This window comes from Thomasclavelia sp., from assembly GCF_047249845.1.
Taxonomy (GTDB): domain Bacteria; phylum Bacillota_I; class Bacilli_A; order Erysipelotrichales; family Coprobacillaceae; genus Thomasclavelia.
Window position 1 is genome coordinate 1 of record NZ_JBKTWO010000021.1, and the last position, 45,196, is coordinate 45,196.

38 protein-coding genes, 1 other RNA gene and 1 riboswitch are annotated in these 45,196 nt (G+C 29.9%); of the genes, 7 read left to right on the forward strand and 32 right to left on the reverse strand.

Translation table 11 applies throughout. The features are described from left to right. Window positions 1-109: 109 nt before the first annotated feature. Window positions 110-559 (reverse strand): D-aminoacyl-tRNA deacylase, encoded by a 450-nt coding sequence (dtd, locus tag ACLR9T_RS07105; RefSeq protein ID WP_413108845.1) that lies wholly within the window; start codon window positions 557-559, stop codon window positions 110-112. A gap of 76 nt (window positions 560-635) precedes the next feature. Between dtd and ACLR9T_RS07110 the strand changes: the two genes are divergently transcribed. Next, window positions 636-1,901 (forward strand): replication-associated recombination protein A, encoded by a 1,266-nt coding sequence (locus ACLR9T_RS07110; RefSeq protein ID WP_413108846.1) that lies wholly within the window; start codon window positions 636-638, stop codon window positions 1,899-1,901. Window positions 1,902-1,939: 38 nt separating this feature from the next. Beyond that, a riboswitch (TPP riboswitch) is annotated at window positions 1,940-2,046 on the forward strand. Window positions 2,047-2,104: 58 nt separating this feature from the next. Next, entirely contained in the window at window positions 2,105-3,412 is a 1,308-nt protein-coding gene (gene thiC, locus ACLR9T_RS07115; protein WP_413108847.1) for a phosphomethylpyrimidine synthase ThiC, read from the forward strand. Between the two features lie 36 nt (window positions 3,413-3,448). Here thiC and ACLR9T_RS07120 read toward each other — a convergent pair whose 3' ends face one another. From ACLR9T_RS07120 to rny, 11 genes are all read right to left on the reverse strand, one after another. Beyond that, the gene (locus ACLR9T_RS07120; RefSeq protein WP_413108848.1) at window positions 3,449-4,180 is read right to left on the reverse strand and encodes a helix-turn-helix domain-containing protein; all 732 of its coding nucleotides are present in this window, start codon (window positions 4,178-4,180) and stop codon (window positions 3,449-3,451) included. A 110-nt stretch (window positions 4,181-4,290) separates the two neighbouring features. Further along, window positions 4,291-5,202: a tRNA (adenosine(37)-N6)-dimethylallyltransferase MiaA gene (gene miaA / locus ACLR9T_RS07125; RefSeq protein ID WP_413108849.1), complete on the reverse strand. Its 912-nt coding sequence runs from the start codon at window positions 5,200-5,202 to the stop codon at window positions 4,291-4,293. After that, window positions 5,202-7,031 carry a DNA mismatch repair endonuclease MutL gene (gene mutL / locus ACLR9T_RS07130; RefSeq protein ID WP_413108850.1) on the reverse strand — a complete coding sequence of 610 codons (1,830 nt, stop codon included), beginning with the start codon at window positions 7,029-7,031 and terminating at the stop codon, window positions 5,202-5,204. The genes miaA and mutL overlap by 1 nt, the downstream gene beginning before the upstream one ends. Window positions 7,032-7,036: 5 nt before the next feature. Continuing rightward, complete coding sequence (gene mutS, locus ACLR9T_RS07135; protein ID WP_413108851.1) at window positions 7,037-9,550, reverse strand: DNA mismatch repair protein MutS; 2,514 nt, start codon at window positions 9,548-9,550, stop codon at window positions 7,037-7,039. A gap of 75 nt (window positions 9,551-9,625) precedes the next feature. Continuing rightward, the gene (gene cotE / locus ACLR9T_RS07140) at window positions 9,626-10,120 is read right to left on the reverse strand and encodes an outer spore coat protein CotE (protein WP_413108852.1); all 495 of its coding nucleotides are present in this window, start codon (window positions 10,118-10,120) and stop codon (window positions 9,626-9,628) included. Window positions 10,121-10,221: 101 nt separating this feature from the next. Continuing rightward, window positions 10,222-11,736 carry an IMP dehydrogenase gene (locus tag ACLR9T_RS07145; protein ID WP_413108853.1) on the reverse strand — a complete coding sequence of 505 codons (1,515 nt, stop codon included), beginning with the start codon at window positions 11,734-11,736 and terminating at the stop codon, window positions 10,222-10,224. Between the two features lie 75 nt (window positions 11,737-11,811). Then, window positions 11,812-12,150 (reverse strand): YlbF family regulator, encoded by a 339-nt coding sequence (locus ACLR9T_RS07150; protein ID WP_413108854.1) that lies wholly within the window; start codon window positions 12,148-12,150, stop codon window positions 11,812-11,814. After that, window positions 12,131-13,576, reverse strand: a complete 1,446-nt coding sequence (gene miaB, locus ACLR9T_RS07155) for a tRNA (N6-isopentenyl adenosine(37)-C2)-methylthiotransferase MiaB (protein WP_413108855.1) — start codon at window positions 13,574-13,576, stop codon at window positions 12,131-12,133. The genes ACLR9T_RS07150 and miaB overlap by 20 nt, the downstream gene beginning before the upstream one ends. Before the next feature lie 242 nt (window positions 13,577-13,818). Then, the gene (locus tag ACLR9T_RS07160) at window positions 13,819-14,079 is read right to left on the reverse strand and encodes a stage V sporulation protein S (protein WP_092354307.1); all 261 of its coding nucleotides are present in this window, start codon (window positions 14,077-14,079) and stop codon (window positions 13,819-13,821) included. A gap of 40 nt (window positions 14,080-14,119) precedes the next feature. Then, window positions 14,120-14,905, reverse strand: a complete 786-nt coding sequence (locus ACLR9T_RS07165; RefSeq protein WP_413108856.1) for a TIGR00282 family metallophosphoesterase — start codon at window positions 14,903-14,905, stop codon at window positions 14,120-14,122. A gap of 46 nt (window positions 14,906-14,951) precedes the next feature. Next, on the reverse strand, window positions 14,952-16,508 hold the full coding sequence (rny, locus tag ACLR9T_RS07170; protein ID WP_413108857.1) for a ribonuclease Y: 1,557 nt from the start codon (window positions 16,506-16,508) through the stop codon (window positions 14,952-14,954). A gap of 290 nt (window positions 16,509-16,798) precedes the next feature. Here rny and ACLR9T_RS07175 point away from each other — a divergent pair, with 290 nt between their 5' ends. Then, on the forward strand, window positions 16,799-18,976 hold the full coding sequence (locus ACLR9T_RS07175) for a DNA topoisomerase III (RefSeq protein WP_413108858.1): 2,178 nt from the start codon (window positions 16,799-16,801) through the stop codon (window positions 18,974-18,976). A gap of 182 nt (window positions 18,977-19,158) precedes the next feature. Here the strand turns inward: ACLR9T_RS07175 and ACLR9T_RS07180 are convergent, their stop codons facing one another. Both ACLR9T_RS07180 and ACLR9T_RS07185 read right to left on the reverse strand, forming a co-directional pair. Next, window positions 19,159-19,734, reverse strand: a complete 576-nt coding sequence (locus ACLR9T_RS07180; protein ID WP_413108859.1) for a DUF4352 domain-containing protein — start codon at window positions 19,732-19,734, stop codon at window positions 19,159-19,161. Window positions 19,735-19,805: 71 nt separating this feature from the next. Continuing rightward, a complete protein-coding gene (locus ACLR9T_RS07185) occupies window positions 19,806-20,870 on the reverse strand; it encodes a protein kinase domain-containing protein (protein ID WP_413108860.1) in 1,065 nt (354 codons plus the stop codon). A gap of 57 nt (window positions 20,871-20,927) precedes the next feature. Between ACLR9T_RS07185 and ACLR9T_RS07190 the strand changes: the two genes are divergently transcribed. Next, window positions 20,928-21,344 (forward strand): hypothetical protein, encoded by a 417-nt coding sequence (locus ACLR9T_RS07190; protein ID WP_413108861.1) that lies wholly within the window; start codon window positions 20,928-20,930, stop codon window positions 21,342-21,344. A 68-nt stretch (window positions 21,345-21,412) separates the two neighbouring features. Here ACLR9T_RS07190 and recA read toward each other — a convergent pair whose 3' ends face one another. From recA to gpsB, 11 genes are all read right to left on the reverse strand, one after another. Then, window positions 21,413-22,438, reverse strand: coding sequence for a recombinase RecA (recA, locus tag ACLR9T_RS07195; protein ID WP_413108862.1), 1,026 nt, complete (start codon window positions 22,436-22,438; stop codon window positions 21,413-21,415). A gap of 37 nt (window positions 22,439-22,475) precedes the next feature. Then, entirely contained in the window at window positions 22,476-22,934 is a 459-nt protein-coding gene (locus tag ACLR9T_RS07200) for a CinA family protein (protein ID WP_413108863.1), read from the reverse strand. After that, entirely contained in the window at window positions 22,934-23,527 is a 594-nt protein-coding gene (pgsA, locus tag ACLR9T_RS07205; protein WP_413108864.1) for a CDP-diacylglycerol--glycerol-3-phosphate 3-phosphatidyltransferase, read from the reverse strand. The genes ACLR9T_RS07200 and pgsA overlap by 1 nt, the downstream gene beginning before the upstream one ends. Beyond that, window positions 23,527-24,528, reverse strand: a complete 1,002-nt coding sequence (locus ACLR9T_RS07210; protein WP_413108865.1) for a helix-turn-helix domain-containing protein — start codon at window positions 24,526-24,528, stop codon at window positions 23,527-23,529. The genes pgsA and ACLR9T_RS07210 overlap by 1 nt, the downstream gene beginning before the upstream one ends. A 248-nt stretch (window positions 24,529-24,776) precedes the next feature. After that, entirely contained in the window at window positions 24,777-25,922 is a 1,146-nt protein-coding gene (gene fucO, locus ACLR9T_RS07215) for a lactaldehyde reductase (RefSeq protein ID WP_413108866.1), read from the reverse strand. Window positions 25,923-26,010: 88 nt separating this feature from the next. Continuing rightward, window positions 26,011-26,586, reverse strand: a complete 576-nt coding sequence (locus tag ACLR9T_RS07220; RefSeq protein WP_413108867.1) for a flavodoxin family protein — start codon at window positions 26,584-26,586, stop codon at window positions 26,011-26,013. After that, complete coding sequence (locus tag ACLR9T_RS07225; RefSeq protein WP_413108868.1) at window positions 26,579-27,223, reverse strand: TetR/AcrR family transcriptional regulator; 645 nt, start codon at window positions 27,221-27,223, stop codon at window positions 26,579-26,581. The genes ACLR9T_RS07220 and ACLR9T_RS07225 overlap by 8 nt, the downstream gene beginning before the upstream one ends. A 144-nt stretch (window positions 27,224-27,367) precedes the next feature. Further along, entirely contained in the window at window positions 27,368-28,042 is a 675-nt protein-coding gene (locus ACLR9T_RS07230; RefSeq protein ID WP_413108869.1) for a manganese catalase family protein, read from the reverse strand. A gap of 59 nt (window positions 28,043-28,101) precedes the next feature. Next, complete coding sequence (locus tag ACLR9T_RS07235; protein ID WP_413108870.1) at window positions 28,102-28,665, reverse strand: TetR/AcrR family transcriptional regulator C-terminal domain-containing protein; 564 nt, start codon at window positions 28,663-28,665, stop codon at window positions 28,102-28,104. Between the two features lie 85 nt (window positions 28,666-28,750). Then, window positions 28,751-29,070: RNase P RNA component class B (rnpB, locus tag ACLR9T_RS07240), an RNA gene on the reverse strand. Window positions 29,071-29,161: 91 nt separating this feature from the next. Next, entirely contained in the window at window positions 29,162-29,497 is a 336-nt protein-coding gene (gene gpsB, locus ACLR9T_RS07245; RefSeq protein ID WP_413108871.1) for a cell division regulator GpsB, read from the reverse strand. Window positions 29,498-29,677: 180 nt separating this feature from the next. On the opposite strand from gpsB, the gene recU reads away from it, so the two are divergent. Both recU and ACLR9T_RS07255 read left to right on the forward strand, forming a co-directional pair. After that, window positions 29,678-30,277: a Holliday junction resolvase RecU gene (gene recU / locus ACLR9T_RS07250; protein ID WP_413108872.1), complete on the forward strand. Its 600-nt coding sequence runs from the start codon at window positions 29,678-29,680 to the stop codon at window positions 30,275-30,277. Then, window positions 30,267-32,960, forward strand: a complete 2,694-nt coding sequence (locus ACLR9T_RS07255; protein WP_413108873.1) for a transglycosylase domain-containing protein — start codon at window positions 30,267-30,269, stop codon at window positions 32,958-32,960. Before recU ends, ACLR9T_RS07255 begins: the two co-directional genes overlap by 11 nt. Before the next feature lie 93 nt (window positions 32,961-33,053). On the opposite strand, the gene nth is transcribed toward ACLR9T_RS07255, so the two are convergent. The 7 genes from nth to spoIVA form a co-directional block, all read right to left on the reverse strand. Continuing rightward, window positions 33,054-33,710, reverse strand: a complete 657-nt coding sequence (nth, locus tag ACLR9T_RS07260) for an endonuclease III (RefSeq protein ID WP_413108874.1) — start codon at window positions 33,708-33,710, stop codon at window positions 33,054-33,056. Then, entirely contained in the window at window positions 33,703-34,296 is a 594-nt protein-coding gene (locus ACLR9T_RS07265) for a DnaD domain-containing protein (protein WP_413108875.1), read from the reverse strand. Before ACLR9T_RS07265 ends, nth begins: the two co-directional genes overlap by 8 nt. A 5-nt stretch (window positions 34,297-34,301) precedes the next feature. Further along, window positions 34,302-34,793, reverse strand: a complete 492-nt coding sequence (locus ACLR9T_RS07270; RefSeq protein WP_413108876.1) for a hypothetical protein — start codon at window positions 34,791-34,793, stop codon at window positions 34,302-34,304. Window positions 34,794-34,895: 102 nt separating this feature from the next. Next, window positions 34,896-40,664, reverse strand: a complete 5,769-nt coding sequence (locus ACLR9T_RS07275) for a beta-N-acetylglucosaminidase domain-containing protein (protein ID WP_413108877.1) — start codon at window positions 40,662-40,664, stop codon at window positions 34,896-34,898. 164 nt (window positions 40,665-40,828) lie between these two features. Next, complete coding sequence (locus ACLR9T_RS07280) at window positions 40,829-41,536, reverse strand: zinc metallopeptidase (protein WP_413108878.1); 708 nt, start codon at window positions 41,534-41,536, stop codon at window positions 40,829-40,831. A 99-nt stretch (window positions 41,537-41,635) separates the two neighbouring features. Continuing rightward, the gene (locus ACLR9T_RS07285) at window positions 41,636-41,908 is read right to left on the reverse strand and encodes an HU family DNA-binding protein (protein ID WP_092354260.1); all 273 of its coding nucleotides are present in this window, start codon (window positions 41,906-41,908) and stop codon (window positions 41,636-41,638) included. 64 nt (window positions 41,909-41,972) lie between these two features. Further along, window positions 41,973-43,448 carry a stage IV sporulation protein A gene (spoIVA, locus tag ACLR9T_RS07290; protein ID WP_413108879.1) on the reverse strand — a complete coding sequence of 492 codons (1,476 nt, stop codon included), beginning with the start codon at window positions 43,446-43,448 and terminating at the stop codon, window positions 41,973-41,975. Window positions 43,449-43,714: 266 nt separating this feature from the next. On the opposite strand from spoIVA, the gene ACLR9T_RS07295 reads away from it, so the two are divergent. Beyond that, window positions 43,715-44,875 (forward strand): aminotransferase class I/II-fold pyridoxal phosphate-dependent enzyme, encoded by a 1,161-nt coding sequence (locus tag ACLR9T_RS07295; RefSeq protein WP_413108880.1) that lies wholly within the window; start codon window positions 43,715-43,717, stop codon window positions 44,873-44,875. Window positions 44,876-45,196 lie beyond the last annotated feature (321 nt).

Sequence of the window (45,196 nt, forward strand, 5' to 3'; positions counted from 1 at the left end):
TGCCTATTTAATTTACCATATCAGCCTCCCTTTGTAAATACTTTTTTTATCTTTTTTTGTAAAAAATAAGATTAAGCTGATATAAAAAAAGATGAACCTAAATTCATCATTAAAATATCTCATTGCTATCTAGAATAATTGTTACCGGTCCATCATTAATTAATGAGACTTCCATCATTGCACCAAATACACCACGTTCCACTTTAATTCCTTTTTCTTCTATTTTTTTATTAAAATAATCATACAACGGACTAGAAATATCTGGTTTAGCAGCATCAATAAAACTTGGTCTTCGCCCTTTTTTACAATTAGCATATAATGTAAATTGCGAAATTGATAAAACACTTCCTTTTACATCTAATAAAGATAAATTTAGTTTATCATTTTCATCTTCAAAAATTCTTAAATTCACTAATTTATCTACCATCTTTTCAACTAAGTCTTCATCATCCCCATTAGTAATCCCAACCAAAACCATATATCCTTTATCAATGGCTCCTACAATTTCACCTTCAATCTTAACACTACTTTGACTAACTTTCTGTATAACTAATCTCATCTTGATCCACCTATCTTTCAATATCTAAAAATGTTATAATTATTATAACTGATTTTAAAAACGAAAGGAAGATAATATGTCATCAACTCTTGCAAATAGAATGAGACCTAAAAATTTAAAAGATATAATCGGACAACAACATTTAGTAGGACCAAATGCTATTTTAACTAAATTCGTTCAAAAAAAACATCCATTTTCAATTATTTTATATGGTAGTCCTGGTTGCGGTAAAACTACAATTGCAATGGCTCTTGCAAACGATCTTGATATCCCATATCGTATCTTCAACGCTTCAACTGGTAATAAAAAAGAAATGGATGCAATTATTGAAGAAGCTAAATTAAGTGATGGTCTTTTTGTAATCATTGACGAAGTTCATCGTCTCAATAAAGCACGTCAAGATGATCTTCTTTCCCATATGGAAAGCGGTCTATTAATAGTTGCTGGTTGTACCACAGCAAATCCTTTCCATTCAATTAATCCTGCAATTCGTTCACGCTGTCATATACTTGAAGTTAAACCATTAACAGTTAATGAAATAGTAGCAGGTTTAAGCAAAGCAATGATTTCACCAGATGGTTTAAATAACGAATATACAATTGAAGAAAATGCATTAAATAGTATTGCCAAATTATGTAGTGGCGATATTCGTTATGGTTATAACTGTTTAGAAATATGTACAATTGTTTGTGAAAATAATCATATTACCAAAACCGATTTAAAAATTGCTGCCATTAAAACCAATGTTGTCTATGATAAAGATGAAGATAATTACTACGATACCTTAAGCGGATTACAAAAATCAATTCGTGGTAGTGATCCAAATGGGGCCATGTATTATTTTGCCAAACTAATCGAAGCAAAAGATATAGAATCTTTAGAACGCCGTTTAATAACTACCGCTTATGAGGATATCGGTTTAGCTAACCCCAATGCTTGTATGCGCACAGTAATAGCTTTGCAGGCAGCTAAAACAATTGGTTTCCCCGAAGCACGTATTCCAATTGCGAGTGCCATTATCGATTTATGCTTATCACCAAAATCCAAGTCTAGTGAAAATGCTGTTGATGCTGCAATCACTTCCTTGAATGAACGTTCTTTAAAAACTCCTCCATACTTACGTTTTACTCCTATTGGTTTAGAGGATGATGAAAAATATGATTATAACCGTCCTGAATTATGGGAATATATTCAATATCTCCCAAAAGAACTTGGAAATACTCAATTTTATGTACCATGGATGACTAGCAATTATGAAAGAGCTTTAGCAGAAAATTATCGCCGTATTTTAAAACATGGTAGAACTAGTGATATTAAAAAACTAAATAAAAATAATAAATGATAAAATTTGACATTTATTATTAGTAAATGTAGACTTATTTATTATAGATAGGGAGTTCGTAAGCGATCTGAGAGGAAGTAATCTAACTTCGACCTATAAACCTGATTTGGGTAATGCCAACGTAGGAATCTAGCCGCTATTTTGGGTTTGAACCTATATTGGTTCAAACCTTTTTCTATATATTAAAAAATGGAGGCTATAAAATGAATTACACAACACAAATGAACGCTGCTAAGCAGGGAATCATCACCCCAGAGATGAAAATTGTCGCTAATAAAGAGCAGATAGACATTAAAAAATTAAGAGAATTAGTTGCATTGGGTAAAATAGTTATTCCAGCCAACAAAATACATACTTGTATTGACGTTAATGGAATTGGTTCAATGCTTAAAACTAAGATCAATGTAAATTTAGGAACTTCAAGAGACTGTAAAGATTTGGATATGGAACTTAAAAAGGTAAGTGATGCAATCAATATGGGAGTTGAATCAATAATGGATTTAAGTTCATATGGAGATACCCAAAAATTCCGGCGTAAATTAACTCATGAATGTCCTGCAATCATTGGTACGGTACCAATTTATGATGCTGTTGTCTATTACCATAAACCATTAAAAGAAATCACATCAAAAGAATGGATAGATATTGTAAAAATGCATGCTCAAGATGGCGTAGACTTTATGACTATTCATGTCGGTATTAATAAAAATACTGCCCAACGATTTAAAAACAATAAACGTTTAACCAATATTGTATCTCGTGGTGGATCTATTATCTTTGCCTGGATGGAAATGACAGGAAAAGAAAACCCATTTTATGAACATTATGATGAAATCTTAGATATCTGCCAAAAATATGATGTAACAATGAGTTTAGGTGATGCATGTCGCCCTGGATGTATAAAGGATGCTAGTGATATTAGTCAAATTGAAGACTTGCTAACTCTTGGCGAACTTACCAAACGCGCTTGGCAAAAAGATGTGCAAGTAATCATTGAAGGTCCTGGACATATGCCTTTAGATCAGATTGAATCAAATATGAAAATTCAACAGACTATTTGCCAAGGAGCTCCTTTTTATGTTCTAGGTCCACTGGTTACAGATATTGCTCCAGGTTATGACCATATTACTGCAGCAATCGGGGGAGCGCTGGCAGCCGCTAGTGGAGCAGCTTTTCTATGTTATGTAACTCCCGCTGAACATCTTCGTTTACCAGACTTAAATGATGTAAAAGAAGGTATTATTGCTTCAAAAATTGCTGCCCATGTAGCTGATCTAGCAAAAGGTATCAAAGGAGCAAAAAAATGGGATGACCAAATGAGTACAGCACGTAAAAATTTAGATTGGGAAAAAATGTTTGATTTAGCAATCGATCCTCAAAAAGCTCGTAAATATCGAAACGAGGCAAAACCAGAAAAAGAAGATACTTGTAGTATGTGTGGCAATTTTTGTGCCGTTAAAAATATGAATCGTATTTTAGACGGAGACATCGTTAATATTTATGACGAATAAAAAGAGCAGTCAAAATTGGCTGCTCTTTTACATAAACTATAGAAACAATAATAAAAATTCAACAATACCTTTATTTAAACTACTTTGACCTTGTATAAAAGTACTAATCATATTCGTTGTTGCATTGGCAGAAATTAGTGTATTAGCTCCCTTTACTGAAGCACCAATTGCTACATAACCATGAGCCACGCCACCAATCGCAAGCTTTGCTGCAATCGCCAGACCACCAGCTGCATATACCCCAATAGCTAGTCCTCCAACAGCTAAGTATCCGACACTTAATCCCCCAAAACAAATACCCCCTAAGGCCATTCCTGCCAAAGCCAAAAGTCCTAAAGCTACTCCTCCAAAACTAACAATTCCTAAAGAAAAACACCCCAAACTAAACAAACCAATGGAAATATTTCCAATTGCAATAATTCCTTTTGCTACCCTAAAACCACGTCCAAAATTGATATGAATCAACGGAAAATTGCCAATAGCTAATTTACTTTTATACTCGTATGTAAAAACATGTCTTACTACATACTTTAAATCATCACGATCTACCATCACATAATTATTAGTTGTATCATCACGGCCAACTAGCGTATCAAGAGAAATATTGAACAAATTTGCAATCTCAATTAACCTTTCTAATTCAGGAATTGATTGACCAGACTCCCATTTACTTACTGATTGTCTTGATACCCCTAACTGATATGCTAATTCCTCTTGTGATAATCCTTTCTGTTTTCGATAACTATTTAAATTCTCACCAAACCTCATTTATTTTTCCTCCTGACAACCTTGATTATAGTTTTTTTAGTATAAATCACAATAAACTATGACTAATCAATCTGTCAACTAACAGTTGCATAAGTAATAAATAGACATAATTATCTTTCTAAATCACTAATAACTGCTTTAATTGTTTGATTAAAATCTTCAAGATTGACCTCAAACCATTTAACTGGAGTTTGGTTATTAAACCAGGTGTATTGTCTTTTAGCATAGTTCCGAGAATTTTTTTTGATTAATTCTAATGTTTCATCTAGTGTTTGAATTCCTTTATAATAATTAAACCACTCTTTATAGCCAATAGCTTTCATACTTTGAAGATTATTTGAATATTTTTTCTTCATTAAATCATCTATTTCTTGAAGCAATCCTTGCTTCATCATTAAATCAACACGCTGATTAATTCGTTCATACAAAACCTCACGTTCTAGAGTCAATCCAATAAATCTAGCATCATAAACTAATTCATGATTCTGTCTAGCAAGTGTCTCGCTTTTTCTTATACCTGTACTTTCATAAATTGCTATTGCTCTTAATACTCGTTGCCGATTATTAGGATGAAGTTCTTTAGCACTATTTTTATCTATTTTCATTAAAAGAGAATATAATTCTTCATTTGAATAGTTATGATACTTCTCAACATATTCTTGATGATCTATCTGGCTTTCACCAAATTCATAATCATAAAGCGCCGCTTTAATATATAAACCTGTTCCCCCAACAATAATTGGTAATTTACCTCGACTAGTAATTTCTTTTATTTTTAATCTTACTTCATCTTGAAAATCTTTAACACTATAATTTTCTGTTGGATCTTTAATATCAATTAGATGATGAACGATCCCGTCCATTTCCTCATTAGTTACTTTTGCTGTACCAATATCCATCGTCTTATATATTTGCATTGAATCACCACTAATTACTTCTCCATTAAAATGTTTAGCAAGTGCAACTCCCATTTTAGTTTTACCTACACCAGTTGGTCCTACTACCACAATAACTTTTTCCATTATACGACCCTCTTAAACAGTTTTTCAATTTCATAAGTAGAATAATATATAATTGTTGGACGTCCGTGGGGACAAACATATGGATTATCACAGCGCATCAAATTATCAATAATATTTTGCATTCCTTCAGTTGATAAATGGGTATTAGCTTTTAATGAAGCTTTACAGCTTAATGTTGCAATTGCATGATCTTGTAATTTAACTACATCTATTTTATTATCATTTAATAACTGTGTCATCATATCTTCAATAAATAATTGCTCATCAATATTTTGCATCCATAGCGGCAGTTGTTTAATCACATAACCACTATTACCAAATACCTCTAGCTCAATTCCCACCTTAGCTAATAAATCTTTTCTTTCTTCAATAATCAGAAATTCACTCAATGGATACTCTAACGTAATAGGAATTAATAAGTCTCTCATAGATAGATCTAAATTTTGATATTTTTCAAGATAATATTCATAGTTTATTCTTTCTTGACCAGCATGCTGGTCAACAATATACATTCCGGTTTCATCTTCACAAATAATATATGTTCCATGGACTTGTCCTTTTACAAATAGTTTTTTCTCCATTAGTTTTTCACGAGACTCGACTTTTGTTTCAATAATCTGTTTATCTGGAATAATATAATCATCATTAGATTCAGCAACTATCTTTATATCATCATTTATCTCATTTAAATTTATTTCCTGATAAATCGTTTTTTTAGTTGTTTTAACTAACGGTTTCTTAGTTGTATCAATTGATTCTTCTTCAAAACTCAAATCAAAACTAGGTTGTTGCAAATCGGGTATGAATTTAGGCTTATTATTATATGTTGTTGCTTCATAAGTTAAATTCATTTTAGCTAAAGCTTCGCTAATTCCTTGATAAACTAATTCCTTTAATTTCATTTCTTTAGAAAAGCGAACTTCTAATTTAGAGGGATGAACATTAACATCTACTAAAAAGGGATCAATTTCAATATTCACAATTGCAATTGGAAAACGTTTATCAGCTAAATAACGGCGATATGCATTATTAATGCTATCAACTGTTATTTTATTTTTAACCACTCTTGAATTCACCATTGTTACAATATGATTTTTACTAGCACGATTAACATCAATCTTTGAAATGAATCCTGATACATGAAATTCATCATCTTCAAAATCAACTGCAATCATACTTTTAGCAACATTTAATCCATAAACATTAGAAATGACTTCTAGTAAATTCCCATTTCCATTAGTTTTATATATCATCCTTTGATTATGGACTAGCGAAAATGCTATATGTGGATGCGATAATGATAAGCGTTCTATATAAGTTTGAATATTTGCAAATTCTGCATTAGTCGATTTAATATATTTTAAACGAGCAGGGACATTTTGAAAAAGTTTCTTAACTTTTATATTAGTTCCTTTTTTACAATCACTATCTTCACACTTAATATATTTACCATATTGATAACTTACAATAGTTCCTTTTTCACCAGTACTTGTTTTTAATTCAAAATTACTAATTGAAGCAATTGAAGGAATTGCTTCACCACGAAACCCTAAAGTCTGAATGCAAAATAAATCTTGATCATCTTTAATTTTACTTGTCGCATGGCGACTAAAGCATAACAGAGCATCGTCTTTTACCATCCCATCACCATTATCAATGATTTGAATTAAATCCAATCCCCCCTCTTCAACAATTATATCGATTTTACTACTATTAGCATCGATACTGTTTTCAACTAATTCTTTTACAACATTAGCTGGTCGTTCAATTACCTCACCGGCTGCAATTTTATTAGCTAAAACATCATCTAACTGTCTTATTTTTTGCAATTTTATCACCTGCTTTCATTTAACTTCTTTAATTCTATTAATGTCGATAAAGCATCAATTGGCGATAATGTCATTGGATCTATACTCTCAAGATATTTTTCAACGACACTCATCGAAACTACTGGAGCTGCTTTTAAAGTCTCATTGCTTAAATGATGTTCAATATTATTTTCTTCCAATGCCTCTAACAAAACATTAGCCCGATTCAAAACTGCATCAGGTAATTTTGCTAGCTTTGCAACATTAACTCCATATGATTTATTTGAGCGACCTGGCTTGATTCTATATAAAAACACTAGATCATCATTTTTAATCGAAGCACTAGCATGAACATTTTTAATTCCTAAATCTTTTTCTTCTAAAAATGTTAATTCATGGTAATGAGTTGAAAATAAAGTAATACATTTAATTGAAGTTGCAATATATTCAATCATTGCCTGGGCTATTGCCATTCCATCAAATGTTGCTGTACCACGACCAATTTCATCAAAAATAATTAAAGAATTTTCAGTTGCATAACGCAAAGCATTATTTGCCTCTAACATTTCTACCATAAATGTAGATTGTCCTGAAATCAAATCATCACTAGCACCAATGCGAGTAAAAATCTGGTCAAAAATAGGTATATTGGCTTCACTGCATGGTACAAAACACCCAATTTGCCCCATTAATGCAATTAAAGCAATTTGACGCATATATGTTGATTTTCCCCCCATGTTTGGACCAGTAATTAATAATACAGGATAATTATTATTAATAATCACATCATTAGAAACATATGTTCCTTGTGCCATCACTCGTTCAATTACACCATGTCTTCCATCTATAACCTTAAACGTCTTACTTTGATTAAATTTTGGTCGTACATAACTATTCTCACTTGAAATCATTGCCAATGATTGATAAACATCAATTCGAGCAATCACTTTAGCAACGTCTTGAAGAGTATGAACATCCTTTTTTATATAATCTCTAATTTGAGTAAATAAAACATATTCTAATTTTACCATCTTATCTTGAGCACTCAATAATTTTGATTCCATCTCTTTTAATTCTGGCGTAACAAATCTCTCTGCATTTGATAAACTTTGTTTACGTGTATAATTAAATTCATCTTTAACTAAAGATAAATTTGCTTTAGTAACTTCAATATAATATCCAAAAACTCGGTTATAACCAACTTTTAGTCCTTTGATCCCTGTCTTATCACGTTCTTTTTGTTCAAATTTAGCTAACCATTGTTTTCCATGATCCCGAATATATCTTAGTTCATCTAATTCCTCATTAAAACCATTTTTTATAATTCCTCCCTCTTTTACTGTTAGTGGTGGATTATCTACTATTGATTGATCAATAAGTTCTGTTATATGACTTAAATCAATTAATTTATTAGCTAATTCATTAACCAAAGGTTCATCTAATGATATTAATTGAGCTTTTAATTCTGGTAATACCTTTAAAGAAGTACTTATCCATTTTAAATCCCGAGCATTGATATTTCCAAATGCAATTCGTGATGATAGTCTTTCAAGATCATAGATATCTCTTAAAATTTCTTTAACACTTTCTCTTTGAATAAAGTGATTAGTAAAAATCTCTACAACGTCTAATCGTTTTTCTATTTGGGCTTGATTTATTAAGGGCCGTTCAATCCATTGTTTTAATAGCCTTGAACCCATAGCAGTTTTAGTTTGATCTAATAGCCAGTATAAACTACCATACTTTTCATTGTTTTTAGTATTTGTAGTTAACTCTAATGCCTTTTTAGTATATAGATCCATAGTTAAATAATCATCATTATTAATTTCTTCAATTATTTGAAGATGTTCTAATTCTCTTTTTTGTGTATCCAATAAATAATTCAATAATAATGAAGCTGTTTTTATTTGTTTTAAATCATTAATATTATTAAAAATTTTTTCATATTTATCATTGTATTTATCACTATCAAAAGGTGAAGATAAAATATCATCAAATTTAAAAATATGCTCTGATAAACAAACAACTTCCTTTACAGCCATCATTTGCAGCTGATTTAATAAAAGCTTCTCATTTTTATCAATATTGATGACACAAAATTCACCTGTAGAAATATCACAAAAAGCCAAAGTATAATTAAAATCAAACTCTTCTAAAGCTGCAATATAATTATTCTTATTGTTTGTTAGTGACTCATCAAAGATCGTACCTGGTGTAATGATTTGAACTACCCCACGTTCAACAATTCCTTTTTTTCCTGGTTCACTCAACTGCTCAACGATTGCTACTCGATGACCATTATCAACTAATTTTTGAATATATCCACTCGCTGAATGAAAAGGAACACCACACATTGGTACTCTTTCTACTGCTCCAGCATTTTTTCCAGTTAATGCAATTTCTAGTTCTTTTGATACTAAAATTGCATCATCAAAAAACATTTCATAAAAATCCCCTAATCTAAACATTACAATAGAATCTTGGTTTTCTTCTTTTATTGATAAATACTGCATCATCATTGGACTATATTTAGGTTTCATATCTTAACTCCACTTCTAAAAAATTACTATCCCATTATAGCACAACTGTCAACAAAAGAAAAAAGGCTTACGCCTTCATTTGATAAAATTTTCATCAACTGTGATATTATCTAATTCATCCCATGATTCTTTTTCATTCTTTGTTTCAACTTTCATTGTCGTTTTTCCAACAACACTTAAAGAAATCTCTTTTTCAATCTCAATCAAGACATTTTCATCAGTCTTATTTACACTAATACATTTAGGTTCTCGATTACATACAACCATCAACTCATCATTTTCATCAAAGTTTCGGCTTTCCTTTTTAACCAAATCTAACTCATTCATATAACTGACTGTCTGTTTTAAAATATTACTATCATCATTATAGTTATACCACAAATGTACATCAAAAGTTCCTAAAACAATTGGCTGCCCATTTTTAAAGGTTGCATTATAACGATGATTAGTAATCCAACATCCTAAAATCTTATCATAGTTTTCAATAACAAAAGGATATTTATTAAGGGTTCTCTTCTTCCCTTTAGCAATAACTGCCTGGGTAATAATTTCACGAATATTGTTTGCCATGTTCTCACCTATTTTAATATATGCAAATATTTAAAAAAATGTACAAAAAACCAAATAACATAGAAAAAGAAGATGCTTTTTTTGCATCTTCATCGATTTAATTAATTTTTATGACCATTTCCTGAAGTTGAATCTTTTAAAACAACATCATGTGCTCCACCTTCAACAATACTTGTTGCAGATACTAATGTGATTTTTGCTTTTTCCTGTAATTCTGGAATAGTTAAAGCTCCGCAATTACACATTGTAGATTTGATCTTGCTTAAAGTTAGACCAACGTTGTCTTTTAAACTTCCTGCATAAGGAACATAAGAGTCAACACCTTCTTCAAATGAAAGTTTTGAATCACCGCCCATATCATAGCGTTGCCAGTTACGAGCACGAGCTGATCCTTCACCCCAATATTCTTTCATATATTGACCATTGATACTTACTTTATTTGTAGGAGATTCATCAAAGCGTGAGAAATATCTACCTAACATAATAAAATCAGAACCCATAGCTAATGCTAAAGTCATATGATAATCATGTACGATTCCCCCATCTGAACAAATAGGTACATAAATACCAGTTTCTTTAAAATATTCATCACGTGCTTTTGCTACTTCAATAGTTGCTGTTGCTTGTCCACGACCAATTCCTTTTTGTTCACGAGTAATACAGATCGATCCACCACCGATACCAACTTTAACAAAATCAGCTCCAGCATCAGCTAAAAATCTAAACCCTTCTGCATCAACAACATTACCAGCTCCAACTTTTACATTATCACCATAATGTTCTCTAATCCAGTCTATTGTAATTTTTTGCCATTCTGTAAATCCTTCAGAAGAATCTATACATAATACATCAGCTCCAGCTTCTACTAATGCTGGAACACGCTCTGCAAAATCACGTGTATTTATTCCGGCACCTACTACATATCGTTTTGAATCATCTAATAGTTCATTAGGATTAGACTTTCTTGTTTCGTAATCTTTTCTAAAAACAAAATATGCTAATTTTTGATCATCATCAATAATTGGTAAAGCATTAAGCTTATTATCCCAAATAAGATCATTTGCTTCTTTTAATGTAACACCAATATGTCCACAGACCAATTTATCATACGGCGTCATAAATTCAGTTACTTTTGTATCTAGATTCATTCTAGAAACACGGTAATCTCTGCCAGTTACAATTCCTAATAACTTACCATTAGCACTACCATCTTCAGTTACTGCCATCGTTGAATGTCCTGTTTTTTCCTTTAAAGCAATAACATCAGCCAATGTATCAGTGACACTTAAATTAGAATCACTTGGTACAAACCCTGCTTTATAAGTTTTAGCTCGCTTAATCATAGCAGCTTGATCTTCAATTGTTTGTGAGCCATAAATAAATGAAACTCCACCCTCTCTTGCAAGTGCAACTGCCATCTTATCATCAGATACAGCCTGCATAACTGCAGAAACTAGAGGAATATTTAACGATAAAGCTGGTTCTTCGCCCTTTTTAAATTTAACTAAAGGTGTTTTTAAATCAACATTTTTAGCTTGACAGTCAGTCGATGAATATCCTGGTACTAAAAGATATTCGTTAAATGTATGTGATGGTTCATCAAAAAAATATGCCATTCTATCTCTCCTTTTCTTCATCTCTATGTTTAATATTTCATAAATTATAATTAGGATTGACAACTAAGTCAACCCTTATTTTAATAATTGTCCATTTATGTAACTATTTATCGATTGTAGAATCTCATCTACTTCTTCCTTTAAGTAAAGATAGTTAACAACTAAAGGATGATTTTCAAATTCATCTTTAATTTGTTGGTATTCTGTAATTGTAATTATAACCCTTTCATCCTGTTTAGCTTTTTGATTCACTATCTTTTTTTGATAAGCTTTCATCTTCACTTCTAATTTATTAATTTTATCATCTTGATTGATTAATTTTTCATACTTTTGATACTCTTTAATTACATCAAGATTTAATAAATAGTCATTTAATTCTTGAGCATACTCTAAACTATGATTCAATTGCTTCACCCTTTAAAGCCCATGTTTTAGCTTCAGTAATTTTTACTTTAATAATTTTTCCTATATCTTTAGGGTCACCTTTAAAATTAACTAACTTCTGATGTTTAGTATATCCAGTTAACATCGTATCATCTTTTTTTGATGTTCCTTCAACTAAAACTTCTACAACTTCGTTTAAAAAACGTTGGTTTTGTTGATATGCTTTCTCATTTACAACTTCATTTAACTTATATAATCGTTGTGCTTTTTCTTCACTTGAAACATTATCAGCCATCTTTGCTGCTGGTGTTCCTGCCCGAGGTGAATAAACAAACGTATATGCTAAATCATACTCACATTCCTGATACAGTGATAATGTGTCTAAATATTGTTCATGAGTTTCATTTGGAAATCCTACAATAATATCTGTTGTAACCGTACAATCGGGAATATATTTTTTAATCTTATAAAATAAATCAAGATATTGTTCTCTGCTATAGCGCCGTCCCATTAGCTTTAATACTTCATTATTACCAGATTGTACTGGTAAATGAATAGCTGGCATGATATTATCATATTTTGCAATGATTTTAATCATATCTTCACTAAAATCCCAAGGATGACTAGTTGTAAAGCGAATTCTAGGAATATTTGTTTTAGCAACATCTTCAAGTAAATTAGAGAAATTATAACCATCTCCTAAATCTTTACCATAGCTATTAACATTTTGACCTAATAAAGTTATTTCCTGATAACCTTCAGCTACTAGTTCTTCTACTTCTTTAATAATATCTTTTGCTAAACGTGAGCGCTCTTTTCCTCTAGTATAAGGAACAATGCAGTATGTACAAAACTTATTACATCCATACATGATATTCACCCAAGCTTTATATTTGTTATCACGTCTAACTGGAGCATTTTCAATTACATCGCCTTCCTTAGACCATACTTCAACAACCATTTCTTTGTTATAAAGTGCATCTTTTAACAATTCAGGTAGACGATGAATATTGTGTGTTCCAAAAATCAAATCAACATGAGGATGTTTTTCTAAGATACGATTCACCACAACTTCTTCTTGAGCCATGCAGCCACACATCGCAAATATCAAATCAGGATTAGTTTTCTTTAGATTTTTAACATACCCAACTTTTCCAAATACTTTTTCTTCAGCATTTTCACGAATTGCACAAGTATTTAAAATAATCACATCAGCTTGTTTAATATCTTCTGCTGGCTGATATGACATACTTTCTAAAATTCCTGATAAAGTTTCGCTATCACGTTCATTTGCTTGACATCCATATGTCTGGATATAATATTTCTTACCAAGACCAGCATTGATCATCTCTTCTGGTACATGATACGCATCATCATAGCGACCTACTTCATCACGACTTCTTCTTTTTGCCTCATTTAATGAAGGCCCTTTAAAATAATTACTATAATCTTTCATTTGTTCACCACTTTTCTTACCTATTATATACATAAAACCAAAACTTTTCCACAAAAAAATAAGGACTGTGTGTCCTTATTATTCATAGAATTTATCTAACTAAATTGAAAAGCATAAATCAGTGCCTTCTTTTTGAAGTGTTTTCCCGTTCTTGAACTAAATTATATTTTACTTTCAATTTTAGTTTTAATTCTAATTATCCAATAAATTTTCTTTACTATCATCATAATTATTAAAGAAAATCATCGTAATTCCAGTAGTAATCTCAATGCTGTTATTTCTTTATCATCCACCATTAAATCATGAAAAGAAGGAATACAAATGATTTCATTACCTGTAGGAATTATATACCCTCTTGCAATGGCTATGGCCTTTATCGCTTGATTCAAAGCTGCCGCTCCAATAACCTGAATCTGTAATTTAGATTCATTTCTAATCATACTTGCAATAGCCCCAGCTACATTATTAGGACTAGACGATGATGATACTTTGATTGTTTCCATATTATTGCCTCCTAATCAACTATATGAAAACATTAAAAAATTATACCTTAAAATATGGATGATCTTGATTAATTAATACTCTTTCTATCTTTATTGGCTTATTATCTTCAAAAGTTAAAATTACTCCAGATAATTGTCCACTACTTTCTGCCACAATAAATGGAACATTAAAACCTTTTAATCTATTTACAATCGCATCTAAATCACAACCAATAGCACTCATATACGGACCCGTCATTCCAACATCACTGATAAATGCAACTTTATCATCAATTATTTTCTCATCAGCAGTTTGAACATGGGTGTGAGTACCTAAAACTGCACCACTAATCCTTCCTTTGACATAATGTGCAAATGCTATTTTCTCACTTGTTGTTTCACCATGAAAATCGACTATGTGAATATCTTGCTCTAAATCTAAATAATCATCTATCATTTCAAACGGATTACTATTTCTACTATCCATAAAGGCTGCACCTAAAACGTTAGTAACTCGCACTTTTTTATCAAGAACATTAAATACACGTGATTTTACACCTGGTAAAACTTTAGGTTGATTAATAGGAACAATCAGCTTATCAGCTTCATCGATATAATCATATAACTCTTTTTTATCAAAAGTGTGGTTACCCATCGTCATTGCCTGAATTCCCTGAAATGATAATTCATCGTAATGTTTTTTTAATAATCCTTTACCATGACTCGTATTTTCGACATTAGCTATGACAAAATCAATTTGATTATCTTTAACTAAACGATGTAAATAATCTTCTATCATTTCACGACCAATTTCTCCAAAAACATCTCCAATAAACAATATTTTCATCTTATTTCCCTTTCATATAAAAGGATAGGCTAAGCCTATCCCCTTTTTATTTTGCTACTTCACTGGCACGAATTTCACGAATTACAGTTACTTTAATATGACCAGGATATGTAAGTTCCTCTTCGATCTTATTCTTAATATCACGAGCTATCTTATGTGACATTAAATCATCTACTTTATCAGGTTTAACGACAATCCGTACTTCACGTCCCGCCTGAATTGCAAAAACACGATCTACACCATCAAAACTTTTTGCCATTTCTTCAAGTTTTTCTAAACGCTGGATATAGTTTTCTATTGTCTCGCTACGACTTCCAGGTCGTGCTGCACTTAAAGTATCTGCTGCAGCAACTAAAATAGAAATTACACTAGTTGCAGGCACATCACCATGATGGGATTCAATTGCATTTACAACAACTGGATGCTCCCCATGCTTTTTAGCATATTTAGCTCCTAGTTCAACATGACTTCCTTGCATTTCATGATCAATTGCTTTTCCTAAGTCATGTAACAATCCGGCACGACGTGCCAATTGCTGATTTAATCCTAATTCAGCTGCCATGATACCTGCCAAATGTGCAACTTCTAAAGAATGTTGTAGAGCATTTTGTCCATAACTAGTACGATATTTAAGTTTTCCTAACATCATAATAATATCTTTATCAATTCTTGATATACCTAATTCAAATATCGCATCTTCTCCAGTTTTTCTGATTACTTCATCTAACTCATTTTTAGTTTTTTCAACTACTTCCTCAATTCTACCAGGTTGAATTCGACCATCACGAATTAGAGTTTCTAATGACAATCTTGCAATTTCCCGACGCACTGGATCAAAACATGAGATCGTAATTGCTTCAGGTGTATCATCAATAATTAAATCTACCCCTGTAGTTTGTTCAATTGCTTTGATATTACGTCCTTCACGACCGATTATTCTTCCCTTCATTTCTTCACTAGGTAAAGCAACTACTGAAACAGTTCTTTCAACTGTTTCTTCTTGAGCATAACGATTAATTGCATTAGCAATGATATCACGTGAAATCAAGCTTGCTTTAGATCTAGCTTCTTCTTCTTGATCTTTAATATATGCTGTCATTTCTGTAGCAATTTGTTGTTCAACCTGCTTAAATAATTCTTGTTTAGCTTCATTTGCTGACATAGCAGCAATTTTTTCTAATTCGCCAACTTTGGCATTGATTTTTTCTTTTAATTCAGCTTCTAGTTTCCCTAGTCCGGCTTCTCTTTCGTCTAATTGTACTACTTTTTGTGCTAAAACATCTTCTTTTCCCTGAACTGCAATATCTCTTCGATCAATTGTTTGCTCCCTTTGTAAAAGTTTATTTTCAAGTTCATTAATTTCTTGTCTTTGTAGTTTAGCTTCTTTTTCAGCTTGAAGTTTTAACTCATAAGCTTCTGTTTTAGCATCTAAGATTGCTTCTTTAACAAGATTATCTGCTTTAACAGTTGCCTCATCTATAATCTTTGCAGCACTTACGTTGGCTTTAGATATTTTTAATTTATTTATCAAATAGTTTATAAAAAAACCTAAAGCTACAGCTAGAACATAGGTTAAAATAGAAACGGCATTAATTTCTGACATTATTTGCCCTCCATTTTCTTCTATGTATTTTATTTTTATGAATATATTAATTCACTTTGTGCGACAGGCACAATAGTATTGTATAATATTTTTTCTTTATTTACAATGAAAACTATTTATAGTTCATGGTTTTGTTAATCTATTTTATTGTTGAATATATGATTATAATTTATTAAAATTAAAAATATCTGTGATTTTATCAATCAAAAAAAGATAGCGGTATCATTTTATTATTTTAATATCACAATAATAAATAATATGATAAAATAAATTAGAAATGAGGTAATAAAATGGCAAAAACATTAATTTTAGCAGAAAAACCATCAGTAGGACGTGACATAGCACGTGTTTTCAACTGTACTAAAAATATTAATGGTGGTTTAGAAGGAAACAAATATATTGTAACTTGGGCATTAGGACATTTAGTCACTTTAGCTGACCCAGAAAAATATGATAAACAGTATCAAAAGTGGGATATCAATGATCTTCCTATTATTCCTAATAAAATGCAGCTTGTTGTAATTAAAAATACAACCAAACAGTATAATGCAGTTAAGAATTTAATGAATCGTAATGACGTAAACAATATCGTTATTGCAACTGATGCAGGACGTGAAGGAGAATTAGTAGCTCGCTGGATCATTAATAAAGCACATATCAAAAAACCAATGCAAAGATTATGGATTTCTTCAGTAACCGATAAAGCAATAAAAGAAGGTTTTAAGAACTTAAAAAATGCCCGCGATTACGATGCATTATACTATAGTGCTTATAGCAGAAGTATTGCTGATTGGCTAGTAGGCATTAACGCCACTAGAGCTTTAACATGCAAATATAACGCACAATTAGCATGTGGTCGTGTACAAACCCCAACATTAGCAATGATTGCTAAAAGAGAAGAAGAAATCAAAAACTTTGTTCCACGCACTTTTTATGGTATTAAAGTCATAACTAATAACATTACTTGGTCATGGCAATCAAATAAAAATGAATCTCATCTTTTTAATGAAGAAAAAATTGATGATATAATTGCAAATATTTCAAAATATTCTTTAAAAATTACAGAGATCAATAAAACAACCAAAAACAAATATGCTCCTCAATTATATGATTTAACAGAACTTCAAAGAGACGCTAATAAACTCTATGGTTTTTCAGCTAAGGAAACACTATCAATCATGCAAGATTTATATGAATATCATAAAGTTTTAACATATCCACGAACTGATTCTCGTTATCTAACAGATGATATCGTGCCTACCTTAAAAGAGCGCCTTGAAGCCAGTAAAGGTGGTTATTATGATCATATCATTAATAAAATTTTAGCATCCCCTATTAAAAAGCAGTCACATTTTGTCAACAACAGCAAAGTAAGTGATCATCACGCAATTATTCCAACTGAACAGCCAGCAATGTTAGGATCATTTAGTGATAAAGAACTAAAAATTTATGAGTTAGTCTTAAAACGCTTTTTAGCTGTTCTTTTACCTCCATATATTTATGAACAAACAGTTATCAAAGCAGCTATCAATAAAGAAAATTTTACTGCCAAAGGTAAGATTGAAAAACAAATCGGATGGAAAGAAGTATATGGTAAGATTGAAGATGAAGACAGTGATGATCAATCGCTACCACTATTAAAACAACATGAAACATTATCAGTAACTGAAATTATTAAAACAACTGGACAAACTACTCCACCTGCTTATTTCAATGAAGCAACATTATTATCAGCAATGGAAAACCCTGTTCAATTTACAAATAGCTCATCTAAACAAATCAATGCTACATTAAAAAATACTGGTGGTTTAGGAACTGTTGCTACCAGAGCAGATATTATCGAAAAATTATTTAATACTTTTTTAATCGAAAAACATGGAAATGATATTAGAGTTACCAGCAAAGGCAAACAACTTTTACAATTAGTTCCTCAAGATTTAAAAGAACCTGAGTTAACCGCTAAATGGGAGATGGAATTAGCAAAAATTGCTAAAAACCAGCAAAAATCTAGTAATTTTATTAATGAAATAAAAGATTATACTCAAGATATAATTACTGAAATCAGCTCTAGCCAAGCTAAATTTAAACATGAGAACTTAACTACCAAAAAATGCCCTGATTGTGGCGAACTCATGCTTGAAGTGAATGGAAAAAAAGGAAAAATGTTAGTATGCTCAAATCCAGACTGTAAACATCGTGAAACAATCTCACTAGTCACTAATGCTAGATGTCCTAATTGTCATAAAAAGTTAGAACTTGTAGGAAAAGGCGATAAGCAGATGTTTGTTTGTAAGACATGTGGTTACCGTCAGCACATGAATGCATTTAAAAAAGAGCGAGAAAATAAAAGCCAGTTAGCTCGAAAAAGTGATGTTAAAAAATATATGAATCAACAAAAAAAGCAACAAGCTTCGATTGAAGATTCACCGTTTGCAGCATTATTAAAACTTAAAGATGAATTAAAATAAGCAATTTATCATTATATTCTTAAAATCTGTTTTTAGAAAATTTAAATACTGTTTATCATCTAAAAAGTCCAAATATATCACCATTTATAAATAAACCGCCCTATCAAGTTTGACAGGGCGGTTCATTTATAATATTGTCTTTTTTATTCTAGTTTATAATCTAATTTAATTACAGATTCTTTTTATCTTGTTAATGAAATCACATCTTTTTCGCTCCCCCAAACACCTGTTTGAACTTGCAACTTAGTTTCATTTGCTATTGCAACTGATTCTGGTACATCAAATACTATTTTTCCTTGTAAAGTAACCCCAGGATTTAATTTTTTAAAAATAATTGAACTATCATTTAAATAAATAGCACCTGTACTATCTGCTGAATATTCATTTTCACCATTTAATAATTTAAAAAAAGTATCTGCTACACTTAAAGACTCTTTTTCATTATTAGTAATCGAAATATCAATAATTAAAAAGGTATCTTTTGCTGTTGTATTTACATATTCATTACCAATTTGCTTTGTTACCTCAACATTATTGATTAAATAATCTACTTCACCTACTTTAGCAACTTCACCAATTTTGTATTCCTTTTTTTCTTCTGTTACTTCATTAGCAGGTTCATCCTTTTTTTGTTCTTTTTTCTTTGTTTCACCATTAGAACTACCACTAGCCACTATACCAATTATCCCAAATATCAGTACAAGACAAAGTATTTTTTTCACTAGTGATAATTCTTTAAACTTATGTAAAATTTTCATATATAATCCTCCCTTTTTACAAGAAAATTATATATTTTTTTATTAGTTAATTGGTCTGCTTTTAGCATACATTAACCAATTTTAAATAAAACAGCTATAAGACTTATAAACATCAATTCTAAAAATAAAATCATAATAAGATATAAAACAATTCCAAATATCTTAAGTATTAAATAATTAGATTTTGAAAAAAAACAATAATTTTGTACATTAAGATAATTTGAAGCAATTAAAATTATAGTCATTATCACCATATACATAAATGTTCGATATAAAAAAGCAGTTAATCCAGTGGCTAAAACCCCATTAGATGTAATAGATGCATTATAACAAAATATTAATATCATCACATATCCTATAAGTGCTAAAAAATTTTTTATCTTAAAATCGCCACCTAATCCTGGTAATTTATATGTTAGCTCCTTAAAAGAAGATTTTTCTTTAATGTTAAGATCGTTCAATAACTCTTTAATCGATAAATATCTTTGTTTTGGATCAAGGTTAGTTGCTTTTCTAATTACTTTCCCCTCATCACCTAAATATATTGATTCATTAGGTAGTTTATTAATTAATAATACATTTAATAACACTCCAAGAGCGTAAATATCACTTTGGCTATTACTTTGTCCAAATCCAAATTGTTCAGGTGCTGCATACCCTACACTTCCTAAAACTTGTGTATCTTTATTTTTCTGCAATTGATAATTTCGTGAAATATCAAAATCAAATAAGTATACTTTTCCATTTTTATAAAAAATATTACTGGGTTTAATATCTCGATGAATAACTGGTGGATTCATTTGATGTAATTCCTGAACAGCACAGCAGACTTGAGAAAAAATATTTATAACTCTCTCTTTAGGTATTGATTCATTTAATAAAATATCTTCTAATGTTGGTGCATTGATATATTCTTCAATAACAATAATTTTATTATCAAATTCCTGTATTTGATATATCTTAGGCCAATATTTGCTATCTTTTTTAGATAATTGATAGTATATCTCTTTATTATGATTACCAATTTCCCTTTTAAGATATAAAAGATGATCAATTTGGCTACGCACAAGTGAAATTTTTTTATACTTATTTTCTTTAATCACCTCTAGTTCATTATAAACTTCACAAATATTCATACAATTTCTCCTTGCAACATATATTTTTACGTTATATCATAAGTATAGGTGATAAAAATGATTTCAACAACGCAATTATTAGATATTATTAATAAAAATGAACACTTAACTTTTGAAATACTTTTAAAACAAGTTCCAGAAATTAATTTTGTTGACTATTTAGAGGCACTTATGACTCATAAAAATATAAGCAAGAGCTCTTTAATCAATACTGCTAATTTACATCGAACCTATGCATATCAGATTTTTAATGGTACAAAGATTCCTAGCCGTAACAAAGTTATCCAACTAGCTTTAGCAATGCAGTTAGACATTAGAGAAACTAATAACCTATTATCATTATCAAACAATGGTTATCTTTATCCAAAAGTAAAATTCGACGCAACGATTCTTTTAGCATTAAAAAATAAATACTCTGTTTTAGAAACTAATTTAATCTTAGAACAGTACCAACTGCCTTTGTTAGATTCTTAATTTTTAATATTTAAAAAGATTTAAAATTATTTAATAACTTTAAATCTTTTTATTATTATTCATTTAACTTACTTTTCTACATTTTCTAAAGATTTAATAATAGCCTCGGTAATTTCATCCATTATTTCAGGATGGGTATTTAAAAATGTTTTAGCATTTTCACGTCCTTGACCTATCTTTTCACCCTTATATGCATACCAGGCTCCACTTTTTTCAACAATATCTTTTTCTACTGCTAAATCAAGAACTTCACCATCTCGGGAAATTCCTTTACCATAGATAATATCAACTTGTGTTGTTTTAAATGGTGGTGCCACTTTATTTTTTACAACCTTAATATTCGTTTTATTCCCTACGATATCACTGCCTTGTTTAATTGCCTCACTACGACGTATTTCGATTCTTACTGAAGAATAAAACTTCAACGCTCTACCACCAGTAGTTGTTTCTGGATTACCAAACATAACACCTATCTTTTCTCTTAGCTGATTAATAAAAATAATCGTGCACTCAGATTTATTTAACTCTGCTGCTATCTTTCTTAATGCTTTAGACATTAAACGAGCTTGAAGACCCATTTGAGCATCACCCATTTCACCATCTAATTCTACTTGAGGGACTAAAGCTGCTACAGAGTCAACAACTACTAAATCAATTGCCCCAGAACGAACTAAAGTTTCAGCAATTTCTAAACCTTGTTCTCCAGAATCTGGTTGGGATAAAATCAATTCATCTATATTTACTCCTAAACTTTGAGCATAGACAGGATCAATTGCATGTTCAGCATCAATAAAAGCTGCCCTACCACCCTGTTTTTGACATTCAGCTATGGCATGAAGTGTTAAAGTTGTTTTTCCACTTGATTCAGGTCCATAGATTTCAATAATTCGTCCTTTAGGATATCCGCCAATTCCAAGTGCTAAATCAAGCGTTAAAGAACCTGTTGGGATCACATCAACACTAACAGCACTACGATCTCCTAATTTCATCACTGAACCCTTTCCATATTTTTTTTCTATTTGTTTAATAGCATCATCTAAAGCTTGAGCTTTTTTAGCTTCTTCTTTATTTTCTTTTGTTTTTGCTTCAGCCATAATTACTTCCTCCTATTTTTATATACTCTTAAAAAAATCAATTTACTTTAATTTTTTCAACCAATTTTTTAATTACAAAATCTATTGCTTGCTGTTGGATCTCAGCACGTGAACCTTTTAATTTCAATTCATAAATATTTACACCTTCATATAAGATTCCAATATATACAAGACCTACTGATTTTCCTTCCATTGCTTCTGGTCCAGCATTACCAGTAAATGATACACATATATCACTATCTAAAATCTGCTTCCCATTAATACACATTAAAGAAGCAATTTCTTTACTAACAACACCATATTTTTTTATTACTTCAGATGATATTCCTAATAATCTTTCTTTTGTCTCACTTTGATAGGTTATTAAACTTCCCCTATAAACCTTAGAAATGCCAGGAATACTTCCTAGCATTGCGGCAAAGTTACCTACTGTAAAACTCTCTACACTAGATATACTTATATTATATTGTATTAATGCTTTTGCTAATTCATCCATTACATTGTCTCCGTAAGCATTTCTCGATTTTTTATAAAGTAATCAATCCCACTAACCACAGATATTATCGTTGCAACCCAAGCCAAAATCGTTGCAATATCAACGCCTAAACCTGAAAAAGGAAAATTATTGACCAGTAAAAAAGCTAAAGCTATCATTTGACTAACTGTTTTTAGTTTTCCTAATTTACTAGCAGCAACAACTACCTGTTTACTTGCAGCTGACATTTTAATTGCATCGACTATTGTATCACGAGATATCATAATTATCGGAATTATAATATTAATTGTCCCATCACTTGCTAACAATAAAAAAATCGTATTAATAAGCAATTTATCAGCAATTGGGTCAGCAAATTTACCAAAAGTTGTAATCAACTTTTTTTTTCTTGCTATTCGTCCATCAAAATAATCAGTAATAGAAGCAATTATAAAAATGACTAAAATGACTATATTTATTAATGATATATCAGTATCTAAGGTATGATAGACAGGAATACTAATTCCTGCCATATCATAGGGAAACATATATATCAAAATCAATAAAGGTACTAATAATACTCTAGTAATCGTTAATTTATTAGGTAAATTCATTATTTCACCTGCGTTATCTTAAGGGTCTTAGTTCCCCCGCTATATTCACTTGGATCTACTTCTAATAAAGTGTCATTAATATAGAAACGATGCCCCATAAAATATCCAAATGTTAACTCTAGATTTTGGAATTCTCCTGCATTAAATTCTAATTCAATTGTCTCAGGTGTTGCATCTAACGAATTACTTTTATTTGCATCATTATAAATACCACTTTTAAAGCCCTCATACTCAGCCCCATTTACATTTAACCGACACCATGAACGCGCTACAAATTCTACTTTAAATTTAAAAGTTTCTTGACCTGGTTTTAATTTAAAATTGTAATCTAAACTACCATTTTTTGTTACTTCCACAGCATTATCTGTTTTTTCATCATCCTTCTTATCGTTTTCATCATCTTTTTCATCTTTTTTATCATTGTTGTCATCTGTATTTTGAACACCTTTATCATTGTTTCCTTCAACAGTAGGTGTTTTATTATCATTAAAATCTGTTCCATCACTAGGAGATTTACTTGCAACAATCGAATACCAGACTACAAAAATAATTGCTACACAAACTAAACCAACTAAAACATATTTAAAATATCTCATTAAATATCGATCTTCATAGACCCTTTTATTAGAAATTGTTTTCTTTGGTTTAACATTTTTTAAATCTTTGAAAGTGTCACTTACTTTTCCAGAAATAGTCGCATTTTTTTTATTTTCCTCGATAATTCGTTTACTTTTTTTACCCTGACCTATTTCTTCTAATTGTATTTCTTGTGTTAATGCCTCAAATTCAGCATCAAGTTCTCTTTCTTCCAGTCCTAAATATTTAGCAATCTTTCTCAAGTACATTTTTAAATATAACTCATCGCCTTTATACTTATCAAATGCTCCTGATTCTATATCCTTCAAGACAGCTACAGAAATAAATGTTCCTTTGGCTAATTCCTCTAATGTAACGCCTCTAGCCTCACGTTCTCTTTTTACATGTTCGCTAATATTTCCCATGAGCTATCCTCCTTTTTCTATTTAATTGAAAAACCTCTTATAAACATTTAAATTATATCATAATTATTATTATTGACAATAACCTAATCACATTTATTTTATGAAAGATTCTTAAAAAATATACGTCTTCTTTTTTAATATTTCAATTCAATGTTATTATTTTTTTATTAACTTTACATTAACAAATACTCATAAATAAAAAAAGTTGAACAAATCAATTTAATTAACTTGCTCAACTTTTTATATTATTATAATAATGATTTATACAACTCTTTAATTTCGGCAACACTAGTCTCTCTTGGATTACCTGGTCGACAAGCATCAGCATAGGCTGATTGAGATAAAAAATCTAAATCCTCAATTTTTACAATTTCTTTTAAATTTTCCGGTATTCCCACATCCTGTGATAATTTTTTAACTGCATCAATAGCTGCTTTGCGATAAGTTTCTTGATCCATACCAGCTGTATCAATTCCCATTGCTTCAGCAATATCTTTATATTTTGATCCTGTAGCAGGTGCATTATATTCCATTACAGTTGGTAAAATAATCGCATTTGCAATTCCATGAGGTGTATCATATAAAGCACCTAATGGATGTGCCATAGAATGAACAATTCCTAGACCAACGTTAGAAAATCCCATTCCAGCAATATATTGCCCTAACGCCATATCTGCACGCCCCTCAGGAGTATTATTCACTGCACCTCTTAATGAGCGTGCAATAATCTCAATGGCCTTGAGATGAAACATATCACTCATCTCCCATGCTCCAGCAGTAATATATCCTTCAATTGCATGAGTTAAAGCATCCATTCCAGTAGCAGCAGTTAACCCTTCAGGCATACTAGACATCATATCTGGATCTACAAAAGCTACAATTGGTAAATCATGAGGATCAACGCATACCATTTTACGATCTTTTTGTGCATCAGTAATTACATAGTTAATAGTAACTTCCGCTGCTGTTCCTGCTGTTGTAGGTACGGCTAAAATTGGTGTACATGGGTTTTTAGTATCTGCAACACCTTCTAAACTTCTTACATCTCCAAACTCCGGATTTCTATCAATAATTCCAATTGCTTTAGCGGTATCCATTGAAGAACCACCACCTATAGCAATTATATAATCAGCTCCAGCTTCTTGTAATGCTTTAACCCCATTTTGAACATTTTCAATTGTTGGATTCGCTTTAATATCAGAATAAATTACATAATCTAAACCAGCTTCATCTAATAAATCAGTAACTTTTTTAGTAACTCCAAATTTAATTAAATCCGGATCAGAGCATATCATCGCTTTTTTAAAATCACGCGCCTTAACTTCTGTTACAATTTCATTAATTGCCCCACTTCCATGATAACTAGTTTCATTTAAAATAAATCTATTTGCCATATTTAGAACCTCCTTTATTTCTTGATAAAATTTTAACATGCTCTTCTTTAAACATTCAAGTTACAAATAAAATGGTTTGTAACATTTTTTATATTTTATTTATTAACTTATCAATTTTTCTTAACAATGATTTTGGCAACTCTTTTTTCTTTATTGAATTAGTACATATTACTTTACCACAACTCTTTATCCCTGCTGTTTTAAAAAACTCATTAATATTTCTTACTAATCCTCTACTTTGTCCATAAATCCAGGAAAATGGAAAAGGGGTTTTACATGATGTTAAAAGCAAATACCTTTTTCCAGTTAATCGAGGTTTTGGAAAAGTATTAGTCTCTTCCATAGCCACCCCTAGTAAACGGTCAAACATATTCTTTAAAATTGCAGGAACATTTGCCCAATATACCGGAGTAGCAACAATAATAATATCAGCTTCCTTTAATAAATAAGATATTTCTATTATATCATCATTTATAATACATATTCCTGTGTCAAGACAAGTGCGACATCCTTTACAGTAAAGAAGATTTTTATTATAAAGGTTTATTTTAGTTACTTGATGTCCACTCCTTTTTAAAGCCTCAATTGTATAATCCAACATCTTTGCAGTTATTCCATTAAAATGAGGACTAGCTAAAATTGCTAATATTTTATTTTTACTCATGAGTTCTCTCCTGAGAAATTGAACTATACAATAAATTAAAGCCATAATCTAAAAATTCTTTTTTAGACATTTTTAGTTCTTTAATAATATACTCTTTCTTTTTTGATGCCATTTGAATAAGACCCGATAACATTGCCCAAAAAGAAATTATTGTTGGAATAGTTTTTATATCAAAACGTATCTCACCATTATTGATACCTTCATCTAAAAATGATTTAATAGCCATATTTATTTTTTCACCTATTTGATATATTTCTGATTCTTCTTGTAAATAATCTTTATTATCAAAATCTATATCAATTTTATCAACTGCCATATCAAAATAAAAAGGAAACTCTTCTTGGTATTTTACTAATCCATAACAAATACAATCATATTTTTCTCTTATTAATATATGTTTTCCTAAAGCATCACTAATATACCCAAACAATTTTTTCATACTTCTTAACACTAAAATATTAATAATTTCTTCTTTATTTTTAAAATATACATACAATGTTGCCTTACTATATTTTGACTCCTTTGCTATATCATCCATTGAAGTAGCTCTAATACCTTTTTTTATAAAAAGTTTCTCTGCACAAACTAAAATTTTTTCTCGATGCACACATAACGGTTCACTTTTTCTTCGTCCCATAATTTTCCCTCACAAATAATTAAACTTATAGTTTAATTATTTCAATAATAATAATCATTGTCAAGTAAAATTAAAAAAACTGGATAAATAACTTTTAAATATGTTAATATATCACAGTTTTACATTATTTAATTATTTATGATATTAAAACTTGTCTAAATTAAAACTTGGAGGAACATCATTAGGATCAAAATTTTGTCCCGATAAATCAGATAAATCAAAATAAATACGGGAATCTTTTGTTACTCCCCAATCCTTTTGAGAACCAGCAGAATCTTGAATCTTATTAAATGCTTGACGGAACATTGTATTATGAGCTTCTTCACGATTTAATAAAAAGTCAATCGTTTCTCTAACACCTTCATCATCTATTTGACGATATAAATTTTGATAAACCACTTTAGCTCTTTGTTCGGATGCAATGTTTGATAAGATATCCGCAGCTAAATCTCCTGTTTCATTGACATAAGCAGCTGTCCATAAATATCCTGATGCATTTGCTAACATTGGCGTTAATCCAGTTAAAACATGGGCTTCAACATTACCAATAGTCGCTTCAGTTGCTTGAGGCTGATCACCATTTAAAAGATTAATCAGTTGCGCAATCATTTCTAAATGAGACAATTCCTCAGTTGCAATATCTAAGAATAAATCTCTAATTTCTTTATCTTTAATTCTAAAACTTTGTGCAAAATATTGCATTGCAGCTTTTAACTCACCTTGTGGTCCACCTAACTGCTCTTGTAAAAGTGTTGCATAATTAGGATTAGGTCGCTCCACTTTTACTGGATGTAAATAATGACTTTCATATTTAAACATAATAATCACCTCATTATTATTATGAATATTTTTAATGATTTTATTCTTAATAGATAAATTTATAATTCTTTTTTTTGAATATTTAAAATAAATGGCTCTAATCTTTTTGGCAGTGCTTCAATTAATAAAACCACTATACTATCAGTTTCTATTGGCATATTATTTAATACCCAATCAACTGTCATATCAATTGAACCTTTACAGTACATTTTTAATAAAAAATCAAGTTCTTTATCTATTTGATGATTCAAATTATTTTCAATAATTTCCTTATAAAATTCATAAATACAATAATAATCATAATTAATTAAATTATTATAATCATTAGCCTTAAAAGCTTCTTTAAAAAATGAATGTTCATTTTCAATAAATTTAAACTTTAAATGTAATGCTTCATACAATGAACAACCATTACCCATTTGACGAAATGATTTCAAAACTAACTTTTCAAAATACCAATTTACTAAATCATACTTATCTTTAAAATAACGATAAAATGTTTGCCTTGTTTTTCCTGCACTAGTAACAATATCCGTTACAGTAATTTTATCTAATGGTCTTGTTCTAATTAATTCTTTTATTGCTTTAGCAAATATATATCTTGTATGATCATGTTTATCCATAGCTCTACCTCTTTTTTAATCTTAAACAAAGCAGCAATTTTAAACAAATAAAAAAGCTGAATAATATCAGCTAATTAGACTCGCTTCGTAAGCCAAGTTCTGTTTTTCAAACGATTATTTATCTATGCATATGCATCCATCTCTTAGTTCAATTCCCTCAAGATGATTCCCCTACCAAATTTGGGTTTCTTCCTTGCAGAGTTTACCTCTTTTCAGCTAATCTTTCGATTAGAATAGTCTCTGTGGCACTTTACGGCTTATCAACCATACTTACGCTTAGGTCTTAGGCCCGTCGTTAGCTCACGCTACTGTGACTTATTGATTCGTCACATACAAACACTACAAGCATCGCAGCTTGTGGAAGCCTGGACTTTCCTCTACTTTTGTAGCAATCGTTTTCTACGAGTCTTTTATATTTTACCTGTTTTTAAAAAGAAAACAAGTATTAAAATATAGTTAGATAAAATTTTTAAAATATAAATTGAAATATATCTTATTATTTATTTTGATTAAATACTACTTTTTCCAATAAAGATAGCCTCTTTAAAATATCAACATTAGTTGAAAGATTTTCTTCCATTGCATGAATATTATCATCTTGAAGCGCTTTTTCACGTTCTAGTTTAGCAATTTTAATCTTTTGTTCACTTAATCGAGCTTCTAATTGATCAATCTTATCATACGAAGCATTTAACATAGCTGCAAAAGCCTCATAATCTTTGACAATCATATCTAAAAAATGATCTACTTCTTCTGCATTATAACCTTTAAAATCAACTTTAAATTCTTTAGCAACTATTTTTTTTGGACTTAACAAAATTTTTGGTTCCAAGTTAATCAACTCCTATCTATATAATATATTGAAACAAAAATCTTCATTAAATGCAAGTGATTAATATATTTGTTATTAAATTTAACAAAATTTACAATGTTTAGGAAACTAACAAGATATTATGATATTTTATCATAGTTATGGTATAATACCTACGTAAAGTAATAAAAAGGAGCAATTATGGTTAATTATCCCAACATGAAAAAGACGACTATTCGTCAAACTAAGTTGATTGATGGAAAATTAAATACTCGGCACCGAGGAATGAATCTTGAAGAAGATTTGAATTTAACAAATAAATTTTATTTAGCTAATGGTATTGCAAATATTCATAAAAAACCAACACCTATTCAAATCGTTAAAGTTGATTATCCCAAAAGATCAGCAGCAAAAATCGTTGAGGCTTATTTTAAAACACCTTCAACAACTGATTACAATGGAATATATAAAGGGCGATATTTAGATTTTGAAGCTAAAGAAACAAAAAAATTAAATTTTCCTTTTACTAACATTAGTGTTCATCAGATTGAACATTTAAAAAGCGTTATTAATCATCATGGAATTGCATTTGTTATTATTGCTTTTACTCATCTAAATGAGGTATACTTAATTGATGCTTCATATATAATTGAAGCATATAATCAAGCTGGTCAAAAATCAATACCTTATCAAAGTGTTAAGGAAAAAGGACATCTGGTTGAACAAGGATTTAATCCACGTTTAAATTATCTAAAAATTATTGATCAGTACTATATAGGAGGTCACGAAAATGACAGATAACCCTACTACAAGAGAAAATAAGAAAAAAAGATTGAATTGGAAAAAAGTTTTTACAAGTTTTATCGTTATAATTATTGTCGTTTGCCTTTCGGGTGGATGTTTTTTTGCATGGTCTGTTTACAAAGAAACAGAAGATTTTTCAACTGAGCGTCTACTTTCTGGTGAAGCAAGTAAAATCTATGATGCTAATGGCGAATTAATGTATACATATGGTAGTGATGTCAATGGTAAACGTGAAAATATTACTTATGAAGATTTACCACAGGTATTGATTGATGCCGTTATAGCCGCTGAAGATTCACGTTTTTTTGAACATGATGGCTTTGATTTACCACGTATTGCTAAAACATTAATTACTAATTTAGCTCATTTTAGTATTCGTGGAGGGGGTTCAACAATTACCCAGCAGGTAATTAAAAAATCATACTTCCCTAAAGAAGAACAAACTTATACTCGAAAAATTAGTGAAATCTTTTTAGCAATTCAAGCAACTAAAGAAGTAAGTAAAGAAGAAATTATTACTCTATATTTAAATAAAATCTATTTTGGACGCAGTACTAATTCAATCGGAATTGCTGCTGCTAGTAAATATTATTTTAATAAAGAAGTATCACAACTTACTTTACCTGAAGCAGCATTACTAGCTGGTACCTTAAACTCACCTAGTGCATATGATCCATACTATAATCTTGACTTAGCTAATAAGCGTCGTAATGTGATATTAGATTTGATGGTCAATCATGGGTATATCACTCAACAGGAATGTGATCTGGCAAAACAAGTTAAAATTGAAAATATGTTATCTCAATCAAATATGGCTTCAGATAATGCTCTAGCATCATATGTTGATCTAGTAACTGCAGAGGTAAAAGAAAAAACAGGTTTAGACCCAGCAGAAACACAAATGAATATTTATACTTATTGCAATCAAGAAGCCCAAAAGAAAGCTACTGAATTTGCTAATGGTGAAACATATAAATACACTGATGAAGAGATGCAGATGTCTGGAAGCATCCAATCTACTCAGGATGGACGAATTATCGCTGTAATTGGAGGGCGTAATTATAAAGCCGGAGACAAGAACAAAGCGACCTTAAAAAGACAACCTGGTTCTTCAATGAAACCAATTATTGATTATGGTCTAGCCTATAAATATCTAGACTGGTCAACTGTGCACACTGTTGTTGATGAACCGAAATCATTTGGAAGTTATACCCCTAAAAACTGGGATAATAGTTTCCACGGTTCTATGCAAATCAAAGAAGCATTACTGCAATCTTGGAATATTCCTGCTGTATCGACTTTCCAGGAAGTTTTAGAGGCAGCCTCATCAAAAGATGTAATTGCTGATATGGAATCTTTAGGTATTGATATGTCAACTGAAGATGAGAACTTAACTTTACCATATGCTATTGGTGGTTGGGCAAATGGAGTGAGCCCAATTGAACTAGCTGGTGCATATGCTACAGTCGCTAATAAGGGTGTCTATATTGAATCGCATACTGTTAATTATGTAGAAGTCACTGATAGTGATAAAACATATAATATTGATAAAGATATCCAGGCAAAAGCAAAACAGAGTATTGGTGATGATGTTTCTTTCATGATTCGTGAAACTATGTTAAGCTATTCAAATAGTGATTCTGGAAGTTATAAGTATTTAAAAGGTATTGATAACATTGGTGCTAAGACAGGTACTTCAAATACTAAAAGTGGTGCTAGTAAAGATTTATGGATGACTGGATATACTCCTGACTATACTTGTTCTGTATGGATGGGATTTGAGGAAAAAGCTTTAGCAAATGGGAAAAATACTTCAAAATATAAAGCGTACCCAGGGCAAGTTGTTGGTGAATTATTAAGATATCTTGAAAAAAATACTTCAGATAAAAAATCATATCCTGATAAACCTGATACAGTTGAAGAAATTAAGATTCTTGCTGGTGTTTATCCTTATGTAAGCCCAAATTCTAATACCCCATCTGATAAGGTTTATACTGGTTGGGCTAAAAAAGGAACTGGTCCAAGTGAATCAGCAGTAGAATATGATATAAACCATCTATCATCATTTAGTGCTTCACTTTCTAGTAATGGGAAAATCGCAGTAGAATTTAGTGAGTATGATCCTGCAAACGCTGCAACAGATGAAAATGCAACTGAAGCTACAAAAATGTATGGAGTAATCGAATATGTTGTTGAAATCAGCGATCCTAATAGTCATGACATATTACATACCGCAACATTGAACCAGGCTTCTGGAACCATTGATTATAGTCCTAATGGTAAAGTTGATGTCACTGGATATTATCGTTTCCGTAAGGCACCAGGTAAAATTTCTAATAAAATTACTAAATCAGTTGGCTCAAATAAATTAGACAATAAGATAAATTATACAATCACTTCTGGTGGTACTACTGTTACAAGCGGAAGTACTACCTCGTCAAATATAATTAATGTTAAGGTGAACGCTCAAAATAGTTCAAATACAATTACTATCCAATTTTATACAATGGATGGTACTCCTGTAGGTGATGCATCTACTTTTACTGGTAATGGAACAAAAGAATTTAATTTAACTTCTGGTGTTCAATACCGTGTTAGAATTAGTGAATCAGATGGAACAAAAACCATTACTGATACAATTACATTTACTGTTGGTGGTTCTAATCCCCCAACAGAATAATTATTAAAGAAGTTAGAATTAAAATCTGACTTCTTTTTAATTTATCAAACTAAACATATTAAAAAGCACTAAATTAACAGTGCTTTATCTATTTTAACATTTAACTTTTTCTAAATATTTCTTTTTTATTGGATCTTTACACATATCAGACAATTTACATTCTTGACAATTTGGATTAGTTGCTTTACAAAAATAACGCCCAAAAAAGATGAATTGATGATGTGATTTGTTCCATCGTGAACGTTCAATAGAACGACATAATTTTTTTTCAACTGTTAAAACATTATCGTCCTTTTTTGCAAATCCTAATCTTTTAGCAATTCTTTCTACATGAGTATCTACAGCAAAAGCTGGAATATCAAAAACTACAGATCGTACAACATTCGCGGTTTTACGTCCCACCCCAGGTAAACTTTCTAGTTCCTTTTGGGCACTTGGCACTTTACCATCATATTCTTCAATTAATACCTTTGCCATTGCTAAAAGGTTTTTGGCTTTATTTCGGTATAAACCAATCGTTTTTATATCCTGCTCTAATTCTGATAATGATGCATGGCTTACAGCTTCAACTGTCGGATATTTTTTAAATAATGTTTTAGTTAATTGATTAACCTTCTTATCTGTTGTTTGTGCTGATAACATAACTGCAACTAATAATTGAAAATCTGTTTCATGATTTAATTCACAATAAGCATCAGGAAACAATTCTTCAAAATAATCTAATACTCGACCTGTTTTTTCTTTATTCATTTTCCCACCATTTATACTCACTAATTGGTACTGTTCGTTTAGGTTCTTCTTGTTCTATATAACGCTGTTTAATTCCATTTTTAGCCCAATTAGAAAGTATCCCTTCAATATATCTAAAATTAAGTACTTGGCTTTTAACAGCCTCTTTTAAAGCCTTTATAATCATCTCATCACTATATTCACAATTTTTCCAATCTTTAATAATATTAAGTTCAATCGGTGATAATGCTCTTGCAAACTGCTCTTCAAAAATACTAATCAAATTAATATCTGATTTTTCTTCTTCAACTTCTTTATTTTCTTGTAATAATTTTTGCTCAAGATTATTCAAACTAATTGAACCTAAACGATTATAGATTAGTTTTTTATTTAGTAATGATGCTAATACTCTATCTAGTTCCTGATTTGATAGCATTGAATAATTTTGAATCATTTGAGGAGTTACTGTTTGGATTCCAATATCTTTTAATGTATATACAAGCAATAAAATATGACATTCATTATCATTTATTTGTAACTCTTTTGCCCTTAATAATAGCAAACGACTAATATTAATACATTTATTCTTCATTAAATCTTTATACATAATTATTACCTACTATTATCTATTCGATATGCTTTTATAAATTCTCCATTATCAATTCCATAAAAGGCATAAATTAGTGAATTATTACCACGATACAGCAAACTATAAACAAATATTTCATTTTCATATCCTATTTCAATTACATCAGGAGTTTTTTTATACTTTTCTTTAAAAGCATCAATACATACATGTTGATCAACAACATCTCCACTATATGATTTAATAAACTTATGTTTTTCATTAAATGCTACATACTGTTCTTTATTTCCTTCTTTTGCATGGATAATATAATAACTTTTTTCACCATCATAACGATTAAAATAATCAGCACTATCATACTTGTTTTCTGCAATAATTTCCTGCTTAACTTTAGCTAAATCATTTTTATGTTTAGAATAAGGAACATGTACCCAAAGCATATAAAAACTTACTATAATAAAAACTAATACTAAAATAGCTATTAGAAAATCAAATTTATGTTTCCGTAAAAATTTCAAAACGCCACCAACTTTCTATGCCTATTATACTATCAAATTCTTGATTATAAAAGAAAAATCGAATTAATAATATATGGAGTCTTTCGACTCCATATATTACGCTTATTTTAATACTTTTCTTTTTTTGATTATTAAAACCAAACTACTAATAACTAACAAAGTAAAATTATTTTTTACTATATTACTATCACCTGTTTTCACACTACTAGAACTATCAGTGACAATTATATCTACTTCCTTTTTTACTAACTTATTAATTGCATTTTCTAATTCAATACAACAATTATCAACCTCTTCTTGTGAGCAATCAATCTGATCAAATAGAATTTTTGCTTTCTTTAAAACATCTGATAAAATCTTCCAACTATCATTAGTATATTCCAGCATATTCAAATCTTCTCCCTTAGAGATTAGTATTTCTAAACGATCTTTTATAATCAATTTTTTTTCTAAAGAGTTGATTGCTTCATTTAAAAGAGCACTAACTTCATCAATCATTACTTGACTACTTAATTCATTGTCATAAATACTCTTTGCTTGTATTAAAGCCAATAAAAATCTTTCTTTACTTTCAACTGTATATTGATCTAAATTTTTTACCTGATTAGCTTTATCTAACAGTTCTTTTAATTGTTCCTTGTTAATTATATCAGGATGATCATCATTTATAATAATTTTCAAATTAGCTTTAAGATTATTATAATTTTTAATTACCCCCATTTCTTCAATATTTCCATCTATATAAATAAGCTTTTTAGTATCACTAAATTTCTCTAAATTCCATTTAACTGGCATTAAAACTGTTAATAAGTTATCACTTTGATATGATAAACTCCCCTTAATCGCTACTTCAATTGGAATGACTTTTGGCAACATTGTTTTCAAATCCTCGATAGATATTCCCTTTTCTATTGTAATTTCAGGAAGTGCAGGAATATTCCAAATAATTGCTTCTTCATTAATCTTTCTTCCTATCACTTCAATTTCCTTAATACCTACTCCATTACCAATGGCTGCATTATTTAATTCTTTAAAATCTAGTTTTAAATATCTACACGCTACTAATTGATCAAATGAAATTGTATCAATAGGATAAGCTGAACCATTATGATCTTTTTCAATTGTATCTATAACCGTCCAATTTTCTTTATCATTAGACACTGATATATTATATTTAGTTGGATAAACTAAATTATGATATGAAATTTCTAATTCTTCAATTATACTAGTTTCTTTATCAAGATCAATAATTACCCAGGCACTATTTTCAGCATTTGGTCCTTTAATAAAATTACTATCCCATTTTGTCTGCATATCACCGTCAACCAAATTATCTGCTTTACCATCACTAGTTCCAGAAACTATTACATTTTTATTTAAAGCTAGATTTTCACTTTTTACTGTGACTTTTAGTAATAAATCATTCATTGCTTCATATAATAATCCTATTTGTTCATCAATTTCATTTTGTTTAACTTCTTCTTTTTGATAAACCTCCCAGGCACTATCATAAACTTGTTTTAATATTTTTACAGAATTATTTGTATATATAGATAGATCAAGCTTTTTAATATCAGCCAAAACAGATTCTAAAACCGCTTTATCAACTTCAATTTTACCCTCTCCCACAATTATGTTTATGCTTGCACAATAATTATTAGGGTTATTTATCTTTGAATTAATTTCTAATGTTCCCTTTAAATTACATATTCCATCTACATCTTTTTTATAACTTGTTAGATCCCAAGCAACAGGTACTTGAATAAGCTGTTCATTTTGCATGGCATCAAGAACTGAAATATTTATTAGTTTAGGTAAATCTAGTTGATCAACAGGAGTATTTAATGCTACTTTTAAATCATCAGGTTGTTCTACTGAGTGAAGCTGATAATTATTATCATTATGTTTTCCTAATATTTCTAATTCTTTTAATCCAACACCATTTCCAGCTGCAACATTATTTAATTCTTCAAAAAGCAGTCTAACATAACGAGCAGTAATCGGTGTTTGAAACTTAATATTATCAATTGGATGTGTTGGCCCATTGTGAGGCTTTTCAAGAGTTGTTACTGTTATCCAGTTTTCATGATCATTAGATACCTGGACACGATATTTAGTAGGATAAACTTTATTAAAATATTTCATTGTTATCTCATTAATAATATTTATATTATCACCTAAATCTACATATATCCATGCATTTTCACTAGCATTAGGGCCTTTAATAAAATTACTGTCCCATTTAGCATCACTTCCATCTGTAACATTCTCTTTTGTTCCATCACTAGTTCCTGAAACTACCACATCTTTTAAATATGCAATATTAGTGAGTTGATCAACATCTTCTAAAATAATATGTTCAACATATTCTCCTATATCATCTGTATCTTTGCCGCTTATTTCTGTAAATATCTCATAAATAGAAGGTAACTGATCCGCTTGCCATTCAATTCGAATAGCTAAAATATTTTGCTTTAAATTTGATACATCAAATTTTTGGGCAGCTTTATCAAAATCTCCTACATCTTTATACCCATCAATTGTTCTTACTTTTATTTTTGCTGGAACAATATTTTGTCCATCTTGTAAAATTGTAAAGTTTTTTAATTTGGTATTTTCAATCAACTGATATTCAACGTAGTCATTATTCTTTGTTGGTTTATTAACAGTAAAAACTGTAGATATATCATTATCAATACAATTATTTACATTTCCAACCAATGAACTAGTTATATTAGTAGTATCATTATTTTGAGATACTTTTTTATTAATCTCAACTTCACATAATTTTAAATAATAACCAGAATCACCAGTAATTAAGATCCTAATATATCTTGCATCCTCACCATTACCATTCCCTTCAACATAGCGATAAGGTACTTCAAATATAGAATTATCATTTTCTACTGTTGCAAGTGTAGTCCAATTTTGTTTATCAGTAGACATCTCTATTCTAGCATTATAAAATCTTGGATTTCCATCTTCAGTAACTATTTTAACATCATACAATGCTGTTGTGACACCTAAATCTATTGTTATATAATCATTTTCTTTTTGTGCCTCATTTGTCCAAATATAACTGCTATAACTATTATCAAAAAGATTTTCCCATTTACCTTCTTTTAAATCATTTTTTAGATTAGTTTCATTTATCGTTGGATTTATTTGTAAATTAGCTATCGTAGCTGATAATTTATCAATCTGTCCAGTAATATCTTCATTAGTTAAATTGATAACTCGCAAATATTTAAATACTTTTGAATCTGTAGAATCATTAACATTTTCCCATTCAATCCCATTACGAGATATTTGTAAAGATAGATCATCAAATCCAGTGTTTATAAATTTAATATTTGAACCTTCTGCTAATCCTGTCATTTTGATTCCAACATACTCATTTGGTTTAAGTTTCAAATCTTGAAGATTTCTAATACTAAATTCCTTTTTTAACACTGTTAAAGGAGTTTGTTTTAAAGATTCCACATTTGTATAAATACGTTCTTTAACAATTTCTTTTTGATTCACGCTAAATTCACGAATATGTGTCCAATAATCAGGTTTATTAACTGTTCCAGTTTCTACTAAACGTAATCTAATATACCTGGCTTTTATATCTAAATTATCCTTTTTTATATTAATCGTATCATTGTATTGCTGTCCTAATTGGTTAAAATCTACTCCATTAATTGAGTATTCTAAAACTGCTTTATGAAAATAATCATGATCGTTATCGTTCTTTCCTTGAATAATTGTTATGTTTTCAACTGGAATAACTTTTCCCATATCAATACCATAGTAGTCATTTACCTTTTGAACAATATTCCATTGACCAAATGTATTTAGATCACCATCAAAAATCTTTTTTGATTGCTCATTATCAGCTTGTTTTATTCCTCCTAATATAGAATAAAATGAAGGTATATAATCTGTATTATTACTATCAAATAGTGGTGTTAAATTATTTTTAACATAAGTAACAAGTTTATAGACAAATGGCTGAAGTCGTTTACTACCTGCCTTTGCTTTATTTACTTCACCTGCAATAGTAGGATAACTATCCCATGTTTGAAGATTCTTTCCAGCATTAGAAAATTGTTGCCACGCTTCATCAATTCGATTATCTTGAATAGCTAAAATACAATTTAAAACAGCTTTGCCACTTATAGCAATATCATTTAATGAATTAAGCCATGGTTTAAGCTCTTCAATTAAATTTTGATTTTCACATTTTTCTTCAAATCCTTTAACAGCTTTAATAATAGCCTCAAATTCATTAAGTAAATAACTAACTTCCTCATCATCTTTCAACAAACTACCTTCATTTATTTTCTTTAAAACATTATCTAAAGCCGTTTTAAGATACTCTGATTCTAAAAAGCCATTTAGTACCCTTGATGAATCAGGACAATTTGTAATATTACTAGCAATTAAATAATACTCATCCTGAACTTCTGGCTGCAAATATCTAAAGCTATCCTGCCATATGTTTTGTGCCTTATCTTGATAATCTGTACTGTTCCAAAATAATGATGCTAGCTGAAATAACGCTACTTTATTACTTTGAGCAAAACGTGAAGGGTTAGAAACCGCACCTTTTAATCCTGTCACATCATTTCTTGCATAGTAACTAATATCACCTAAGAAAATACCAGCTTTAGCATGTTCGTTAACTGGATAATTAAGCCAAAAGCAAGCATCATGAGCCGTTTTTTCTTTTACATAATTAACCGTTTCTTGAGTGATTGGCGAATTAACATCATCACCTGTCCAGTAAATGATAATTGATTGATCTAGAGCTTTTAATGCCTCTAATTCGTTTCCATCCCCTGACCAGGCTTTATTGTATCCTTGAGGGCAATATGTTAGTGGTTTACAATCTTTTGGTTTAATAAACTCTGTAGTTAAACGATTTAACAGCGTTACTACATCTTCATTTGTTCCAGCGCCAAAATCATCATTTAAAATATCAAATTTTCTAACTCCTATATCATAAAGTTGGGAAAATTTTTCAATTAATTGATTATATCTTATTTCATATGCCTGAGTATCTGATGTATTTAAACCTCTAAAAAAGCCTGAAATATGAACAGACCAGGCATAATAACATTTGGTCTCTTTTCCCACTTCCACTAAATGTTTTATTTTTTCTATTTCTTCAAGTGGATATTTTTCGTTCCATTTATCCGTATGATACAAATCGGTTTTTGAAGCATATACATAATTATTCATTTTTACATCACGCGCAAAACGCATTAAACTTTCACGTTCTTGATAATTCCAGCCCCCATAAAACCCTTCAATAAAACCACGATATTCCATCATTGCATAATCTTCAATTTGGACATTTAAAAATTTATTTCCATCAAAAGAAGAAAACATCATTTGTAACGTTGCTACACCATAAAATGTACTATCTGTATCTTTACCAACTATCGTAATGATATTATCATTTGCGACTAAGACATATGGATTTATTTTTGAATACAGCTGTTTATCTTGAATACTAATATTATTATCTATATATTTATCTGCTATCTGATTAGAATCTCTTACTCCTAATAAAATATTTGTCTTTCCTTCTTTGATCTCATTACTGACTACATAATTTTTATTATACTTGCTAAGTAGTTCTTCTAAAAATTTTTTTGTATATTGGTCAATTTGTGTTTCGTAAACAACATTTACAACCTCACTCATCATAAAATCCTGTCCATCATATACAATTGATTGCGGAACTGGATATATTTTGTATTCATTTTCTGTTGATAAGGAAGTTCTTGTCTTATCATGAGCAAAAACATTTAAATTTGATGTTGAAAAAAACATCAGTAATACTAAAATAACAATTAAACTTTTTTTCCATTTCTCCATAATTATTCCCTTTCTTATTTTCTTTTTAATATCTTCCCTTTATATTAATAATATCATTACTATTGTAAGATATATTTATATTTTTTGATGGTCTATTTACAAATTGTTATTTTTATAAAAAAGGGACTCAAAACTTTTAAAAAGTTTTGAGTCCCAAAATAAAACTAATCTCGATCATTGCCTAATACAATCAAAACAATTCTAAGTAGTGATAAAACAGTTGATAACATTGCAGCAACATATGTAAACGCAGCTGCAGATAACATTGATTTAGCACCACTATATTCATCACTGGTAAGATAATTTGTTTTTAAAATTTGCAATGCCCTTGATGAAGCATCAAATTCAACTGGCAATGTAACTATTTGGAAAAGTAAAATTCCCGACATTAAAATAACACCAATCCAAGCTACACTAGTTTTTCCCATTAACAATCCAATAAATACAGCAATCCATCCTAAATATTGACCAACATTACATAATGGTAAAATTGCATTTCTAAACACTAAAGGTCGATAACCGACTAAGTGTTGAATTGCATGTCCACATTCATGACTCGCTACTGCCAAGGCAGCAATTGAAGTACCATCATAAATGCCCTTTGATAGATTAATTGTTCGATTTCTAGGATTATAATGATCAGATAATTTTCCGCCTACTTGATTTATCATAACATCATGTAGACCATTTCGATCTAAAATTTCTCTAGCTACCATTGCACCTGTTATTCCTCGACTGTTAGGAATTTTTTCAAATTTACTATAAGCACTATTTACTTTTATCTGAGCATAAATCATAATTATTGCTCCAATGGCAACTAAAAGATAACCAATCATATAAGCTGACGACATTGGATAATAAAAAAATGGCATATTTCTCAACTCCTTTGTATCTATTATACACGATATTATTAACTTTTTATTAATAATATAATAAAAAATTCATTTAATTAAAATATAAAAGATGCAATATTAATTCATTGCATCTTTTAAACGATTACTTGGTTTAAAAGTAACTGTCTTGCTAGCAGGAATAATCATCTCTTTTTGTGTTTTAGGTGAAATTCCTTTACGAGCTTTACGATCATTTACTTTAAAAGTCCCAAATCCAGAGATCAATACTTTATCTCCTTCAATAACACTACGTGTAATTGTATTAAAAACTGTATCTACTAAAATTTCGGCATCTTTTTTAGTCAAGTTTCTTTCTTTAGACACTGATTCAACTAATTCTTTCTTATTCATAACTACCTCCATAATTCTAATACCACGAAAGTATAACATTAAAAATTACCGATTTCAAGCACTTTTAAAGGACAATTGCAATAACGTTACTTTTCCCTTTATTTACTATTTTTGATAAAATATCATGAAGTCTTAAACTTGCATTTTCTGGAATTGCATTCAACTTAATATACATTCCTTCTTCAATTAAATCGCCTAATTTACGACCAAAAACATCACAATCAAAAATTGCCTGCTTATCATTACCACTAGAATTTAAATACTCAATAAATGCTTCTGCCTGTTCTTTAGAACCAATAATAGGTTCAAATGTGCTTTCAATATCTACCTTGATCATATAAGTAGTTCCTGCCTTTGATACTAACTTCATCCCATAACGCGGTCCTTGTTTAATAACCACTGGTTCGCTTAACTCAATTTCATCTAATTTTGGAATAGCATAACCATATCCTGTTTGTTTAACCATTCTAATTGCATTTGAAAAACCTTCGTATTCTTTCTTTATATCAACTAACTCTTGAATAAAAGTTAAGAATGTAGCTTGATCAAAGCCTTTATCCCCAATTATTTCTTCAAGTATTTCATTATACAAACCATCTCGTTCTTCTATTTTTAAAGTAGCACTAGATGTACTTGTATCAATTCCTGTTAAATATGCCTTATCAACAAAGTCATATTCACTAATTGCATCACCAATTCTTTCAACATCTTTGAACTTTTTTATTGACTGCAATGATTCTTTTAATGATGTATCTAAAGTTTGTTTTAGCCAATGATTACTTGACATCATTGCTAACCATTTAGGTACTTCAATACGTACTTCACTGATTTTAAATTCATATAATGCATCCTTTAGTAAAGAAACAATTTGAGGTTCCTCCATATTTGTAACATCCATTGATAATACAGGTACATCATACTTTTCAGTTAGTCTTTCATATTCTTTTTTACATTCAGCACTATTAACATCTTTTGTATTAATAATTACAATAAAAGGTTTATCAATTTCCTGTAATTCATCAATAATACTATCTGTTGCCTCAATATAATTATCACCTGGAATATCACAGATACTACCATCACTAGTAATTACAATTCCAATTGTCGAATGATCTTGAATTACTTTTTTTGTACCTACTTTAGCTGCTTGATCAAAAGGAATCGATTCTAAATACCATGGTGTCTTAACATAACGTATTCCCTGGTCATCTTTATATCCTTTTGCACCTTCAATAACATAACCAACACAATCAACCAAACGGACATTAACCTTAAAACTTTCATCCATTACCATTTCTACAGCCTGATTAGGTATAAATTTTGGTTCAACTGTCATTATCATTTTACCCTTACCTGACTGAGGTAATTCATCAATCGCTCTTAATCGTGCATCTTTATCTTCGATATAGGGAATAACTGCCATTTCCATAAAACGTTTTATAAATGAAGACTTTCCACTTCTTACTGGTCCTACTACCCCCAAATATATGTCCCCATCGCATCTTTTAGCGATATCATGTAAGATATTTTTCGTTTCCATTGTAAACTCCTCTCTTCGTCTTATTTATATGAAATCTGCCTATTTTTAGAACACATCTAAAGATAAAATTGTTATATTATAGTCAGAAAAAAGTTTTATATCAAAATAAAAATCCAGCTATTTTAATATCACTAAATACTTATTTTATTTTTCTACAATTTAATAATAAAATTACTTTATTAATTATCCAAAATATGACAATAGTTAATATTTCTCTTTAACTCCATATTCCTTTGTATTAAAATAGACAAGAGGTGAATTATCAAATGAATTTTTCAAAACGAATGGATTTATTTCCTGAAAGTATTTTTACTACATTAGCAAAAAAAACTACTTATCGAAAACAAGCAGGTTTAGAAGTTATCGATTTTAGTACGGGTACACCTAATATTCCACCAACTAGAAATATTCGTGAAGTATTAGCTAAAGCTGCTCTTGAACCTAAAAATTATGTGTACGCAATCAATGATCTTCCAGAATTAGTAGCTGCTGTAATAAACTGGTATCAAAAAAGATATAATGTTTCTTTAAATAATGATGAAGTTTGTTCATTACTTGGATCCCAAGAAGGTTTATCACATCTAGCAATGATTTTAATTAATGAAGGTGATACTGTTTTAGTTCCTAATCCAAGTTATCCAGTATTTAAAGATGGTCCCTTAATTGCAGGAGCTAGAATTGTTGAAATGCCTTTATTAAAAGAAAATAATTATTTAATTGATTTTGAAGCTATTAATAAAGATGATGCAAAATTAGCTAAGTTCATGATTGTATCATATCCTAATAATCCAACTTGCGGGATAGCTGATGACAAATTTTATTTAAAATTAATTGAGTTTGCTAAAAAATATAATATTATTGTTCTTCATGATAATGCTTATAGTGAATTATTATTTGATAACCCAGGTAAAAGCTTTATGTCTTATCCTGGTGCTAAAGAAATCGGAATTGAATTTAATTCACTATCAAAAACGTATGGACTAGCAGGGGCTAGGATAGGATTTGCTATAGGTAATAAGAATATTATTAAACAAATAAAAACTTTAAAATCAAATATGGATTATGGAATGTTTATTCCTATTCAATTAGCTGCTATTGAAGCAATTAGTGGTGATCAATCTTGCGTCGAACAAACACGTATGGCATATAAAAAACGCCGTGATACATTTTTAGATAATGCTAAAAAAATAGGTTGGGAAATTGAAGAATCAAAAGGAACTATGTTTATTTGGGCTAAGATTCCTAATAAATATAAAACCTCAATTGATTTTGTTAATGACTTATTTGATAAAACTGGTATCTTATTTGTTCCAGGAAGTGCATTTGGTACATATGGAGAAGGCTTTGTTAGAATTGCATTAATCCAAGAAATTGAATTAATAGAAAAAGCATTTATTACTATGAGTAAAACAGATATTTTTAAATAAAAAAAGCGTATAGAAGATGATTATATTTCATATTCCATCACGCTTTTTTAGAAAATATATATTAAAACTCTTTTATATTTAATCAGGAAATAATTTATACTTTAACAAATTTTTCAATTCAATTATATGATATACAAATCAATAAAATATATAAATGCCAGTATACAGTAGATGATAAGAAATTAATATCCATATATTGTTTTGTTATCCTTATAAGATAAAAAACAGGTACTATAAAACGTACCTATTTAATTTACCATGGTCTTGGTGGCCCTGGTGGTCTTGGTGGTCCCGGCGGAAACGGTGGCCCTGGTGGTCTTG

Excerpts from the sequence above, each read along its gene's own strand:
- dtd (WP_413108845.1), bottom strand. The coding sequence starts at position 559 with ATGAGATTAGTTATACAGAAAGTTAGTCAAAGTAGTGTTAAGATTGAA.
- ACLR9T_RS07110 (WP_413108846.1), top strand. The coding sequence starts at position 636 with ATGTCATCAACTCTTGCAAATAGAATGAGACCTAAAAATTTAAAAGAT.
- thiC (WP_413108847.1), top strand. The coding sequence starts at position 2,105 with ATGAATTACACAACACAAATGAACGCTGCTAAGCAGGGAATCATCACC.
- ACLR9T_RS07120 (WP_413108848.1), bottom strand. The coding sequence starts at position 4,180 with ATGAGGTTTGGTGAGAATTTAAATAGTTATCGAAAACAGAAAGGATTA.
- miaA (WP_413108849.1), bottom strand. The coding sequence starts at position 5,202 with ATGGAAAAAGTTATTGTGGTAGTAGGACCAACTGGTGTAGGTAAAACT.
- mutS (WP_413108851.1), bottom strand. The coding sequence starts at position 9,550 with ATGAAACCTAAATATAGTCCAATGATGATGCAGTATTTATCAATAAAA.
- cotE (WP_413108852.1), bottom strand. The coding sequence starts at position 10,120 with ATGGCAAACAATATTCGTGAAATTATTACCCAGGCAGTTATTGCTAAA.
- ACLR9T_RS07145 (WP_413108853.1), bottom strand. The coding sequence starts at position 11,736 with ATGGCATATTTTTTTGATGAACCATCACATACATTTAACGAATATCTT.
- miaB (WP_413108855.1), bottom strand. The coding sequence starts at position 13,576 with ATGAAAGATTATAGTAATTATTTTAAAGGGCCTTCATTAAATGAGGCA.
- ACLR9T_RS07160 (WP_092354307.1), bottom strand. The coding sequence starts at position 14,079 with ATGGAAACAATCAAAGTATCATCATCGTCTAGTCCTAATAATGTAGCT.
- ACLR9T_RS07165 (WP_413108856.1), bottom strand. The coding sequence starts at position 14,905 with ATGAAAATATTGTTTATTGGAGATGTTTTTGGAGAAATTGGTCGTGAA.
- rny (WP_413108857.1), bottom strand. The coding sequence starts at position 16,508 with ATGTCAGAAATTAATGCCGTTTCTATTTTAACCTATGTTCTAGCTGTA.
- ACLR9T_RS07175 (WP_413108858.1), top strand. The coding sequence starts at position 16,799 with ATGGCAAAAACATTAATTTTAGCAGAAAAACCATCAGTAGGACGTGAC.
- ACLR9T_RS07180 (WP_413108859.1), bottom strand. The coding sequence starts at position 19,734 with ATGAAAATTTTACATAAGTTTAAAGAATTATCACTAGTGAAAAAAATA.
- ACLR9T_RS07185 (WP_413108860.1), bottom strand. The coding sequence starts at position 20,870 with ATGAATATTTGTGAAGTTTATAATGAACTAGAGGTGATTAAAGAAAAT.
- ACLR9T_RS07190 (WP_413108861.1), top strand. The coding sequence starts at position 20,928 with ATGATTTCAACAACGCAATTATTAGATATTATTAATAAAAATGAACAC.
- recA (WP_413108862.1), bottom strand. The coding sequence starts at position 22,438 with ATGGCTGAAGCAAAAACAAAAGAAAATAAAGAAGAAGCTAAAAAAGCT.
- ACLR9T_RS07200 (WP_413108863.1), bottom strand. The coding sequence starts at position 22,934 with ATGGATGAATTAGCAAAAGCATTAATACAATATAATATAAGTATATCT.
- pgsA (WP_413108864.1), bottom strand. The coding sequence starts at position 23,527 with ATGAATTTACCTAATAAATTAACGATTACTAGAGTATTATTAGTACCT.
- ACLR9T_RS07210 (WP_413108865.1), bottom strand. The coding sequence starts at position 24,528 with ATGGGAAATATTAGCGAACATGTAAAAAGAGAACGTGAGGCTAGAGGC.
- fucO (WP_413108866.1), bottom strand. The coding sequence starts at position 25,922 with ATGGCAAATAGATTTATTTTAAATGAAACTAGTTATCATGGAAGTGGG.
- ACLR9T_RS07220 (WP_413108867.1), bottom strand. The coding sequence starts at position 26,586 with ATGAGTAAAAATAAAATATTAGCAATTTTAGCTAGTCCTCATTTTAAT.
- ACLR9T_RS07225 (WP_413108868.1), bottom strand. The coding sequence starts at position 27,223 with ATGGGACGAAGAAAAAGTGAACCGTTATGTGTGCATCGAGAAAAAATT.
- ACLR9T_RS07230 (WP_413108869.1), bottom strand. The coding sequence starts at position 28,042 with ATGTTTAAATATGAAAGTCATTATTTACATCCAGTAAAAGTGGAGCGA.
- ACLR9T_RS07235 (WP_413108870.1), bottom strand. The coding sequence starts at position 28,665 with ATGGATAAACATGATCATACAAGATATATATTTGCTAAAGCAATAAAA.
- recU (WP_413108872.1), top strand. The coding sequence starts at position 29,678 with ATGGTTAATTATCCCAACATGAAAAAGACGACTATTCGTCAAACTAAG.
- ACLR9T_RS07255 (WP_413108873.1), top strand. The coding sequence starts at position 30,267 with ATGACAGATAACCCTACTACAAGAGAAAATAAGAAAAAAAGATTGAAT.
- nth (WP_413108874.1), bottom strand. The coding sequence starts at position 33,710 with ATGAATAAAGAAAAAACAGGTCGAGTATTAGATTATTTTGAAGAATTG.
- ACLR9T_RS07265 (WP_413108875.1), bottom strand. The coding sequence starts at position 34,296 with ATGTATAAAGATTTAATGAAGAATAAATGTATTAATATTAGTCGTTTG.
- ACLR9T_RS07275 (WP_413108877.1), bottom strand. The coding sequence starts at position 40,664 with ATGGAGAAATGGAAAAAAAGTTTAATTGTTATTTTAGTATTACTGATG.
- ACLR9T_RS07280 (WP_413108878.1), bottom strand. The coding sequence starts at position 41,536 with ATGCCATTTTTTTATTATCCAATGTCGTCAGCTTATATGATTGGTTAT.
- ACLR9T_RS07285 (WP_092354260.1), bottom strand. The coding sequence starts at position 41,908 with ATGAATAAGAAAGAATTAGTTGAATCAGTGTCTAAAGAAAGAAACTTG.
- spoIVA (WP_413108879.1), bottom strand. The coding sequence starts at position 43,448 with ATGGAAACGAAAAATATCTTACATGATATCGCTAAAAGATGCGATGGG.
- ACLR9T_RS07295 (WP_413108880.1), top strand. The coding sequence starts at position 43,715 with ATGAATTTTTCAAAACGAATGGATTTATTTCCTGAAAGTATTTTTACT.